At 71.9% G+C, this 55,156-nt stretch carries 54 protein-coding genes, 1 tRNA gene and 2 pseudogenes (2 of these 57 only partly in view); 31 read left to right on the top strand and 26 right to left on the bottom strand.

The window, feature by feature from the left end:
* The 4 genes from AC6F7H_RS23950 to AC6F7H_RS23935 all read left to right on the top strand — a co-directional run.
* On the top strand, positions 1 to 560 hold the 3' portion of the coding sequence (locus AC6F7H_RS23950) for an MIP/aquaporin family protein (RefSeq protein WP_109380488.1). Its footprint begins 235 nt before the window's first position; only the last 560 of its 795 coding nucleotides appear in the window; its start codon lies beyond the left edge, outside the window; the stop codon is at positions 558 to 560.
* Between the two features lie 110 nt (positions 561 to 670).
* Positions 671 to 2,206, top strand: a complete 1,536-nt coding sequence (glpK, locus tag AC6F7H_RS23945; RefSeq protein WP_500762013.1) for a glycerol kinase GlpK — start codon at positions 671 to 673, stop codon at positions 2,204 to 2,206.
* A gap of 29 nt (positions 2,207 to 2,235) precedes the next feature.
* A complete protein-coding gene (locus AC6F7H_RS23940; protein WP_500758963.1) occupies positions 2,236 to 3,852 on the top strand; it encodes a glycerol-3-phosphate dehydrogenase/oxidase in 1,617 nt (538 codons plus the stop codon).
* A 221-nt stretch (positions 3,853 to 4,073) separates the two neighbouring features.
* Positions 4,074 to 5,060, top strand: a complete 987-nt coding sequence (locus AC6F7H_RS23935; RefSeq protein WP_109380490.1) for a PAC2 family protein — start codon at positions 4,074 to 4,076, stop codon at positions 5,058 to 5,060.
* Positions 5,061 to 5,137: 77 nt separating this feature from the next.
* Here the strand turns inward: AC6F7H_RS23935 and mshC are convergent, their stop codons facing one another.
* From mshC to AC6F7H_RS23915, 4 genes are all read right to left on the bottom strand, one after another.
* Positions 5,138 to 6,367 (bottom strand): cysteine--1-D-myo-inosityl 2-amino-2-deoxy-alpha-D-glucopyranoside ligase, encoded by a 1,230-nt coding sequence (gene mshC / locus AC6F7H_RS23930; RefSeq protein WP_500758962.1) that lies wholly within the window; start codon positions 6,365 to 6,367, stop codon positions 5,138 to 5,140.
* A 126-nt stretch (positions 6,368 to 6,493) separates the two neighbouring features.
* A complete protein-coding gene (locus tag AC6F7H_RS23925; RefSeq protein ID WP_500758960.1) occupies positions 6,494 to 7,327 on the bottom strand; it encodes an SCO1664 family protein in 834 nt (277 codons plus the stop codon).
* Complete coding sequence (locus tag AC6F7H_RS23920; protein ID WP_109380493.1) at positions 7,291 to 7,881, bottom strand: DUF3090 domain-containing protein; 591 nt, start codon at positions 7,879 to 7,881, stop codon at positions 7,291 to 7,293. Before AC6F7H_RS23920 ends, AC6F7H_RS23925 begins: the two co-directional genes overlap by 37 nt.
* A gap of 93 nt (positions 7,882 to 7,974) precedes the next feature.
* Positions 7,975 to 8,661: a histidine phosphatase family protein gene (locus AC6F7H_RS23915; RefSeq protein WP_500758959.1), complete on the bottom strand. Its 687-nt coding sequence runs from the start codon at positions 8,659 to 8,661 to the stop codon at positions 7,975 to 7,977.
* Between the two features lie 108 nt (positions 8,662 to 8,769).
* Between AC6F7H_RS23915 and AC6F7H_RS23910 the strand changes: the two are divergent.
* Positions 8,770 to 9,799: pseudogene (locus tag AC6F7H_RS23910) on the top strand (magnesium and cobalt transport protein CorA).
* Between the two features lie 23 nt (positions 9,800 to 9,822).
* On the opposite strand, the gene AC6F7H_RS23905 reads toward AC6F7H_RS23910, so the two are convergent.
* Positions 9,823 to 10,611, bottom strand: a complete 789-nt coding sequence (locus AC6F7H_RS23905) for a ferritin-like domain-containing protein (RefSeq protein ID WP_500758958.1) — start codon at positions 10,609 to 10,611, stop codon at positions 9,823 to 9,825.
* Between the two features lie 278 nt (positions 10,612 to 10,889).
* A complete protein-coding gene (locus tag AC6F7H_RS23900; protein ID WP_457457281.1) occupies positions 10,890 to 11,945 on the bottom strand; it encodes an LLM class F420-dependent oxidoreductase in 1,056 nt (351 codons plus the stop codon).
* Positions 11,946 to 12,124: 179 nt separating this feature from the next.
* On the opposite strand from AC6F7H_RS23900, the gene AC6F7H_RS23895 reads away from it, so the two are divergent.
* Both AC6F7H_RS23895 and AC6F7H_RS23890 read left to right on the top strand, forming a co-directional pair.
* On the top strand, positions 12,125 to 13,111 hold the full coding sequence (locus AC6F7H_RS23895) for an aldo/keto reductase (RefSeq protein WP_500758956.1): 987 nt from the start codon (positions 12,125 to 12,127) through the stop codon (positions 13,109 to 13,111).
* The gene (locus AC6F7H_RS23890; protein WP_500758955.1) at positions 13,108 to 15,372 is read left to right on the top strand and encodes a helix-hairpin-helix domain-containing protein; all 2,265 of its coding nucleotides are present in this window, start codon (positions 13,108 to 13,110) and stop codon (positions 15,370 to 15,372) included. Before AC6F7H_RS23895 ends, AC6F7H_RS23890 begins: the two co-directional genes overlap by 4 nt.
* 79 nt (positions 15,373 to 15,451) lie before the next feature.
* Here AC6F7H_RS23890 and AC6F7H_RS23885 read toward each other — a convergent pair whose 3' ends face one another.
* Entirely contained in the window at positions 15,452 to 16,168 is a 717-nt protein-coding gene (locus AC6F7H_RS23885; protein WP_500758954.1) for a hypothetical protein, read from the bottom strand.
* A 47-nt stretch (positions 16,169 to 16,215) separates the two neighbouring features.
* Between AC6F7H_RS23885 and AC6F7H_RS23880 the strand changes: the two genes are divergently transcribed.
* A complete protein-coding gene (locus AC6F7H_RS23880; protein ID WP_109380500.1) occupies positions 16,216 to 16,404 on the top strand; it encodes a DUF5703 family protein in 189 nt (62 codons plus the stop codon).
* Positions 16,405 to 16,485: 81 nt separating this feature from the next.
* On the opposite strand, the gene AC6F7H_RS23875 is transcribed toward AC6F7H_RS23880, so the two are convergent.
* The 3 genes from AC6F7H_RS23875 to AC6F7H_RS23865 form a co-directional block, all read right to left on the bottom strand.
* A complete protein-coding gene (locus AC6F7H_RS23875) occupies positions 16,486 to 17,205 on the bottom strand; it encodes a chaplin (protein WP_500758953.1) in 720 nt (239 codons plus the stop codon).
* A 162-nt stretch (positions 17,206 to 17,367) separates the two neighbouring features.
* Complete coding sequence (gene chpH / locus AC6F7H_RS23870; protein WP_363044676.1) at positions 17,368 to 17,601, bottom strand: chaplin ChpH; 234 nt, start codon at positions 17,599 to 17,601, stop codon at positions 17,368 to 17,370.
* A 149-nt stretch (positions 17,602 to 17,750) separates the two neighbouring features.
* Complete coding sequence (locus tag AC6F7H_RS23865) at positions 17,751 to 19,076, bottom strand: M20/M25/M40 family metallo-hydrolase (protein ID WP_500758952.1); 1,326 nt, start codon at positions 19,074 to 19,076, stop codon at positions 17,751 to 17,753.
* Positions 19,077 to 19,284: 208 nt separating this feature from the next.
* On the opposite strand from AC6F7H_RS23865, the gene AC6F7H_RS23860 reads away from it, so the two are divergent.
* Positions 19,285 to 19,372: transfer RNA gene (locus AC6F7H_RS23860), tRNA-Leu, on the top strand.
* Between the two features lie 133 nt (positions 19,373 to 19,505).
* On the top strand, positions 19,506 to 19,880 hold the full coding sequence (locus AC6F7H_RS23855) for a YchJ family protein (RefSeq protein ID WP_500758951.1): 375 nt from the start codon (positions 19,506 to 19,508) through the stop codon (positions 19,878 to 19,880).
* A 6-nt stretch (positions 19,881 to 19,886) separates the two neighbouring features.
* Here AC6F7H_RS23855 and AC6F7H_RS23850 read toward each other — a convergent pair whose 3' ends face one another.
* Positions 19,887 to 20,588: a FadR/GntR family transcriptional regulator gene (locus tag AC6F7H_RS23850; protein WP_500758949.1), complete on the bottom strand. Its 702-nt coding sequence runs from the start codon at positions 20,586 to 20,588 to the stop codon at positions 19,887 to 19,889.
* Between the two features lie 136 nt (positions 20,589 to 20,724).
* On the opposite strand from AC6F7H_RS23850, the gene AC6F7H_RS23845 reads away from it, so the two are divergent.
* From AC6F7H_RS23845 to AC6F7H_RS23830, 4 genes are all read left to right on the top strand, one after another.
* A complete protein-coding gene (locus AC6F7H_RS23845; protein WP_500758948.1) occupies positions 20,725 to 21,243 on the top strand; it encodes a gluconokinase in 519 nt (172 codons plus the stop codon).
* A gap of 87 nt (positions 21,244 to 21,330) precedes the next feature.
* A complete protein-coding gene (locus AC6F7H_RS23840) occupies positions 21,331 to 22,728 on the top strand; it encodes a GntT/GntP/DsdX family permease (RefSeq protein ID WP_500758947.1) in 1,398 nt (465 codons plus the stop codon).
* Positions 22,729 to 22,740: 12 nt separating this feature from the next.
* On the top strand, positions 22,741 to 23,502 hold the full coding sequence (locus tag AC6F7H_RS23835) for an SDR family oxidoreductase (protein WP_500758946.1): 762 nt from the start codon (positions 22,741 to 22,743) through the stop codon (positions 23,500 to 23,502).
* Positions 23,503 to 23,516: 14 nt separating this feature from the next.
* Positions 23,517 to 24,542: an L-idonate 5-dehydrogenase gene (locus AC6F7H_RS23830; protein WP_500758945.1), complete on the top strand. Its 1,026-nt coding sequence runs from the start codon at positions 23,517 to 23,519 to the stop codon at positions 24,540 to 24,542.
* A gap of 95 nt (positions 24,543 to 24,637) precedes the next feature.
* On the opposite strand, the gene AC6F7H_RS23825 is transcribed toward AC6F7H_RS23830, so the two are convergent.
* Both AC6F7H_RS23825 and AC6F7H_RS23820 read right to left on the bottom strand, forming a co-directional pair.
* Complete coding sequence (locus tag AC6F7H_RS23825; protein ID WP_500758943.1) at positions 24,638 to 26,179, bottom strand: APC family permease; 1,542 nt, start codon at positions 26,177 to 26,179, stop codon at positions 24,638 to 24,640.
* An 80-nt stretch (positions 26,180 to 26,259) separates the two neighbouring features.
* The gene (locus tag AC6F7H_RS23820) at positions 26,260 to 27,210 is read right to left on the bottom strand and encodes a hypothetical protein (protein ID WP_500758942.1); all 951 of its coding nucleotides are present in this window, start codon (positions 27,208 to 27,210) and stop codon (positions 26,260 to 26,262) included.
* Positions 27,211 to 27,492: 282 nt separating this feature from the next.
* Between AC6F7H_RS23820 and AC6F7H_RS23815 the strand changes: the two genes are divergently transcribed.
* The 3 genes from AC6F7H_RS23815 to AC6F7H_RS23805 are packed head-to-tail and all read left to right on the top strand — an operon-like array spanning position 27,493 to position 28,812.
* A complete protein-coding gene (locus AC6F7H_RS23815; protein ID WP_500758940.1) occupies positions 27,493 to 28,044 on the top strand; it encodes an NUDIX hydrolase in 552 nt (183 codons plus the stop codon).
* A gap of 37 nt (positions 28,045 to 28,081) precedes the next feature.
* The gene (locus AC6F7H_RS23810) at positions 28,082 to 28,474 is read left to right on the top strand and encodes a YidH family protein (protein ID WP_500758938.1); all 393 of its coding nucleotides are present in this window, start codon (positions 28,082 to 28,084) and stop codon (positions 28,472 to 28,474) included.
* Positions 28,471 to 28,812: a DUF202 domain-containing protein gene (locus AC6F7H_RS23805; RefSeq protein WP_500758936.1), complete on the top strand. Its 342-nt coding sequence runs from the start codon at positions 28,471 to 28,473 to the stop codon at positions 28,810 to 28,812. The genes AC6F7H_RS23810 and AC6F7H_RS23805 overlap by 4 nt, the downstream gene beginning before the upstream one ends.
* Positions 28,813 to 28,858: 46 nt before the next feature.
* Here the strand turns inward: AC6F7H_RS23805 and AC6F7H_RS23800 are convergent, their stop codons facing one another.
* Positions 28,859 to 29,803, bottom strand: coding sequence for an NADP-dependent oxidoreductase (locus AC6F7H_RS23800; RefSeq protein ID WP_500758934.1), 945 nt, complete (start codon positions 29,801 to 29,803; stop codon positions 28,859 to 28,861).
* A gap of 177 nt (positions 29,804 to 29,980) precedes the next feature.
* Between AC6F7H_RS23800 and AC6F7H_RS23795 the strand changes: the two genes are divergently transcribed.
* A complete protein-coding gene (locus AC6F7H_RS23795; RefSeq protein WP_500758933.1) occupies positions 29,981 to 31,006 on the top strand; it encodes a phosphotransferase family protein in 1,026 nt (341 codons plus the stop codon).
* A 6-nt stretch (positions 31,007 to 31,012) separates the two neighbouring features.
* Complete coding sequence (locus AC6F7H_RS23790) at positions 31,013 to 32,227, top strand: acyl-CoA dehydrogenase family protein (RefSeq protein ID WP_500758931.1); 1,215 nt, start codon at positions 31,013 to 31,015, stop codon at positions 32,225 to 32,227.
* 14 nt (positions 32,228 to 32,241) lie between these two features.
* Here the strand turns inward: AC6F7H_RS23790 and AC6F7H_RS23785 are convergent, their stop codons facing one another.
* Together AC6F7H_RS23785 and AC6F7H_RS23780 are read right to left on the bottom strand one after the other, a co-directional pair.
* A complete protein-coding gene (locus AC6F7H_RS23785; protein ID WP_109380545.1) occupies positions 32,242 to 32,835 on the bottom strand; it encodes a TetR/AcrR family transcriptional regulator in 594 nt (197 codons plus the stop codon).
* 240 nt (positions 32,836 to 33,075) lie between these two features.
* Positions 33,076 to 33,849, bottom strand: a complete 774-nt coding sequence (locus AC6F7H_RS23780; protein WP_500758929.1) for an SDR family oxidoreductase — start codon at positions 33,847 to 33,849, stop codon at positions 33,076 to 33,078.
* A 258-nt stretch (positions 33,850 to 34,107) separates the two neighbouring features.
* On the opposite strand from AC6F7H_RS23780, the gene AC6F7H_RS23775 reads away from it, so the two are divergent.
* The 3 genes from AC6F7H_RS23775 (at position 34,108) to AC6F7H_RS23765 (ending at position 36,648) form a co-directional block, all read left to right on the top strand.
* Positions 34,108 to 35,367 (top strand): exo-beta-N-acetylmuramidase NamZ family protein, encoded by a 1,260-nt coding sequence (locus tag AC6F7H_RS23775; protein ID WP_500758927.1) that lies wholly within the window; start codon positions 34,108 to 34,110, stop codon positions 35,365 to 35,367.
* Positions 35,368 to 35,370: 3 nt separating this feature from the next.
* A complete protein-coding gene (locus AC6F7H_RS23770; RefSeq protein ID WP_500758926.1) occupies positions 35,371 to 35,592 on the top strand; it encodes a hypothetical protein in 222 nt (73 codons plus the stop codon).
* A gap of 453 nt (positions 35,593 to 36,045) precedes the next feature.
* Positions 36,046 to 36,648 (top strand): hypothetical protein, encoded by a 603-nt coding sequence (locus AC6F7H_RS23765; RefSeq protein WP_500758925.1) that lies wholly within the window; start codon positions 36,046 to 36,048, stop codon positions 36,646 to 36,648.
* A gap of 141 nt (positions 36,649 to 36,789) precedes the next feature.
* Here AC6F7H_RS23765 and soxR read toward each other — a convergent pair whose 3' ends face one another.
* On the bottom strand, positions 36,790 to 37,248 hold the full coding sequence (gene soxR, locus AC6F7H_RS23760; RefSeq protein WP_500758924.1) for a redox-sensitive transcriptional activator SoxR: 459 nt from the start codon (positions 37,246 to 37,248) through the stop codon (positions 36,790 to 36,792).
* Positions 37,249 to 37,380: 132 nt separating this feature from the next.
* Here soxR and AC6F7H_RS23755 point away from each other — a divergent pair, with 132 nt between their 5' ends.
* A complete protein-coding gene (locus AC6F7H_RS23755) occupies positions 37,381 to 37,842 on the top strand; it encodes a MaoC family dehydratase (protein WP_500758922.1) in 462 nt (153 codons plus the stop codon).
* On the opposite strand, the gene AC6F7H_RS23750 is transcribed toward AC6F7H_RS23755, so the two are convergent.
* The 3 genes from AC6F7H_RS23750 to AC6F7H_RS23740 all read right to left on the bottom strand — a co-directional run bounded on the left by AC6F7H_RS23750 (position 37,833) and on the right by AC6F7H_RS23740 (position 40,094).
* Complete coding sequence (locus tag AC6F7H_RS23750) at positions 37,833 to 38,477, bottom strand: TetR/AcrR family transcriptional regulator (protein WP_500758921.1); 645 nt, start codon at positions 38,475 to 38,477, stop codon at positions 37,833 to 37,835. The two genes, AC6F7H_RS23755 and AC6F7H_RS23750, sit on opposite strands and share 10 nt — an antisense overlap.
* 117 nt (positions 38,478 to 38,594) lie before the next feature.
* On the bottom strand, positions 38,595 to 38,882 hold the full coding sequence (locus tag AC6F7H_RS23745) for a YiaA/YiaB family inner membrane protein (protein WP_363038590.1): 288 nt from the start codon (positions 38,880 to 38,882) through the stop codon (positions 38,595 to 38,597).
* 60 nt (positions 38,883 to 38,942) lie between these two features.
* Entirely contained in the window at positions 38,943 to 40,094 is a 1,152-nt protein-coding gene (locus AC6F7H_RS23740) for an acyl-CoA dehydrogenase family protein (RefSeq protein WP_500758920.1), read from the bottom strand.
* Positions 40,095 to 40,154: 60 nt separating this feature from the next.
* On the opposite strand from AC6F7H_RS23740, the gene AC6F7H_RS23735 reads away from it, so the two are divergent.
* Both AC6F7H_RS23735 and AC6F7H_RS23730 read left to right on the top strand, forming a co-directional pair.
* Positions 40,155 to 40,793 carry a TetR/AcrR family transcriptional regulator gene (locus AC6F7H_RS23735; protein ID WP_500758919.1) on the top strand — a complete coding sequence of 213 codons (639 nt, stop codon included), beginning with the start codon at positions 40,155 to 40,157 and terminating at the stop codon, positions 40,791 to 40,793.
* A gap of 99 nt (positions 40,794 to 40,892) precedes the next feature.
* Entirely contained in the window at positions 40,893 to 41,603 is a 711-nt protein-coding gene (locus tag AC6F7H_RS23730; RefSeq protein WP_500758918.1) for an ArsR/SmtB family transcription factor, read from the top strand.
* A gap of 34 nt (positions 41,604 to 41,637) precedes the next feature.
* On the opposite strand, the pseudogene AC6F7H_RS23725 reads toward AC6F7H_RS23730, so the two are convergent.
* A pseudogene (locus tag AC6F7H_RS23725) lies at positions 41,638 to 42,712 on the bottom strand (zinc-binding dehydrogenase).
* A 15-nt stretch (positions 42,713 to 42,727) separates the two neighbouring features.
* Positions 42,728 to 44,116, bottom strand: a complete 1,389-nt coding sequence (locus AC6F7H_RS23720) for an aldehyde dehydrogenase family protein (RefSeq protein ID WP_500758917.1) — start codon at positions 44,114 to 44,116, stop codon at positions 42,728 to 42,730.
* Between the two features lie 274 nt (positions 44,117 to 44,390).
* Here AC6F7H_RS23720 and hmgA point away from each other — a divergent pair, with 274 nt between their 5' ends.
* The 3 genes from hmgA to AC6F7H_RS23705 are packed head-to-tail and all read left to right on the top strand — an operon-like array spanning position 44,391 to position 47,812.
* Positions 44,391 to 45,743 carry a homogentisate 1,2-dioxygenase gene (gene hmgA, locus AC6F7H_RS23715; RefSeq protein ID WP_500758916.1) on the top strand — a complete coding sequence of 451 codons (1,353 nt, stop codon included), beginning with the start codon at positions 44,391 to 44,393 and terminating at the stop codon, positions 45,741 to 45,743.
* Between the two features lie 28 nt (positions 45,744 to 45,771).
* On the top strand, positions 45,772 to 46,521 hold the full coding sequence (locus tag AC6F7H_RS23710; protein ID WP_500758915.1) for a GntR family transcriptional regulator: 750 nt from the start codon (positions 45,772 to 45,774) through the stop codon (positions 46,519 to 46,521).
* A 25-nt stretch (positions 46,522 to 46,546) separates the two neighbouring features.
* Positions 46,547 to 47,812, top strand: a complete 1,266-nt coding sequence (locus AC6F7H_RS23705; protein WP_500758914.1) for a type ISP restriction/modification enzyme — start codon at positions 46,547 to 46,549, stop codon at positions 47,810 to 47,812.
* A 214-nt stretch (positions 47,813 to 48,026) separates the two neighbouring features.
* Here the strand turns inward: AC6F7H_RS23705 and AC6F7H_RS23700 are convergent, their stop codons facing one another.
* From AC6F7H_RS23700 to AC6F7H_RS23690, 3 genes are all read right to left on the bottom strand, one after another.
* The gene (locus AC6F7H_RS23700) at positions 48,027 to 48,290 is read right to left on the bottom strand and encodes a hypothetical protein (protein ID WP_500758913.1); all 264 of its coding nucleotides are present in this window, start codon (positions 48,288 to 48,290) and stop codon (positions 48,027 to 48,029) included.
* A 122-nt stretch (positions 48,291 to 48,412) separates the two neighbouring features.
* On the bottom strand, positions 48,413 to 49,249 hold the full coding sequence (locus AC6F7H_RS23695) for an anti-sigma factor (protein ID WP_500758912.1): 837 nt from the start codon (positions 49,247 to 49,249) through the stop codon (positions 48,413 to 48,415).
* A complete protein-coding gene (locus AC6F7H_RS23690) occupies positions 49,246 to 49,791 on the bottom strand; it encodes a sigma-70 family RNA polymerase sigma factor (protein ID WP_500758911.1) in 546 nt (181 codons plus the stop codon). The genes AC6F7H_RS23695 and AC6F7H_RS23690 overlap by 4 nt, the downstream gene beginning before the upstream one ends.
* Positions 49,792 to 50,092: 301 nt before the next feature.
* On the opposite strand from AC6F7H_RS23690, the gene AC6F7H_RS23685 reads away from it, so the two are divergent.
* Positions 50,093 to 51,757 (top strand): serine/threonine-protein kinase, encoded by a 1,665-nt coding sequence (locus AC6F7H_RS23685; protein ID WP_500758910.1) that lies wholly within the window; start codon positions 50,093 to 50,095, stop codon positions 51,755 to 51,757.
* Positions 51,758 to 51,787: 30 nt separating this feature from the next.
* On the opposite strand, the gene AC6F7H_RS23680 is transcribed toward AC6F7H_RS23685, so the two are convergent.
* Entirely contained in the window at positions 51,788 to 52,594 is an 807-nt protein-coding gene (locus tag AC6F7H_RS23680) for an SGNH/GDSL hydrolase family protein (protein ID WP_500758909.1), read from the bottom strand.
* 780 nt (positions 52,595 to 53,374) lie between these two features.
* Between AC6F7H_RS23680 and AC6F7H_RS23675 the strand changes: the two genes are divergently transcribed.
* Both AC6F7H_RS23675 and AC6F7H_RS23670 read left to right on the top strand, forming a co-directional pair.
* Positions 53,375 to 54,196, top strand: a complete 822-nt coding sequence (locus AC6F7H_RS23675; protein ID WP_500758908.1) for a glycosyltransferase family 2 protein — start codon at positions 53,375 to 53,377, stop codon at positions 54,194 to 54,196.
* A 74-nt stretch (positions 54,197 to 54,270) separates the two neighbouring features.
* Positions 54,271 to 55,156, top strand: partial view of a glycosyltransferase family 2 protein gene (locus AC6F7H_RS23670; protein ID WP_500762011.1) — the 5' portion only. The gene runs 131 nt beyond the window's last position; the window shows 886 of its 1,017 coding nt (coding positions 1-886); it begins with the start codon at positions 54,271 to 54,273; its stop codon lies off the right edge, out of view.

Raw genomic sequence — 55,156 nt, 5'->3', positions numbered from 1 at the left:
GCGAGTGGAGCAACGTTCCGGTCTACTTCGCCGGAGAGTTCCTCGGCGCGATGATCGGCGCGGCGCTGGTCTGGGTGGCGTACTACGGACAGTTCCAGGCCCACCTGACCGACCAGGAGATCGTCGGCGGTCCGGGCGCGCAGGCCGCCGCGGCCAAGGCCGTGGAGGCACAGGAGAAGGGCGCCGGCCCCGTGCTCGGCATCTTCTCCACCGGTCCGGAGATCCGGAACGCGGTGCAGAACCTCGCCACGGAGATCATCGGCACCATGGTGCTGCTGCTCGCCGTGCTCACCCAGGGCCTGAACGCCGAGGGCAACGGCCTCGGCGTGCTGGGCGGTCTCATCACGGCGCTCGTGGTGGTCGCCATCGGCCTGTCCCTCGGCGGCCCGACCGGCTACGCGATCAACCCGGCCCGCGACCTCGGTCCGCGCATCGTGCACGCCCTGCTGCCGCTGCCCAACAAAGGCGGCTCCGACTGGTCCTACGCCTGGGTTCCGGTCGTCGGTCCGCTGATCGGCGGCGCCCTCGCGGCAGGCTTCTACAACATCGTCCTCGCCTGACGGCGACCCTGCTGCCGCGCAACCCCGAGTCTTGTGGAAGCGCCGTCCGTACAGCCCCGTAATCAAGGAACCCCCAGGAGCACACAGTGACCGACGACCAGACCGCCGGCATCGCCTCCCACGGCCACGGCCCGTTCATCGCCGCCATCGACCAGGGCACGACCTCCTCCCGCTGCATCGTCTTCGACCGCGACGGCCGCATCGTCGCCGTCGACCAGAAGGAACACGAGCAGATCTTCCCCAAGCCGGGCTGGGTCGAACACGACGCCACCGAGATCTGGACCAATGTCCAGGAGGTCGTCGCCGGTGCCATCGAGAAGGCCGGCATCACCCGGGACGACATCAAGGCCATCGGCATCACCAACCAGCGCGAGACGACCGTCCTGTGGGACAGGAACACCGGTGAGCCCGTCCACAACGCCATCGTCTGGCAGGACACCCGCACCGACGCCCTGTGCCGCGAACTCGGCCGCAACGTCGGCCAGGACCGTTTCCGCCGCGAGACCGGTCTCCCCCTCGCCTCCTACTTCGCCGGCCCCAAGGCCCGCTGGCTGCTCGACAACGTCGACGGTCTCAAGGAGCGCGCCGAGGCGGGCGACATCCTCTTCGGCACCATGGACACCTGGGTCATCTGGAACCTGACCGGTGGTACGGACGGCGGCCACCACGTCACCGACGTCACCAACGCCTCCCGCACGATGCTGATGAACCTGCACACCATGCAGTGGGACGAGAGGATCGCCGAGTCCATCGGCGTCCCGACGGCGATGCTGCCCGAGATCCGCTCCTCCTCCGAGGTCTACGGCGAGATCAAGGGCGGCAGCCTGGGCGACCTGCTCGGCGGTGTCCCGGTCGCCTCCGCGCTCGGCGACCAGCAGGCCGCCCTGTTCGGCCAGACCTGTTTCGCCGAGGGCGAGACCAAGTCGACGTACGGCACCGGCACCTTCATGGTGATGAACACCGGTGACAAGATCATCAACTCCTACAGCGGCCTGCTGACCACCGTCGGCTACCAGATCGGCGGCCAGAAGCCGGTCTACGCCCTGGAGGGCTCCATCGCGGTCACCGGTGCGCTGGTGCAGTGGATGCGCGACCAGATGGGCCTGATCTCCACCGCCGCCGAGATCGAGACGCTCGCGCTCTCGGTCGAGGACAACGGCGGCGCCTACTTCGTGCCGGCCTTCTCCGGTCTGTTCGCCCCCTACTGGCGCTCCGACGCCCGCGGTGTGATCGCCGGCCTGACCCGATACGTCACCAAGGCACACCTCGCGCGCGCCGTCCTGGAGGCCACCGCCTGGCAGACCCGGGAGATCGCCGACGCCATGACGAAGGACTCCGGCGTCGAGCTGACCGCCCTCAAGGTCGACGGCGGCATGACCTCCAACAACCTGCTGATGCAGACCCTCTCGGACTTCCTGGACGCGCCCGTGGTGCGTCCCATGGTCGCCGAGACCACCTGCCTCGGCGCCGCCTACGCCGCCGGCCTCGCCGTCGGCTTCTGGAACAGCACCGACGACCTGCGCGCCAACTGGCGACGGGCCGCCGAGTGGACCCCCCGCATGGACGCGGAGATCCGCGACCGTGAGTACAAGAGCTGGCTCAAGGCCGTCGAGCGGACCATGGGCTGGCTCGGCGACGAAGACTGACACAGCCCGACGAGGAGCAAGAACCCGACATGACCACTCAGTCCACCCTGCAGTCCGTGCCTGCCCTGGGGACGCGCCCGGCCTCCTGCTCGAACCCGAGCCGGGCCGAGACCCGGGAGCGGCTCGCCAAGGCGTCGTACGACCTTCTCGTGATCGGCGGCGGCATCCTGGGCATCTCCACCGCCTGGCACGCCGCGCAGTCCGGCCTCAGGGTGGCACTGGTGGACGCCGGCGACTTCGCCGGCGCCACCTCCTCCGCCTCCTCCAAGCTCCTCCACGGCGGTCTGCGCTATCTGCAGACCGGCGCGGTGAAGCTGGTGGCGGAGAACCACTTCGAGCGCCGTGCGGTCTCCCGCCAGGTGGCCCCCCACCTGGCGAACCCGCTCACGTTCTACCTCCCCGTGTATCGGGGCGGGCCGCACGGCGCGGCGAAGCTCGGCGCCGGCGTCCTCGCGTACTCGGCGCTCTCGGCGTTCGGCGACGGCGTCGGCCACCTGCTCTCCCCCGCCAAGGCCGCGCGGGACGTGCCGGAGCTGCGCACCGACAACCTCAAGGCCGTGGCCGTGTACGGCGACGACCAGATGAACGACGCGCGGATGGCGCTGATGGCGGTCCGCGCGGCGGCCGATTCGGGCGCGGTCGTCCTCAACCACGCCGAGGTGACCGGTCTGCGGTTCACCCGGGGCCGGGTGACCGGCGCCGAGCTGCGCGACCGGCTGTCGGGCGACGAGTTCGGCGTCGACGCCCGCCTCGTGCTGAACGCGACCGGACCGTGGGTCGATCACCTGCGCCGGATGGAGGACCCGAACGCGGCACCGTCCGTCCGGCTGTCGAAGGGCGCGCACCTGGTCCTGAAGCGGACCTCCCCGTGGAAGGCCGCCCTGGCCACGCCGATCGACAAGTACCGCATCACCTTCGCCCTCCCCTGGGAGGACATGCTGCTGCTCGGCACGACCGACGAGGAGTTCGAGGGCGACCCGGCGGATGTCGCGGTCACCGAGAAGGACACCGCCCAGATACTCGACGAGGCCGCGTTCTCCATCCGCGACCAGCAGCTGGACCGCGATCTGATCACGTACTCGTTCGCGGGCCTGAGGGTGCTTCCGGGCGGCCCCGGGGACACGTCGAAGGCCAAGCGGGAGACGGTCGTCAGCGAGGGCCGCGGCGGGATGCTGTCCGTCGCGGGCGGCAAGTGGACCACCTTCCGTCACATCGGCCGTACGGTGATGCGCAAGCTCCAGGAGCTGCCGGGCCACCCACTGGGCGACGACTTCGAGCCGGTCGCGTCACTGCCGAGGAAGCTGCCGCTGCCCGGTGTGGCCAATCCGCGCGCGGTCGCCCACCGGCTGCTGGTCGACCACCCGGCACCCGGCCCGCGGATGGCGGCGGACACCGCCCGGCACCTGGCGACCCACTACGGTTCGCTGGCCTTCGACATCGCCCGGCTGGCCAATGACGACCCGCGACTGGCCCGACGTGTCCACCCGGATGCCCCGGAGATCTGGGCGCAGGTCGTCTGGGCCCGGGACCACGAGTGGGCCGAGACGGCGGACGACGTGCTCCGCCGCCGCACGACCCTGACGATCCGGGGGCTGGCGACGGACGAAGTCCGCGCCGGGGTCCAGGATCTGCTCGACGAGAAGTAGGGGGGCAGGGCGCCGGTACCGGTTCCCCCACGGGAGCCGGTACCGGGAAGGGGCTCCACCGGGCCGCTCGCGCTCCCGGACGGCTCCGGCCACCGCGGGGTGTTTCCGGGTGCCTTCCAGGGCAGTCTTCGGTCATTCCCCTAGCAAGGGGGCTGCGTACGCCCCCTTGGCACGCCGTAAGGTTGGTGCGTACGCGAGGGCACGTCGGAAGGAGGCGCTGGGTGATCGAGCTCGAGGGGGTTCCCGAGCTGATCGACCCGGTCATGGTGGCCGCGTTCGAGGGCTGGAACGACGCCGGCGACGCCGCCTCCACCGCGGTCGCGCATCTGGACAGGGAATGGAAGGGCGAGGTGTTCGCGGCGCTGGACGCCGAGGACTACTACGACTTCCAGGTGAACCGGCCCACGGTGTTCATGGACGGCGGGGTCCGCAAGGTCACCTGGCCGACGACGCGGTTGTCGGTGGTCCGGGTCGGCGGCGACAAGCCACGCGATCTGGTACTGGTCCGCGGTATCGAGCCGTCCATGCGCTGGCGCTCGTTCTGCAACGAACTGCTGGGGTTCGCCCATGAACTCGGGGTGGAGATGGTGGTCGTCCTGGGCGCCCTGCTCGGTGACACCCCGCACACCCGTCCGGTCCCGATCAGCGGGACCACGTCAGACCCGGACCTTGCCCGCCGTATGGATCTGGAGGAGACCAAGTACGAGGGCCCCACGGGGATCGTCGGCATCCTCCAGGAGGCGTGCACGCACGCCGGTGTCCCGGCGGTCTCGCTGTGGGCCGCGGTCCCGCACTACGTGTCGCAGCCGCCCAACCCGAAGGCGACGCTGGCCCTCCTGAACCGGCTCGAGGACCTGATCGACGTGCGCATCCCGCTGGGCGAACTGTCCGAGGACGCGCGCGCCTGGCAGGTGGGAGTGGACCAACTGGCCGCCGAGGACAGCGAGGTCGCCGAGTACGTCCAGTCACTGGAGGAGGCCCGGGACACCGCCGAGCTGCCGGAGGCGTCGGGCGAGGCGATCGCCCGCGAGTTCGAGCGCTATCTGCGCCGCCGTGACGGTGGGTCCGGCCCGCCGCAGCCCGGTGGGCACGCCACGGCCGACGGCGGGGACGGCCCGTCGTTCCGGCGGGAGGGCCCGGGCAGCCGGCCCCGCTCGCCGAATCCGCCGAAGCCGGACGCGGACGGCGAGGATTCCTCGGAGGACTGACCGGAACGAGGGGGGTGCCCCGTCCATGGACGGGGCACCCCCCTCGACCGTTCGCTCCTGTCGTGGGGCGCCGGCGGCTACAGGGCCACGCCGAGCAGGGCGTCCACCGCACGGGAGACGATGCCGGGCGCGCCCGCGTCCGTCCCGCCGTTCTGCTCCTGGGCCAAGGCCCAGCGGTCGACGGCGGCCAGGGCGGCCGGGGCGTCCAGGTCGTTGGACAGGGCCTCGCGGATCTCCTCCACGAGCGCCTCGGCGGGCGGACCGTCGGGGCGGGAGACGGCGGCCCGCCAGTGTTCGAGCCGGGGCCCGGCATCCAGGAGGACCTGGTCCGTCCATTCCCAGTCGGCGCGGTAGTGGTGGGCGAGCAGCGCCAGCCGGATCGCCGCCGGGTCGACGCCGTCGCGCCGCAGCCGGGACACGAAGACCAGGTTGCCCTTGGACTTGGACATCTTCTCGCCGTGCAGGGCGACCATGCCGGCGTGGACGTACGCCTTGGCCATGGGGAACTCGCCGGTGAGCACCTGGGCGTGCGAGGCGCCCATCTCGTGGTGCGGGAAGGCCAGGTCGGAACCGCCGCCCTGGACGTCGAAGCCCATGCCCAGATGGTCGAGGGCGATGGCCACGCACTCGATGTGCCAGCCGGGCCGGCCCCTGCCGAGCGACCCGCCGTCCCAGCTGGGTTCGCCCTCGCGGGCGGCCATCCAGAGCATCGGGTCGAGGGGGTTCTTCTTGCCCGGGCGGTCCGGGTCGCCGCCTCGTTCGGCGGACAGCAGCCGCATGGCGGCCGCGTCGAGGTTCGAGACCCGCCCGAAGTTCGGGTCGGACTCCACGGAGAAGTAGACGTCGCCCTCGAGTTCGTAGGCCGCGCCGAGGTCACGCAGTCGTTCGACGAGCGGGACGATGCCGGGTATCGCCTCCACCGCGCCTATGTACTGCTGCGGCGGCAGCATCCGCAGGGCCGTCATGTCCTCGCGGAAGAGCCGGGTCTCCCGCTCGGCGAGCGCGGCCCAGTCGACGCCGTCCCGCTCGGCCCGCTCCAGCAGCGGGTCGTCGATGTCGGTGACGTTCTGGACGTAGTGAACCTGCCGCTTGGTGTCGAGCCACACGCGCTGAACGAGGTCGAACGCGTTGTACGTCGCGGCGTGTCCGATGTGGGTGGCGTCGTACGGGGTGATGCCGCAGACGTAGATACGGGCGACGGGGCCGGGGTCGAGCGGGGTCAGGCCCCCGGTCGCGGTGTCGTGGATCCTCAGGTCGCGCCCCTGACCGGGAAGGGCGGGGACCTCGGAAGCGGGCCAGGCATGCATCTCATGAGCGTAACCGGACCGCGGTCCCCAATACGAACCGGAGCGGCTCGGACGACCGGGAAGGCACTCTTGCGCACCACCGCCGGACGTGCCCCGTCGCGCGGGAACCGCGTGCCGGCGCCCGGGTCAGACGGGTGGCCAGGGAATCGCCGGCCACCGGCCGCCGGGCTGCGGATGGGCGCCGGAGGCGAGCAGGGACGCCACCCGCGCGCGGGTGGCGTCGATCTCCGCGCGGGTGATCAGCGGGGCCAGCGAGGCGGCCAGCGCGCCGCCTTCGGCGAGTGCCTTCCCGAGGACCTCGAGGACGTCGCGCACCTCCTCGGTCAGCGGTTCCCCCGCCCAGCCCCACAGCAGGGTGCGCAGCTTGTCCTCGGCGTTGAAGGTGACCCCGTGGTCGATGCCGTAGAGCCGGCCGTCCCGCGTGGGCAGGAGGTGCCCGCCCTTGCGGTCGGCGTTGTTGATCACCGCGTCGAGCACGGCCAGCCGCCGCAGCCGTACGTCGTCGGCGTGCACGAGCAGCGCGGTGCGTCCCTCGCCCACCTCGGCGAACCCGACCGCCTTCCAGCCGGGTCCGGGCTCCTCCCGGTCCACCAGCGCGAGCAGTTCCGCCTCCGGCGCGGCCTCGATCCACAGCTGGCACATGCCCTCGCCGTGCGGCCCGTCCCGCAGCACGGTGGGCGGCACCAGTCCCCAGCCGGTCGCCTCGGAGACCTGGTACGCCGCGACCTCGCGCCCGGCGAGCGTCCCGTCGGGGAAGTCCCACAGGGGGCGCTCCCCCGCGACGGGCTTGTAGACGCAGGCGGCCTCACGGCCCTCGTGGGTCACGATGCAGTACAGCGCCGCGTTCGACGCCTCACGGATGCGTCCGCGCACGGTCAGCTCGCCCTCGGCGAGCAGCACCGCGTCCGCGGGGTCGGCGGTGGTCACGCCCCGCGGCGGTATCCGTTCTGGCGCGGACATACGTGTCCTTCCGGGTCGAGGGGGAGGCTGCACAGCGGGCACGGCGGCCGTCCCGCGTTGACGACGTCGAGGGCGCGCTTGGCGAAGGCACGGGCCTGGACACCGGTGAGCCGGACCCTGAGCATCGGGGGCCCGTTCTCCTCGTCCTGGAGCAGCCGCTCCTCCGCCTCGGCGAGGTCCTCCTCGGACTCGGCGTCCAGTTCGACGAGTGCCTGCGCCTCGACGATCATGCACTCCTCCTCGCCGTCCCAGGCGAGGGCCATGGTTCCGACGCGGAACTCCTCCTCCACCGGGGAGTCCAACGGGGCGGTGTCGGCGATCTCGGCCGGTGCCACGGCGGGCACCGCGGCGCTGCCCCCGCTACGGCGCACGACCTCGTCGAGCAGTTCGTCCATGCGCTCGGCGAGCGCGGCGACCTGGGTCTTCTCCAGAGCCACGCTGGTCACCCGGGAGCCGGCTGAGGCCTGGAGGAAGAACGTACGGCGCCCTGGCAGTCCGACCGTACCGGCCACGAAACGTTCCGGCTGGTCGTAGAGGAACACCTGACGGGACACGTCCTGTCTCCATTGAGAGTCGTGGGTACGGGGATCAGCCAAGACGGCTGACGCGGCGCTGCTGTGACCGCTTCACCCTACTGCGGCCGACGATCACGGTGCGCCCGCACCGCCCCCGACCGGGGCGTCGTCGGCGGGCGGCTCCTCGCGCGGCACCAGGGAGGCGAAGTCACCGGTGTCGCCGAGTCGGACGAGGTAGGGGCGCAGCCGTGTGTAGCGGATCGCGGTGATGGAACACGGCTCGACGGAGATCCGCTGGAAGAGGTCGAGATGAAGTCCGAGCGCGTCCGCGACGAGGGACTTGATGATGTCCCCGTGCGAGCACATGAGGTACACGGCGTCGGGGCCGTGATCGCGTTCCACTCGCGCGTTCCACTCGCGCACCGCCTCGGCGGCGCGTGTCTGCATGGCGCGCATGGACTCCCCGCCGGGGAAGGCGGCCGCCGACGGATGGGCCTGCACCACCTCCATGAGGGGTTCGTCCTTCAGTTCGGCGAGCTTGCGGCCGGTCCAGTCGCCGTAGTGGCACTCCCCGATGCGTTCGTCGGTGTGGGCGGTGAGGCCGGGCCGGGCCCTCAGCAGCGGCTGGATCGTCTCCTGGCAGCGCTGGAGAGGGCTGGCGACGATCTCGGAGAGGGGCAGCTCGGCGAGCCGTCCGGGCAGCGCGGCGGCCTGCGTGGCCCCGCGTTCGTCCAGGGCGACGCCTGGCGACCAGCCGGCGAGCAGTCCCTCGGTGTTGGCGGTGGATCGTCCGTGCCGGACCAGGAGCAACGTGGGCATGCGGACCAGGGTAGGCGCACGCGCGTGTGCCGTCAGGTGCTGTGCCGGGTGGGCCGGCGGTTGTGCCGCCGGGCGTACCGGCCGGCTGGTGAAGGGAGATCGCGTTCCGTGATCGTCGACTGTGCCGTCTACCGGGACGGGCACCGTACGGAGGGGCCCGAGGACTTCTCCGGCGCGCTGGAGGACGCGCGGGAGGCGAAGGGTTTCGTCCGGATCGGGCTGCACGAGCCGACGACGGACGAGTTCGCCCTGGTCTCGCGGGAGTTCGGCCTTCATCCTCCCCCACAGCCCTGAACGGGCATGGGAGGTACCCCCAGCGGTCGAGGACGCCCTCAAGGCACATCAGCGGCCCAAGCTGGAGGTGTACGACGACTCGCTGTTCATGGTCCTCAAGCCGGTCGAGCACGAGCCGGACGGCGCCGTCGTCTCCACCGGCGAGGTCATGATCTTCCTGGGCGACTCGTTCGTGGTGACCGTCCGGCACGGCGAGGGCTCCCCGCTGAACACCGTACGCAGCCGGCTGGAGCACGAACCGGAGCTGCTGGGCAAAGGACCGACGTAGGTGGTGTACGCGATCGCCGACGCCGCCGTCGACCACTATCTCGTCGTGGCGACCGAGCTGCAGACCGATCTGGAGGAGCTGGAGGCGGAGGTCTTCTCACCGGAGGGCGCCGGCACCCGGCTCACCGCGTCCCGGATCTACACCTTCAAGCGGCATGTCCTGGAGTTCCGCCGGGCGACCGGGCCGCTGACAACGCCGATGGCGCGGCTGACGGAGGCGGGCGTGTTCGGTGCGGCGGTGCCCCTCGTGTCCAAGAAGGCGCGCCCCTTCTTCCGTGACGTGCACGACCACCTCACGCGCGTGAACGATTCCGTGGAGGGGATGGACCGGCTGGTCTCGGACATCCTCTCGGCGCATCTGGCCCAGGTGAGCGTCCGTCAGAACGACGACATGCGGAAGATCTCCGCGTGGGCGGCCATGGCCGCGATCCCCACCATGCTCGCGGGGATCTACGGCATGAACTTCGAGCACATGCCGGAACTGCGGTGGGAGTGGTCCTATCCGGCGGTGATCCTGGTGATGGCCGCGCTGGAGGTGCTCCTGTACCGGTTGTTCAAGCCGCGCGGGTGGATGTAGCGGGGCGTGGGCCCGTCCAGGGGTCAGGCGAACTCGGGCTCGGTGCTCGCGGGGCCGCCCAGGGCGTCGCGGCGTTCCGGCATCCTCAGGGAGACCATGCGGCGCCAGCCGCCCAGGCGCTCGTAGGCGTACACCGCGTGGATGCCGGCCGCCAGGAGCGCCCCTCGGGCCCGGGACCAGCCGAGGATGTCTCCCATCCGGGCCATCACCGCGAGGCTGACGTCGCGGTGGACGCGGATCTCGGTGAGCGCGCACGCGCGCAGGGTGCGCTGGATGGCTCGGCCGTGCCCGGCGTACGCGAGGCGCAGCAGTTCCTCGTGGCAGTAGGCGAGGTGGTTGTCCTCGTCGTGGGAGATCATCGTGACGGCGCGGCCGAGTTCGGGGTGGTCGGCGAAGTGTTTGCGGAGCAGTTCCATCTGCTCGGAGGCGCGCTGCTCGGTGACGCGGCTGTGCGCGAGGTAGACGACGATGTCCTGGACGGTGAGCGGTTCGTCGCGCCTGAGCCTGTCGTGCGCCAGGCCGATACCGCTCCGCTCGAGGAGCATGGTGTAGTCGGTCTCGGGCGGGACGGGGACCGGTCGCACGCCGCGCTTCTTCATCAGGGCGTCGAAGATGCGGCCGTGCTTGTCCTCGTCGGCGCCGTGTCTGGTGATCTTGGGGGCGAGTCCTCGCTGGCTCTCGGGAACCAGGGCCGCGATCCGGGCGTTCTCCCAGCCGCCCTGCGCCTCGCCGCCGGCGGCGATGGAGCAGAACAGCGCGAAGGAGTCGTCGTCGTCGAGGATCTCCTGGAACAGACTCTTGGCCGACAGCATCTTGGGCCCCTCTCCACAACGATTCCGCACGTTCCCTGGCCCGGTGGTTCCGTGGTCCGGTGTTCCGTGGTCCGCGAAGAACGAGTCAATTGCGAGGAGGCGCGCACGGCAACAGGTGTGCCCGGCAACTCCGCCAAAAGGAGGACGGGCGCGGGGACACGGGGGCGTAACCGGAGCGGGCTGCCGGGCGTTGTGATGGGGGACGGCCGTGGCGGGGAAGACCCCCGAGCCCCCGCCACGGCCGTGGAGACTTCACCTGCGGCGCCCCGGGGCAGGGCCTACGCGAGGCCCGCGCGCTCCAGCGCCTCGGTGCCGGCGCGCAGGGAGGCGAGGCGCTCGTCGAGGGTGAAGCCCGCGGGGGCGAGGGTGAGGGTGGTGACCCCCGCTGCCGCATAGGCCTTCATCCGGTCCGCGATGCGGTCCACGGAGCCGAGCAGCGTCGTGGAGTCGATCAGGTCGTGCGGCACGGCCGCGGCGGCGCCCTGCTTGTCGCCCGACAGGTACTTGTCCTGGATCTCGGCGGCTTCCCGCTCGTAGCCCATGCGCCCGGCGAGCTGGTTGTAGAAGTTCTGCTTGCGGCTGCCCATGCCCCCGACGTACAGCGCGGTGTAGGGACGGAAGGTGTCGGCGAGGGCGGCGACGTCCTTGTCGTCGCCGACGGCGAGCGGGAGCGTGGGGCAGATGTCGAAGCCGTCGAGGGTCTTGCCGGCCTTCTCGCGGCCCGCCCTGATGTGCTTGACGGCGGTGTCCTCCAGGTGGTCGGCGGAGGGGAAGATCAGCAGCGCGCCGTCGGCGATCTCACCGGTCTGCTCGAGGTTCTTCGGGCCGATCGCGGCGATGTAGAGGGGGATGTGCTCACGCTGCGGGTGCACGGTGAGCTTGATGGGCTTGCCCGGACCGCCGGGCAGGGGCAGGGTCCAGTGCTCACCGTCATGGGAGAGACGCTCGCGCGTCATGGCCTTGCGGACGATCTCGACGTACTCGCGGGTCCGTGAGAGGGGCTTGTCGAACTTGACGCCGTACCAGCCCTCGGAGACCTGCGGGCCGGACACGCCGAGACCGAGGCGGAACCGGCCGCCGGAGAGGGAGTCGAGGGTGGCGGCGGTCATCGCGGTCATCGCGGGCTGGCGGGCGGGGATCTGGAAGATGGCCGAGCCGACGTCGATCCGCTCGGTCTGGGCGGCGACCCAGGTGAGCACGGTGGCCGCGTCGGAGCCGTAGGCCTCGGCGGCCCAGCAGACCGCGTATCCCAGGCGGTCGGCCTCCTGCGCCACGGCGAGGTTGTCCGAGTCCATTCCGGCACCCCAGTAGCCGAGGTTGATCCCGAGCTGCATGACCCTCTCCCCTTACCCATCAGTAACGTCGCTTGCGGTGACCCTATACCGCCGACGGCCGGGCCGGGGGGCGGTGCCGCGCCGTGGGAGATCGGACCGAGGGGACCTGGGGAAACCCGGGGGAATCAGTTGTCCACAGGTACCCACACCGCAGGTGTCGGCCAGTAATCTCGGCGTTCATGGAGCAGAGGCATCTCGGCCGTACCGGCCTGCGCGTGTCCCGCATCGGTCTCGGGACCCTGACCTGGGGTCGGGACACCGACGAGCACGACGCCGCGGACCTCTTGAAGACGTTCTGGGAAGCGGGCGGGACCCTCGTCGACACCGCCGACGTGTACGGCGACGGGGAGGCCGAGTACCTGCTCGGGCAGCTCATGGACGGGCTGGTGCCCCGCCGGGACCTCGTCATCTCGACGAAGGCCGGGAGCGTACCGGACCCGGAGCGCAGATTCGACGGCTCGCGCGGCCATCTGCTCTCCGCGCTGGACGCCTCGCTCGCCCGTCTCGGCACCGATCACGTCGACGTGTGGCACGTCCACGCCTACGACCCCTCCACCCCGCTGGACGAGACGCTCCAGGCCCTCGACATCGCCGTCGCCAGCGGGCGTGCCCGCTATGCCGGGGTGTCCAACTTCTGCGGCTGGCAGCTGGCCAAGGCGGCGACCTGGCAGCTCGCCGCGCCGGGGGTGCGGGCCCGGTTGGCGAGTATCCAGATGGAGTACTCGCTGCTCCAGCGGGGCGTGGAGCGGGAGGTGCTGCCGGCGGCCGCCGACACGGGGATCGGGATCCTGCCGTCCTCGCCACTCGGGCGGGGCGTACTGACCGGCAAGTACCGGGGCGACGCCCTGCCGCCGGACTCCCGGGGTGCCTCCGAGCACATGGCGCCGTTCGTCGCGCCGTATCTCGACGACACGGCGAGCAGGATCGTGGACGCCGTGACCACGGCGGCGGACGGGCTCGCCGTGACCGCGCTCCAGGTCGCCCTCGCGTGGGTGCGGGACCGGCCGGGCGTGGCCGCTCCCATCGTCGGCGCGCGCAACGCTCGGCAGCTCGCGGCGGCACTGTCAGTGGAGGCGCTTAGTCTTCCTGACGAGATCTGCCGGGCGCTCGACGACGTGTCGGCGCCCGTGCACCGCTATCCCGATCACGACTGGAGCACGCTGTGAGCACGGAGCCGTCCGAGAGCGCGGAGCCGTCCGAGAGCGCGGAGCCGTCCGAGACCGCGGAGGACGCCGAGCCGGGGACGCCGGACGAGTCGGCCCGGACCGCACGGGCCGGGGCGGAGGCCACCTCGGACACCGCCTCCGGTGACGCCTCCGCGTCCGCGGAGACGGAGGACGGTGGGGGCGGGGACGCGGCCGGGGGGCGACAGGTGTCCGAGGCCGAGGCCGAGTTGCTCGCGCAGCGGGCCGAGCGGGAACGGATCGAGCGGCGGAAGGCGGAGCGGCGGGAGCCGATCGAGGCCGGCGCCAAGCTGAGCGGCCGGGCCGCCGATCTGCTCGCCGCCGTGCGGGCCGTGGAGAGCGGTGAGAAGCCGGTGGCCGCCGTGTTCGAGGAGGCAGGGCCCGCGCCGCGGCGGCCCGCTCCCGAACCGGCGCGACCGGCGCCGCCGATGACCGTCGAGGCGGCCCCCGCCACCGAAGTGGTCGCGGCCGTAAGCGCGGTGCTGGCCCAGGGCGGTGCACCCGAGACGCTCGCCGTACGGACCGCCGGAGTGCTGGGTGAGGGGGCCGAGGAGGCCCTGCGCGCCGATCCGTGGCAGTTGCTGCGGGTGACCGGTGTCCGGCCCGCGCAGGCGGACGGGTTCGCCCGTGCGCTGCTCGGCTCCGCTGCCGGGCCGGACGACGCGCGGCGGGTGCGGGCCGTCACCGGGTGGCTGCTGGAGCAGGCCGCGGCGGCCGGGCACACCGCGTTGGAGATGTCCGTGCTGACCGCCGCCCTCGAGCAACAGGGGGTGCCGGATGCCGAGGGGGCCGTGCGGAACGCGATCTCGGACGGTGACGTCCTCGTCTTCCAGGACCCGGTACCGGAGGCAGGCGTTCCGGTACCGCAGCGGGGCGGTGCCGGAGCCGGGCAGAGCGAGGACGGAGCGGAGGAGGAGCGGCCCGTCAGGGTCCTCGTGGGGCTGGAACGGTACGCGATGGCCGAGGAGAGCCTCGCCGACGGCCTGGCCCGGCTCGTCGGCTCCGCTCCCCGGCAGGACGGTCCGGGCGCGGAGTGGGAGCGGGCCGCCGCCTCGGCGGGCGGCTCCGGGGGTGAGCTGATCCGCGCGGTCGCCGGCCACGGCCTCGTCCTGCACACCGGTGGGCAGGCGTCCCTCACCGAGCCGGCGGCCCTGCTGCGGGCGGCGCAAGGGCTCGGGCTGCGCGCCTGGGCCGCCGCACACGGCCCGATCGGGCGCGCCCGGTTCGCGGCCCTGCTGGAGGCTGCCGGGGCGGCCGACGGTGCCGGAGCCGGAGCCGAGGGCTCCGGGATCGCCACCGTCGCCGGGCTGCTGTCCGGTGCCGAGGGGCCGGGGCGGGACGCCGACGGGGCGCTGCGACTGGATCTGCTCGTCGTCCTGGACGCTCCTCAGCTGGACGTCGAGGCGGCCGCGCTGGTCACGGAGTCGCTGCCGGACGGTGCCCGGCTGGTGCTGGCCGGGGATCCGGGGGTGCTGTGGTCCGTCGGTCCGGGACGGGTGTTCGCAGATCTGCTGGCGGCGCGCGCCTGCCCGCAGATCGCCTCCCGGCGGCCGGATCCGGGGCCACTGGGCGAACTGGTCTCCGGTATCGGCGTCGGTGAGCTGAACCAGGTGGCGGCGCCCGGCAAGGAGGTCGTCATCGTGCCGGTGCGGGATGCGGGCGAGGCCGTGCACCGGACCGTGCAGCTCGTGGTGGACTCGGTGCCGCGCGCGATCGGGGTGCCGGCCGAGGAGACGCAGGTGATCGCCCCGGGGCACGGGGGCGCGGTGGGCACGCGCGCGCTGAACGCCGCGTTGAAGGAGCGGCTCAATCCGGGGCCGGGGCGCTTCGGCGGATTCGACCCGGGCGACCGGATCGCCTACTCCCCCGCCCGGGGCCGTACGGTGCCGGGCCGGGTGGTGCGGGCCGACGCCGACGGCCTGCACCTGTCCTGCGCGGGCGAGGCCGTCGTCGTACCGCAGGAGCGCGTGGAGCAGTCCGTACGGCATGGATGGGCGCTGACCGCACACCAGGCCGTGGGGTGCCGGTGGCCCGCGGTGGTCGTGGTGCTGCCGGGCGACGCCGTTCCGGCGTTGAGCAGGCCCTGGGTGTACACCGCGTTCAGCCGGGCGGAGCGCCATCTGTCCGTGGTGCACGGTGTGGAGCAGGCGCTGCCGCACGCCGTGGCGGAGGTGGCGGCCAAGCCCCGGACGACCCGGCTCCCGGTGCTGCTGGCGCCGCAGATTCCGGCAGCGGCCGGCTGACTCCCGCCACCCGCGACGGCGACGGCGGTGACACCGAGGGTGTCACCGCCGTCGCCGTGCGTCCGGGTCCCGGGCCCGGTCAGCGATCCGCTTCCAGGGGCTCCAGGTCCTCGTCCTCGTCCAGGATCCGCACCTGCCGGACCTCGAGGTCGTCGTCCCTGTCGTCGTCCCTGTCGTCGTCGAGGTCCTCGTCCAGGTCCTCGTCGAAGACCGCGCTGACGTCGAAGCGGCACACGACCCGGGCCGGGTCCACCTGCTCGAACGGGGCCGCCAGCCATTCACCGGGCTCCGCCGGTTCGTCCGATGCCGTCACCCAGAGCGTGGAGTCCCCCTCCTCCAGGCCGAACTCCTTGTGCCGGGATGCGATCTCGTCCGGTTCGTACTCGCCGAACAGGACGCCGAGCGCGCCGTGGACGGTGTCCGAGGCGTCCGAGCCCTCCTCGTCGTCCGCCGCCTCGATCCGCTGTGCGTGCGCCAGCAGCCGCTGCGGCTCCACGACGGCGTAGTCGCGACGGATCAGCACACTCAGCGCGTTCGGCTCCTCCGGTCCGGTGTAGGGCGGCAGGGCGTCCTCCGCACCGGGGATCTCGAAGGGCGTCACCTCGTCGTGGCGGTCGTAGAGCAGTTCGTCGTACGCCTCAGCGGCCACGGCCAGCTCGTTGAACGCCTCGTAGACGGCCGGGTCGTCCTCCCCCGACCGGCGCTCGACCGCGGCCAGGTGGCGGTCGAGCGCGGTCTTGACCGCCTCGGCGGCGGCGCGTACCTCGGCAGCGGTGGGCTGCGCAGCATCAGACATAGTGCAGACGCTATCCGTACCGGGGCCCAGCACGCACAATAGATGCAATGCCGGAATACGAATTTGTCGACGTGTACGTACCGCGCGGGGTCTCCCGCAAGGAGACGGCACGTCTGCTGACGGACCACGCAGAGTACGGTCACTGGGAGTTGGACCGTCTGAGCCTGCTGCACGACGGCAGCCGCAAGGTGCGGTTGCGGCGGCGGATCATCCGCCAGGTACGCGCGACCTGGTGAGTTCGGGCCGCCTGTCGACAGCTACGAGATCAGCCACGGAGCGGGCCCCGCGGTCGCGGGGCCCGCTCCGTGTGACCGGTGTCACGCGGCGGCCCGTGCCTTGCGGTAGAGGACCGCTCCGGCGAGCAGCGCGCCCGCGCCGACCGGCAGGGCCAGACCCACCGGCAGCTCGCTGCCGGTCCGGGCGAGCTGCGCGTCGGCCTGGGGCGCGGCGACGGACCGGGGGCCCGGCCGGCTGCCCTGCGAGGGACCGGCCGGGGTCTCGTCGCGCGAAGCGGACGGCGTGCTCGGGTCGTCGCCGGGCTCCTGTGGCTTTGCCGGGGTGCCCGGGGTTCCCGAGTCGCCGTTGGCGCAGTCGTCGCCCGTGGCGGCGTTGCCGGCGCCGATGACGTCCACGCTGTTGCCGCAGACGTTCACCGGGATGTGGATCGGGGCCTGGATCTGGTTGCCGGAGAGCACGCCGGGCGAGCCGGCGGTGTGTCCGTCGGCGTGCGCACCTCCGTGGCCGCCGGAGTCACGGTGGTTGCCGGACTCGCCGTGGCCGGCCGAGGTGGAACCACCCTGGTTGGCACAGGAGTTGCCCACGGACGAGTTGAGGACGCCGACGACGTCGACGGTGTTGCCGCAGACGTTCACCGGCACGTGCACCGGCGCCTGCACCGTGTTCCCGGAGAGGACGCCGGGCGAACCCACGGCGGCGCCCTGCGCGCCGGAGTCGGCGTGGGCGACCCCGCCCGCGGCGGCGATCACGCCGGTGGCGGCGGCCACGGTCATCAGGCCCTTGCGAGTGACCTGTCGCATAGCTGAAATCCCTGCTTTCGACCTTGGGCCGGGAATTCCGTCCGCCGGATTCCCGGTGTTCCGACGTTCTGCGAGACCGGTCGGCCCCGGAGCGCATGGCGCGCCCCGGGGCCGACGAGCTCAAACACTGGAAATGCTTGCCCTAAGGGGCGAGGCACAACGTCACTGGTTGATGCAGACGTTGCCGACGGCGGGGTTCAGCAGCCCGATCACGGAGACCGTGTTGCCGCAGACGTTCACCGGGACGTGCACCGGGGCCTGAACGACGTTGCCCGAGAGGACACCCGGGGAGTGCACGGCGGCACCCTGGGCACCGGAATCGGCGGCGGCCATGCCCGCACCCGCGAGAACCAGCCCACCGGTGGCGGCGGCGACAGCGACGACCTTCTTGATCATTATTCCTCCTCGTTGGCAATGCGATCCCAAGTCGCGGATCACATCACGGGTAACGAGGAAGGAGTAATGAGGCTACGAGCTTATCGTCGCATTCACTCTTCCCGGTCAACTCCGCACGTCTGTACGATTGTTGGAACCGCCGGAATACCTCAGGAGGCGTCCAGGAACCGGTCGAGCACCCGCACGCCGAACTTCAGACCGTCCACCGGCACCCGCTCGTCGACCCCGTGGAACATGCCGGCGAAGTCCAGCTCCGGCGGCAGCTTCAGCGGAGCGAAGCCGAAGCAGCGGATACCGAGGTCGTCGAAGGACTTGGCGTCGGTGCCGCCGGAGAGCATGTACGGCACCGCCCGCGCGATCGGGTCCTCGGCGCCGAGCGCCAGTTGCATGGCGTCGACGAGCCGGCCGTCGAAGTCGGTCTCCAGCGCCTTGTCGGCGTGCACGTCCTCCCGCCTCACCCGCGGGCCGAGGATGCGGTCCAGGTCGGCCAGGAACTCCTCCTCGTACCCGGGCAGGAAGCGGCCGTCGACGTGGGCGGTGGCCTGGCCGGGAATGACGTTGACCTTGTAGCCGGCGCCGAGCATGGTGGGCGCCGCCGAGTTGCGCAGCGTGGTGCCGATCATGCGGGCGATGCCGCCGAGCTTGGCGAGGGTCTCCTCCATGTTCTCCGGGTCGAGCTCGGTGCCCAGGGCGTCGGAGAGCTCGTCCAGGAAGGCCCGTACGGTCTTGGTGACCCGTACCGGCCACTTGTGCCGACCGAGCCGGGCGACCGCCTCGCTGAGTTCGGTGATCGCGTTGTCGTCGTTGGTCATCGAACCGTGGCCCGCCGTGCCGCCGACGGTGAGCCGCATCCAGTGCATGCCCTTCTCGGCGGTCTCGACGAGGTAGAGGCGCAGCTTCTCGTTGACGGTGAAGGAGAACCCGCCGACCTCGCCGATCGCCTCGGTGACGCCCTCGAACAGCTCGGGGTGCTTGCGGACCAGATGCTTGGCACCGTAGGTGCCGCCGGCCTCCTCGTCGGCGAGGAAGGCGAGGACGATGTCGCGCGGGGGCTTGCGTCCGCTGCGCATGCGGTCGCGGACGACGGCCAGCGTCATCGCGTCCATGTCCTTCATGTCGACGGCGCCGCGCCCCCACACGCAGCCGTCGGCGATCTCACCGGAGAAGGGGTGGTGGGTCCAGTCCTCGGCATTGGCCGGCACGACGTCGGTGTGGCCGTGGATCAGCAGCGCGGGCCGTGAGGGGTCCTCCCCCTCGATACGGGCCACGGTGGAGGCGCGGCCCTTGTGGGACTCGAAGATCTGCGGTTCCAGGCCCACCTCGGCGAGCTTCTCGGCGACGTACTCGGCCGCCTTGCGCTCGCCGGGGCCCGAGTGGTCGCCGTAGTTGCTGGTGTCGATCCGGATCAGCTCGCGGCAGAGGTCCACGACCTCGTCCTCACCGGTGACGCCCCTGGCCGTGTCGGTCGCGCTCACGTGGTTCCTCCCGCTGTCGCTGCTGGTGGGTCCCCCTCATCCTCTCCCCTGGGCGCGTCCGCCCCAAGACCGGGCCCGGCCCGTCACACGGCGTTCACTCCGGGACGGGGCAAGCCCGGCAACGCGCCCACCGGGGTGATCAGCCACCCCGGAAAGCCTGGTAATGTTTACTTCGTCGCAGCGGGGAAACCCGCGCGTCAAACACCTTGTCCGGGTGGCGGAATGGCAGACGCGCTAGCTTGAGGTGCTAGTGCCCTTTATCGGGCGTGGGGGTTCAAGTCCCCCCTCGGACACCAGTGAGAACGAAGAAGGGCCCCTGATTTTCAGGGGCCCTTCTTCGTTGCCCGCTCGTCCGGGTCGGCGCGTCAAGCACAGGCCGCCGCGCACACCGGGCTTCCGCTTCGACGCCGACAGGACAGAATGGTCGTCATGACCACGCGTTCCTGCCCCTGCGGGCTGCCCGAGACGTACGAGGCTTGCTGCGGGCGGTACCACTCCGGATCCGCCGCCGCGCCGACCGCCGAGAAGCTCATGCGGTCTCGGTACTGCGCCTTCGTGCGGCTGGACGCCGGTTATCTGCTGCGGACCTGGCATCCGCGGACGCGGCCGGAGCGGGTGGATCTCGATCCGGGGATGCGGTGGACCGGGCTGGAGATCCTGGACACCGACGGCGGGTCCGCCTTCCACTCCACCGGGACGGTGACCTTCCGGGCGTCCTACCGGGGCGGCTCACTGCACGAGCGCAGCCGCTTCGAGCGGGTGGACGGGGCGTGGGTGTACGTCGACGGGGACTTTCTGAGCTGACGTCACTCAGGGCGCCAGGATGTCCAGTTCCTCGAGTGCGCCGACCGTGATCTGACGGGTCAGCTCCTCCGCGCGGACGGCGTCGCGCTCGCGGACCGCCTCCGCGACCTGGACGTGCAGCGTGACGGCGGCCGGGTCCGGGTCGTCGAACATCACGTCGTGGTGCGTGCGGCCGGCCAGGACCTCGGCGACGACGTCACCGAGGCGGGCGAACATCTCGTTGCCGGACGCGTTGAGGATCACGCGGTGGAAGGCCATGTCGTGGACGAGGTAGCCCTCCAGCTTGTGACCGCGTGAGTTGGCGACCATGCCGATGGCGCACTCGGTGAGTTCGGCGCACTGCTCGGCGGTGGCATGACGGGCGGCCAGGCCCGCCGCGACCGGTTCGATCGCCGAGCGCAGCACCGTGAGCGAGCGCAGCTGCCGGGGGCGGTCCGCGCCGGCCAGGCGCCAGCGGATGACCTGGGGGTCGTAGACGTTCCATTCGCAGGTCGGAAGGACCGTCACGCCGACACGGCGCCGGGACTCGACCAGGTGCATGGACTCCAGCACGCGGACCACCTCGCGCATCACGGAGCGCGATACGTCGAAGCGCTGGGCGAGTTCGTCGGTGCGCAGGACGCTGCCCGGCGGGTATTCGCCCGCGGTGATCTCGGGGCCGAGGGTGTCCAGTACACGGCCGTGCAGTCCTCGGCCCGTTGCGCTCATGGACACAGAGTACGGGGCAGATCACAGAAGAGAAAAGTCAGACGTTTGTGTCACACGCTCTTGTATTCGTCTTACCAATAGGTTTCAGTTGCCTCGACATCACGTGTCAACGAAGACATAAGACAGTGAGGCAGCGATGAACACCCCCCATGTCGTCGTGGTCATGGGCGTCGCCGGCACCGGCAAGACCACCATCGGTCCCCTGCTCGCGACCCGGTTCGACGTCCCGTACGCCGAGGCCGACGATTTCCACCCGGAAGCCAACATCGCCAAGATGTCGGCCGGCACTCCGCTCACCGACGAGGACCGACTGCCCTGGCTGGACGCCATCGGTGACTGGGCGCGCGGGCGGGCCGGTCTCGGCGGGGTCGTCAGCTGCTCGGCACTGAAGCGCGCGTACCGCGACCGGCTGCGGGCCGCCGCGCCCGGCGTGATCTTCGTGCACCTCACCGGTGACCGCGCGCTCATCGAGGACCGGATGTCGCACCGCGAGGGGCACTTCATGCCCACGGCCCTGCTCGACTCCCAGTTCGCCACGCTCCAGCCGCTGGAGCCGGACGAGGTGGGAATCGCCGTGGACGTGACGGGCGGCCCGGAGGAGATCACCGAGCGGGCGGCCACCGCCCTCGAGGCCCTCTCCGAGCCGGCTCCGTAGGTCCCGCCCCGGACCCCACATTCCCCGGGACACGCCCCCGTCGTCCCGGTTCTTTCTCCAACTCCCCGTACTGACAAGGGATCCACCGTGACCAGACTCAGTGTCGAGATGCTGGCAGCGGACGTACCCGAGCCGATCACCTCGGCCGGCCACGCTCAGCTGGGCATCGCCGTCCTGGCGGGCATCGCCGTCATCGTCCTGCTCATCACCAAGTACAAGTTGCACGCCTTCCTGGCGCTGACCATCGGGTCACTGGCGCTCGGCGCGTTCGCAGGGGCGCCCCTCGACAAGGCCATAGCCAGCTTCAGTGCCGGACTCGGCTCCACCGTCGCCGGTGTCGGCGTGCTCATCGCCCTCGGGGCGATCCTGGGCAAGATGCTCGCCGACTCCGGCGGCGCCGACCAGATCGTCGACACCATCCTCGCCAAGGCGAAGGGCCGCACCATGCCCTGGGCCATGGTGCTGATCGCCTCGGTGATCGGTCTGCCGCTGTTCTTCGAGGTCGGCGTCGTCCTGCTGATCCCGGTCGTGCTGATGGTCGCCAAGCGCGGCAACTTCTCCCTGATGCGCATCGGTATCCCGGCGCTCGCCGGTCTGTCCGTGATGCACGGTCTGGTCCCGCCGCACCCCGGCCCGCTGGTCGCCATCGACGCGCTCAGCGCCAACCTCGGCGTGACGCTGGCGCTCGGTGTGCTCATCGCCATCCCGACGGTGGTCATCGCCGGTCCGCTGTTCGCCAAGTACGCCGACCGCTGGGTGGACGCCCAGGTTCCCGACCGGATGATCCCGCAGCGCGCCTCCGAGGAACTGGAGAAGCGCCCCGGCTTCGGTCCGACCCTGTTCACCATCCTGCTGCCGGTCGTGCTGATGCTGGGCAGGGCCCTGGTCGAGATCGTCGTCGACGACCCGGAGAACGGCGTTCAGCGCGTCTTCAACGTCATCGGCTCCCCGATGATGGCCCTGCTCGCCTCCGTGCTCGTCGGCATCTTCACCCTGGGCATGCCCGCCGGGTTCAGCAAGGAGCGGATCTCGCAGCTGGTCGAGAAGGGGCTCGCCCCCATCGCGGGCATGCTGCTGATCGTCGGCGCGGGCGGCGGCTTCAAGCAGACGCTGATCGACTCCGGCGTGGGCCAGATGATCATGGAGATCTCCAAGGACTGGTCGATCCCGACGCTGCTGCTGGGCTGGCTGATCGCGGTGGCGATCCGGCTGGCGACCGGTTCGGCGACCGTGGCCACCATCTCGGCGGCCGGCCTCGTCGCGCCGCTCGCGGCCGACCTCTCGACCACGCACGCCGCCCTGCTGGTCCTCGCCATCGGCGCCGGCTCGGTCTTCTTCAGCCACGTCAACGACGCCGGCTTCTGGCTGGTGAAGGAGTACTTCGGCCTGAGCGTCGGCCAGACCATCAAGACGTGGTCGGTCATGGAGACGATCATCTCGGTGGTCGCCGGTGGTCTGGTCCTGCTGCTCTCGCTCGTCATATAGGGGTACGGAAAGATGACGGCTCATTCTCTGTTCGACATCAGCGGCCGCACGGCCCTGGTGACCGGCTCCAGCCGGGGTATCGGACTCGCTCTCGCCCGCGGACTGCTCGAGGCGGGCTGCAGGGTCGTACTCAACGGTCGGGACGGCGAACGCCTCGCCGAGGTCGCGGCCGAACTGCCGGGTGACGTCCACACGGCCGTGTTCGACGTGACCGACAGCGCCTCGGTGGCCGCGGGGATCGCGGATGTGGAGGAGCGGGTGGGCCCGCTCGACATCCTGGTCAACAACGCGGGCATGCAACTGCGGGCCCCGCTGCTGGAGTTCACCGACACCGACTGGCACCGCATCCTCGACACCAACCTCACCAGCGCGTTCCTGGTCGGCCGGGAGGTCGCCCGCGGGATGACGGAACGCGGCCACGGGAAGATCATCAACATCTGCTCGCTGCAGAGCGAGGTGGTCCGCCCCGGTATCGCGCCGTACGCGGCCACCAAGGGCGCGCTGAAGATGCTCACCAAGGGCATGTGCGCGGACTGGGGCCCGTACGGGGTCCAGGTCAACGGGCTCGGCCCCGGCTACATCGAGACCGAGCTGACCGAACCGCTGGTGAAGGACGAGGAGTTCAGCGCCTGGGTGCGGGGGCGGACGCCCGCCGGGCGCTGGGGGCGTACCGAGGACCTGGTGGGCGGGGTGCTGTTCCTCGCCTCCCCCGCGGCCGACTTCGTCGGCGGGCAGGTGCTGTACGTCGACGGCGGCATGACGAGCGTGCTGTGAAAGAGGTGGCGGAGATGCTCGGTTGCGTGATTCACGGTCAGGGCGACCTGCGGGTCGAGGAGCAGGCGGTGCCGACCCCCGGCCCGGGTCAGGCGCTGGTCGCCGTCCGGTACGGCGGGGTGTGCGGGTCCGACCTGCACTACTGGCGGCACGGCGGGGTGGGCGACTTCCGGCTCCGGGAGCCGATGCTGCTCGGGCACGAGGTCGTCGGCACCGTCGTCTCGTACGGTGACGGGGCCTCGGGCCCGGCCGCCGGCACGGCCGTCGCCGTGCACCCGGCGACCCCGTGCGGGGTGTGCCCCGAGTGCGTGGACGGGCGGCGCAACGTGTGCCGGGACACCCGTTACCTGGGCAGCGCGGCGCGCTTCCCGCACGTGCAGGGCGGTTTCGCGGCGCGGATCGTCGTCCCCGCCGAGCAGCTGCGTCCGCTTCCCGCCGGGCTGGAGCTGCGGCGGGCGGCTCTCGCCGAGCCGCTGTCCGTCGCCCTGCACGCGGTGCGGCGGGCCGGAGAGGTGGCCGGCCGGCATGTGCTGGTCACCGGGTCCGGGCCCATCGGCTGCCTGGTCGTGGCGGCGGCGAAGGCAGCCGGGGCGGCGAAGGTGACCGTCACCGATCTGCTGCCGAAGGCGCTGGAGTACGCGCGGGCCGCGGGCGCCGACACCCTCGTCCGCGCCGACGACCCGGACGACGCCGGGTGGCCGGCGGAGGTCGACGTGGCGATCGAGGCGTCCGGCGTGGCCGCGGGGCTGGAAGCCTGTCTGCAGCACGTGCGGCGAGGCGGAGTCGTCGTGCAGCTCGGCATGCTCCCGGCGGGGCAGAGCCCGTTCGCGGGCAACCTGGTGGTGAGCCGGGAGATCGAGCTGCGCGGGGCGTTCCGCTTCGACACCGAGTTCGACGCGGCACTCGACCTGCTCGCGGCCGAGCCGTCGTTCGACGACCTGGTCAGCGCGGTCGTGCCGGTACGGGACGCGGAGTCGGCGTTCACGCTCGCCGCGGACCGGAGCCGGTCCTGCAAGGTCCTGCTGGACTTCGCCTCCTGAGCCCTTCCGGCCACCGCCTTGCCTGTACGGCCCCGGCGGGTCCACGGACCCGCCGGGGCCGACGCGTTCCCTCGGACGTGCGTCGCCCGTCCGTCCTACGCGCCGCGCTCGGCCTCCTTGTCCAGTTGGAAGGCCTCGTTGCCGAGTCCGATGCTGGCGTGGACCTCGGGCGCGCGGGCGCGCAGGACCAGGCCCTGGACCAGGCCGGCGACGAGGGCCAGCCCGATGACGCCGGGCAGCAGCCGGCTCAGCACGGAGCCGGGGCCGGCGCCGACGAGTACGTCGAAGTCCTTGACGGTGTATCCGGCGATCACGACCAGGGCGAGGCCCGCCAGCGTCGAGGTGACCAGCCGCCAGGCCTGGGCTCCGGCGGCCCCGCGGCGGACGAAGAAGACGACGACGGACAGCGAGGCGATCGCCATCAGCACGATCACGCCGAGGGCGCCGATGTTGCCGAACCAGGTGAACAAGTGCAGGACGGGCGCGGTCGGGTCGCCGACCGGCTTGTCGTCGGTGAGTGCGAAGGCGAGGACGAGCACCACGGCGATGCCCGTCTGGAGCAGCGAACCGGTGCCGGGGGCGCCGCTGGTGCCGGTGGTGCGGCCGAAGGCGCCGGGCAGCAGGCCCTCGCGGCCCATGGCGAAGGCGTACCGGGCGACGACGTTGTGGAAGCTGAGCAGCGCGGCGAACATGCCGGTCACGAAGAGGACGTGCAGGACGTCCGTGAAGGTGCCGCCGAGCCGGGCCTCGGTCAGGTGGAAGAGCAGTCCCGCGCTCTGCTCCTGCGAGGTGGCGACGACATCGGCGGGGCCGGTGGCCACGGTGAGCGCCCAGCTGCTGATCGCGAAGAAGACGGCGACGCCGGTGACCGCGAGGAACATCACGCGGGGCACCAGGATGTGCGGCCGGCTGGTCTCCTCCGCGTAGACCGGGGCCTGCTCGAAGCCGAGGAAGGCGGCGATGCAGAAGCACAGGGCGGTGCCCACGCCGGCGCCGGTGAGGGTGTCCGGGTCGAAGGCGTGCAGTGACAGCCCTTCCTTGCCGGGGTCGGCGATGGCGGCGACGTCGAAGACGACGACCAGGAGCACCTCGATGACCAGCAGGACGCCGAGCACGCGCGCGTTGACGTCGATCTTCAGCCAGCCCAGCGCGCCGACGGCGACCGCGGCCGCGAGCGCCGGTGTCCACCAGGCGACCTCCAGACCGGCGTAGGTGGCGAAGAGCCCGGAGACCTCGAAGCCGAAGATGCCGTAGATGCCGACCTGGAGCGCGTTGTAGGCGACCAGCGCGACCATGGCGGCGCCCGCTCCGGCGGTGCCGCCGAGGCCGCGGGAGATGTACGCGTAGAAGGCGCCGGCGTTGTGGACGTGCCGGCTCATCTCGGCGTAGCCGAGGCTGAACAGCACCAGCACGGTGCCGAGGACCACGAAGAGCAGGGGCTGGCCGACGATGCCCATCACCGCGAATGTGGTGGGCATGACACCTGCGACCACCATGAGGGGGGCGGTCGCGGCGAGCACGGAGAGCAGCAGACCGCCCGTGCCGAGGCGGTCGGCGCGCAGGGCGCGCTCCTGCCCCTTGAAGGTGCTGATGCCGTCCGCTGCGGATCTGCTCGGGCTCGAACTGTCCGTGGTCATCGGGAGACCGTCCTTGGGTCGGAAGTGGTTGTCGGGCGTGACGCGGTGAGCTGGGTCGGCCGGATCGGGCTCGTGCGGGTTCATCCGGTGCCGAGGGCGGCTGCCCGCGCGGCGCGGAAGGCGGCGAGCGGGTCACGGTCGGGGTACGACCAGGGAGCCGGGGTGGCCTTGTCGCCGATGCGGTGGAACAGGGCGGCGGCCTCGGCGCCCCGGCCCTCGCAGAGCTTGGCGTGGGCGAGGAAGTTCAGGTCGATCAGGCGGCGCGGATGGCCTTCGTGCTCCCACTCCAACCACCAGTCGAAGGCGGCCTTCAGCACCTGCCGGGCACGGCGGCCCACCCAGTGGCCGGAGGCGGCCGGGTCGGCGCGCTCGTGGCCGGCGGCGGCGAGTGCGCGGTAGCGCTCGGCGTGCGCGATGACCGGCAGCATCGCCAGGGGGGAGTCGGCGGGCGCCTGTTCGGCGGACCAGTTGGCGAAGTCGTAGACCTCGTGCAGCGGGTCCGGGCCCGTCTCCACGCGGCGTTCGGCGAGCCAGGCGACCACCAGGTGGTGGGCGTGGTGGTGGTCCGCGTACCGGCTGCGGACCTGTTCGAAGATCCGCACCACGTCGCCCTCGGCGCCCTGGGCGCACTCCAGCAGCAGCAGACCGAGCCACGGGGTGGGGTCGGCGGGTGACGCCGCGGCAGCCCGGCGGCAGGCCTCGCGCGCGTGGGCCGCCTTCTCCTTGCCGCGCAGGGCGCGCCTCACCAGGGCCAGGGCGAGCAGGGCCGACGCGTCCCCGGAGTCGGGCTCGGCGAGCAGCCAGTCGCGGACCCAGGCGGCACAGGAGGCCTCCCGGGCGAGCACGGTGATCCGGTGGCCGCGGCGGTCCCAGTCGTCACCCGTACGGACGAGCAGCGAGCGGGCGTTCTGCCACCGGCCTTGCGCCAGCGCGGCCCGCGCGGCGACGAGTTCCTCGTCGTCGAGGGCCTCGTCGAAGGCCTGGGCCGCACGTCTGCGGGCACGGCCGAGGGGAGGCGGGGGTGGAGACACCGCGGACTTCCTCACGCGCTCTTCTTGTGGCTCGGCCCATGTCGGACGGTCGGTCGGTACGGCAGTGGTCGGCTGCCGATAGCCATGGGGCGATCACGGACAGCAAACCGGCAGCCAACAGTTGACGTCAAGGGCGCCCCAGTCATTACACGCGTCAACCAGTGTCCCGGACAGGTCACTTGGGATTCGGCGGCCGGGCTCACGTCCGTCCGGCGTGACAGAGCCGGCAGCTCCCGGAAGCCGTACCCGCCGCGGACGGCCGGTCCTGCTTGGATGGGACTCATGAGTGCCGCTGACGGACCCGCGCGTGCCGCCGACGAGATCCTCGACATCGTGGACGAGGACGACCGGGTGACCGGCCGGTCCCCGCGCGGTGAGGCCTACGCCCGGAAACTGCGGCACCGTTGCGCGTTCGTCCTGGCCAGGGATGCCGAGGGCCGGATCTTCGTGCACCGCCGCACCCCGACCAAGCTGGTCTTCCCCTCCCTGTACGACATGTTCGTCGGCGGGGTCGTGGGTGCCGGGGAGAGCTACGACGAGGCGGCCCTGCGCGAGGCCGAGGAGGAACTGGGCGTGTCCGGGCTGCCTCGCCCCGAGTACCTCTTCAAGTTCCTGTACGACGACGGCGCCGGCCGGACCTGGTGGTCCGCGGTCTACGAGGTCCGCTGCGACCTGCCCGTACGGCCCCAGGCCGAGGAGGTGGCCTGGCACACCTTCCTGACCGAGGCGGAGCTGGAGCGACGCCTGAGCGAGTGGACGTGGACACCGGACAGCCTGGCGGCGTACGAACGACTCAGGGCCACCCGGGCCCGGGAGCCAGAGCGTCCGAGCTAGATGCAGACCGGTCAGGGCGTTTCGGTAGGGTCGCGACGTGATCGACTTCGTACGGAACGTCCGGCTGTGGTTCGCGCCCGAGGACGTGCGGCAGGAGGGGGACACGCCCGACTACCGGTTCTCACTGGCGAACGAGCGTACGTTCCTGGCCTGGCTGCGCACCGCCCTCGCGCTGATCGGCGGCGGCTTCGCCGTGGACCAGTTCCTGCCGGACCTGCGCTGGGGCTGGCGGGTCGGGCTCGCGCTGGCACTGCTCGCCGCCGGGGTGCTGTGCGCACTGCGCGCGGTCGATCACTGGGTGCGCTGCGAGCGGGCCATGCGGCGCGGTGAGGACCTGCCGGTGTCCCGGTTCCCGGTGCTGCTGAGTCTCGTCGTCGCCCTCGTCGCCCTCGCGATGGTCTTCGTGGTGCTCGTCGGGTGGAAGGGGTGAGCGGGCCGGCCGGGACCCGGGCGGCCCGGGACCCCGGGCTGCAGCCCGAGCGGACCCGGCTCGCGTGGCGGCGTACGACCCTCGCGTGCACCGTCGCGTCCGTGCTCGCGGTGCGCATGGCGCTGCACGGCGGGGTGTCGGCCGCCGGGGTGGTCCTGTGCGCGCTGTGCTGTGCCTGCTGGCTGGGGTTCCTCCTGGTCGCCCACCGCCGGATCCACGTCCTCGCGGCTGCGGCCGCCCCGGCCGCGCCCTCCCCCCGGCGTCTCACCGCGGCGGTGTTCTGCACCGGGGCCCTGGCCGTGTGCGGGGCGGCCCTCGTCCTGCTGGACCGGACCTAGGAGCGCTGCCCGGGGAGGTCGGTGACGTGGCTTCCGGAAGGCCGCCTCACCGGTCCTCCGGCTCCCCGTCCACGGTGACCACGATCTTGCCCCTGGTCCGGCCCTCCTGGTTCAGCCGGTGGGCGTCCGCCGTGCGTTCCAGCGGGAACGTCTTCGAGACGTGCACGCGCACCGCACCCTGTTCCGCCAGTTCGGACAGGTGTCCGAGATCCCGGGGATCGGGGCGGACGAAGCAGTAGCGGCCCCCGTACTCCGCCACCGCGTTGTCGGCGATCGACGCGAGCCGGCCCTCGGGGGCCAGGAGGTCGGCCGAGGCCTTCAGGGTGTCGCCGCCGACCGTGTCGAACACCGCGTCCACGCCTTCGGGGGCGAGCCCCCGCACCCGCTCGGCGAGGCCCTCGCCGTAGGACACCGGTTCCCCACCCAGCTCGCGGACGAAGTCGTGGTTGTGCTCGCTCGCCGTACCGATGACCCGGGCGCCGAGGTGTGCCGCGAGCTGGACGGCGATGGAGCCGACGCCGCCGGCCGCGGCGTGCACCAGGACGGTCTCGGCCCGTTTCACCTCGAGGGCCCTGTGCAGCACCTGGTAGGCGGTGAGTCCGGCGAGGGGCAGTCCGGCGGCTTCCTCGAAGGACAGGTTGCGCGGCTTGCGCGCGAGGGCCCGTACCGGGGCGGCCACGTACTCGGCGAAGGTGCCGCGGGAGAGGAAGTCCTCACGCACATAGCCGATGACCTCGTCGCCGACGGCGAACTCGGGGACCGCGGCGCCGGGCCGTACGACCACACCCGAGACGTCCCAGCCGGGGATCACCGGGAACACCGGGGCCAGGACCGGGTCGAGATAGCCCTCTCGGCACTTCCAGTCGACGGGGTTGACGGCCGCCGCCCGCACCTTCACGAGTACCGAGTCCGGGCCGACCCGGGGGTCGTCGACCTCCCCGTGCTCGAGCACCTCGGGGCCGCCGTATCGCGCATAACTGATCGCCTTCATGGGGTAGACCCTCCGGCGTCGCCTCCCTCCGCGCAAGCCGGATGGCCGAACGGGCGTGTCGTGTGCGCGTGCGGTGGACGGGGCGTGGCTCCGGTCACGTTTCGCTCACCCCCTGGACGACATACCGACCGGTCGGCATCATGTGTCGGGTACCGTCACCTGCCCGTAGGAGCGAGAATGAGCCCCGACCACCCTCCCGGACTGGATCTCGACCGGCTGAGCGCCCTGCTCGAGCGGGAGCGGCCCGGCCTGGTGAACGGCCCGCTCTCCGGCCGGCTCATCGAGGGCGGCAGGTCGAACCTCACCTACGCGCTCTCCGACGGCACCGCGCAGTGGGTGGTACGGCGCCCGCCGCTCGGGCATGTGCTGGCCACCGCGCACGACATGAGGCGCGAGCACCGGGTGATCACCGCGCTGCACCCGACCCCCGTGCCGGTGCCCCGCACCGAGCTGCTGTGCGAGGACGAGGAGGTGATCGGGGCGCCCTTCTACGTCATGGAGTTCGTCGACGGCGTCCCGTACCGGACGGCGGACCAGTTGGTGCCGCTGGGGCCGGAGCGCACCCGTCGGGCCGTGCTCGGCCTGGTGGACACGCTCGTCGAGCTGCACGCGGTGGACCCCGGCGAGGTGGGCCTGGCCGACTTCGGCCGCCCCGAGGGCTTCCTGGACCGGCAGCTGCGACGCTGGGGCAAGCAGCTGGACGCCTCCCGCGACCGGGAGCTGGCCGGCGTCGACGAACTGCACGCCGCGCTGGGGCGGAAGCTGCCCCGCTCCCCCGCGCCGGCCGTGGTGCACGGCGACTACCGCCTCGACAACGTCCTGATCGGCGAGGACGACGACGAGATCAAGGCGATCCTCGACTGGGAGATGTCCACGCTCGGCGATCCGCTGACCGACCTCGGCCTGCTGGTGATGTACAGCATGCCGCTGGACGTGCCCGGCTCACCCGTCTCCACGACGGCCGAGGCGCCCGGGCATCCGGCACCCGCCGAGCTGATCGAGCGGTACGCCGCCCGCTCGGGACGCGACGTCTCCGCGGTGTCCTGGTACACGGCGTTCGCCTGGTTCAAGCTCGCCGTGATCCTCGAGGGCATCCACTACCGCTACACGCTGGGCCAAACGGTCGGCCGCGGCTTCGACCGCATCGGCGATCTGGTCCCCGTCTTCATCGAGCACGGTCTGACCACTCTTCAGGAAGGCTGACGGGACATGGACTTCGCGTTCGACACGCGCACCGAGGAGCTGCGTGCCAGGCTGCTCGCCTTCATGGACGAGTACGTCCACCCGGCCGAGCAGGTCGCCCACGAGCAGCGCGCCGGGCTGGCCTCGTCCTGGGACACCGTCCCCGTGGTGGAGGACCTCAAGGCCGAGGCCCGCCGGCAGGGGCTGTGGAACCTGTTCCTGCCCGACTCCACGTACGGAGCCGGCCTCACCAACCTCCAGTACGCCCCGCTCGCCGAGATCACGGGCCGCTCCCCGCAGCTGGCGCCCACCGCCACCAACTGCGCGGCGCCCGACACCGGGAACATGGAGGTGCTGGCCCAGTTCGGCGACGAGCAGCAGAAGAAGCAGTGGCTGGAGCCCCTGCTGGCGGGGGAGATCCGCTCGGCGTTCGCGATGACCGAGCCGGAGGTGGCCTCCTCGGACGCCACCAACATCACCACGCGCATCGAGCGGGACGGCGACTCGTACGTCGTCACGGGCCGCAAGTGGTACATCTCCGGGGCGATGAACCCGGACTGCCGGATCTTCATCGTGATGGGCAAGACCGACCCGGACGGGGCGGACATCCGCCGCCAGCAGTCGATGCTCCTCGTGCCCCGCGACACGCCCGGCGTCACCATCGAGCGCGCCATGCAGGTGTTCGGTTACGAGGACCACTCCCACGGCGGCCACGCCGAGGTGGTCTTCGACCACGCGCGCGTGCCGGTGGCGAACCTGATCGGTGAGGAGGGCGGCGGTTTCGCCATCGCCCAGGCGCGGCTCGGCCCCGGCCGGATCCACCACTGCATGCGGTTGATCGGCATGGCCGAGCGGGCGATCGAGCTGATGTGCCGACGGGCCGTGTCCCGTGACGCCTTCGGCAAGGCGCTGGCCCAGCAGGGCGTGGTGCAGAACTGGATCGCGGACGCGCGGGTCGCGGTCGAGCAGCTGCGGCTGCTGGTGCTGAAGACGGCCTGGATGATGGACACCGTGGGCAACCGGGGCGCCCACACCGAGATCCAGGCCATCAAGATCGCCACCCCGCGCACGGTCGTCGGCATCCTCGACCGGGCCATCCAGTTGTACGGGGCGGGCGGGGTCAGCCAGGACTTCCCGCTGGCCGAGCTGTACGCCGGTGCCCGCACGCTGATGATCGCCGACGGCCCGGACGAGGTGCACCAGCGGTCGCTGGCGCGACGGGAGCTGAAGAAGTACCTGTAGGAAGCTCCGGCGCCTCAGGGACGGAGTGCGCGCAGCAGCAGGTCGGCGAGGTGATCGGCGACCTGCTGCGGCGTGAGGGGCCCGTCGGGGCGGTACCAGGTCGACAGGTGGTGCACGGAACCGAAGTGGTAGTCCACCACCAGGTCGGCCGGGGTCGCCGTGGAGAACACGCCCGCAGCCTGGCCCTCCTCGATCAGGGCGCGGAAGCGCTCGTGGTAGCGGCGGCGCTCGGCCCGTACCTGCTTGTTCTTCTCCGGGCTCAGATGGTGCATGGAGCGGAAGAAGATCGACGCGTCGTCCAGGTTCTCGATCGTCGTGACGACGACGTCGGCCGCGGCGCCGCGCAGGCGCTTCTCGATCGGCTCGTCGGCGCTCGCGTAGGAGTCCAGGCGTTCCTGCTGGAGGCGCAGCATGCGCGCGTAGACCTCGTGCAGCAGGTCGTCCTTGGAGCCGAAGTAGTGGTAGAGCGCGCCCTTGGTGACGCCGGCCGCCTCGACGATCTCCTGCACGGAGGTGCGGTCGTAGCCCTGCTCGGCGAAGAGCCGGGTGGCGGCGGCCAGGAGCCGCTGCGGTACCGGGGGCCCGTCACCGTCCGTCGTCCTGGGCACTGCCGCCACCTGCCTTCCGTTTCGCTGTCACTGTTCGTTGTCGCTGTTCGTTGTCGCTGGCCGCTGCCGGCCGTCGTCACCACTGGTCGTCACCGCTGGTGCCGCCGGCCGTCCCGCGTCGGGGAGAACGGTTCCCCGACGGGGATCTTCCCACTTGCCGTCCGCGGCGCATCGGGCAGGATCTCCGGCTGCCGCGCGGGCTCACGTGCGGTCATGGCCGGTCATGGCCGGCCGGGCGGCTCACCGGGTGGCCTCCCAGTGCCGCTGGATGCGGTTCATGCCGCCGAGCCAGCGCTCCGGGTCGGTGGCGCGGGCCTGGTAGTACTCGGCGACCTCGGGGTGCGGCAGGATCAGGAAGCGGTCCTCCTCGATGCCGCGGAACAGGGCGTCGGCCACGTCCTCGGGCTCGATCGCGGTCGGCTTGAGCACCAGGTCGCCCGCGCTGCCGCTGTCGGTGAGCATGTCGGTGCGCACACCCTGCGGGCAGATCGCGTGGACCCTCACACCGCGGTGGCGGTACGTCAGGGACAGCCATTCGGCGAAGGCGTAGGCGCCGTGCTTGGTGACGCTGTAGGGGGCGGTGCCGATCATGGTGAGCAGTCCGGCGGCGGAGACGGTGGAGACGAAACGGCCGCTGCCGCGTTCCAGCCAGTCGGGGAGCAGCACGTGCGCCGCGCGGACGTGGGCCATGACGTTGACGTCCCAGGAGAGCGCCCAGCCCTGTTCGTCGAGCGGCCCGCCGGGCTCCCCGCCGTCACGGCCGACGCCGGCGTTGGCGCAGTAGACGTCGATCCTGCCGCCGAGCGCGTCCAGGGCCTCGGGGACGACGCAGGACGCGTCGCCCGGGACCGCGATGCCGCCGATCTCCTCGGCGACGGCCTTGACGCGGCCGGCGTCCAGGTCGTTGACGACGACCTGGGCCCCCTGGCCGGCGAAGCGGCGGGCGAGTGCCGCCCCGATGCCGCCCCCGGCGCCCGTGACGACCACCTTCGCACCCTGCACGGCTTCCACCATCGGACTCCTTCGACGCGGCGGCCGGCCGCCTGCCCGGCCGGCTCTGTTTCCGGCGGTTCCGGCGATCTCGACCCGGCCGCGACGGTGACGCGACGCGTTGCCGCCGTCACGCCGCTCGCATCACGCCAGACTAACCGGTCGGTATGCCGGGCGGAAGAAGAAGAAGCAAACCGGCCAGGCCCGGCTCGTTCCCCGGTGCGGTTCACGCGCGTTAACGTGCGTGGGCATGACACCCGCAGCGATCACGGAGGTCACAGTATGAAGCTGTCCAGACGGAGCCTGCTCGCCACCACCACAGCCACCCTCGCGGCCACCGCGGCCACCGCCGTCCCGGCGCACGCGGCCCCCGGACGGGCCCCTGCCGCGGGCCGGAGGCTACGCACCGGCTTCGAGCAGCTCGCGGCGGACGGTTACGCGCTGCTCGACGGCCGACGTGTCGGCGTGGTCACCAACCCGACGGGCATCACCCGGGACGTACGGCACATCGTCGACGTCATGCACGCCGACGACCGCGTGGACCTGACCGCCGTGTTCGGACCCGAACACGGCTTCCGGGGCACCGCGCAGGCGGGCGGCTCCGAGGGCCGCCACGACGACCCGGCGACCGGCCTGCCCGTCTACGACACGTACCTGAAGAGCGGCCGGCCCCTCGCCGACGTCTTCACCGCGTCCGGCGTCGACACGGTCGTCTTCGACATCCAGGACGTGGGCGCCCGCTTCTACACGTACATCTGGACGCTCTACGACTGCATGGAGGCGGCGCGGCTCGCGGGCAAGCGGTTCGTCGTCCTCGACCGGCCGAACCCGATGACCGGGCGGGCGGCGCTGGGGCCCGTGCTGCACCCGGAGTTCGCGACGTTCGTCGGGCGGCAGCCGATCTCCCAGGCGCACGGGATGACGGTGGCGGAGCTGGCGCGGTTGTTCAACGCGGAGTTCCTGGCCGATCCGGTGCCACTGGAGACGGTACGGATGTCGGGCTGGCGGCGGTCCGACTTCTACGACGCCTCGGGGCTGCCGTGGGTACCGCCCAGCCCCAACATGCCGACGCCCGAGACGGCCCTGGTGTACGCGGGGACGTGCCTCTTCGAGGGCACCAACCTGTCCGAGGGGCGCGGGACGACCCGGCCGTTCGAACTGCTGGGCGCGGAGGGGATCGACGGACGCTGGGCGGCCGAGGCGAACGGGCTCGGCCTGGCGGGTGTGCGGTTCCGCGAGGCGTACTTCGCGCCCACGTTCTCCAAGTTCCAGGGGAAGACCGTCGGGGGCGTGCAGCTCCATGTGCACGACCGTGACGCGTTCGATCCCGTACGTACGGGAGTGGGGCTGCTGGTCACCGCCAAGCGGGCATGGAGCGGATTCGCCTGGCGTCCGGACAACTGGATCGACAAGCTGACCGGCTCCACGCGCGTGCGCACGATGATCGACGCGGGCGCGGACACGGACGAGGTCGTGGCCGGCTGGCGGGACGAGCTGGCGGCGTTCCGGCGGACGCGCCGGGAGCATCTGCTGTACCGCTGACGCGTGCGTTCACCTGTCGAGCAGCCCGCCGGGCACGCGCCGTACTGCGGCTACGACGGCGGTAGCGACGACAGGGCCGAGAGGGCCGGCAGCGACGACAGCGACGATGACAGGAACGGCGGCGGGTCAGGCAGTGGCCCGCCGCCGTCCGGCTTCCGCATGCCGGTCATCCATCTGCTCACCGAGCACCACCCGCATGTCGTTCACCTCTGCCACCTGCGGTGATGCCGCTCCAGCCGCGTTCGCCGGGGACAGCGGGGTGATCAGGGAAGCGATCGGTGCGCATAACGCCGCGCTCTTCAGGAACCCGTGGAGGCCGCGGGGAGTTCTCAGACTGTCGAGGGGTGTGCGCGGCACGCCGCGACACGGGGGATCCTCCCGGCGGGGACGGAGCGGGGCGCTGCCGCCGGTATCTCCGCGATGGAAGGTGAACACGCGTCACTTTCCGCTGCGGTGGCACTGGAGATGACCACGAGGGACCACAACTGAATCATCGGACACGGGAGTTGACCGGTGACTCACCACGACCGACCGATGGCCGGCCCGTGACCGCCCGACAGGGGGCCATCGAAAAAAGATGGAGCCGATTCGCGTGTCGATACGTCTACTCGACGACGTCCGTTCGACGACGCCGAAGTGACCGGATTACAGGTGCAGGTGTGACGGAGGTGCAGGATGATGGCCGGTTTCCGAAGTCTGGCGAGACAGGTCCGCGATCCACGGTGCGACCTGGCGCTGCGGCGCTATTCGCTGCGCAAGTGCCTTGAGCGATTCGCTCCGTACGGGCACAGGGCGACCTGGGACCATCTGTGCTCACGTGCCGGGTTCGATCCCGAGGACCGCTCCGTCGACCCAGCGCGGCTCGTGGCCGCACTGGACGAACTGGAGGAGGCCCGGGCGGTCTGGCAGTCCTACGAGGTCGAGTTCGCCGAGCGCCGCAGGAGGGAGAAGCACGACGGCCTGCGCAGGCCGGGCAGCGTGGACGACTGGCACCGGCTGACCTGGGGCGGTTTCGGCGTGGCCTGGTGCGACGACCCGCGCGTGCATCCGCGTGAGCCGCTGGCCGAGGTGCTGCGACGGCTGATCGCCGCGCTGGAACGAGAGCCGGGTTCGGCCTGCCCCGTGTGCCGGGGGGAACGGCTCATGTGGCGGTACGACCTGGATCACGAGCCGTCGACGGGCCCGGTCTGCACGGACTGCGGAATCCTGGTGCCGCGCCCCGTCCTGACCGCCGAAGCACTGGCGGACGCCAGGCGGTCGAAACTGCTGGTGTCGGCCTGAAGGGTGTGGGGGCGCGCCGGGGATGCCGCGCCCCCACTGTCACCCGGACCCTCGCCCGGGCGGGACCCGGCTTGCCCGGTTGCCCGGCCGCCCGCCGGCTGTGTTCACGGGATTCTCAGTGTTCTCGGGGTTCTAGGGGTTCTAGGGGTTCTCGGGCAGCAGCCGGGAGCCGGTCAGGCGTTCGCCGAAGACGTCGTCCGGGTTGGACAGGACGCAGGTGTCCAGCGAGAGGCAGCCGCAGCCGATGCAGTCGGTGAGGTGATCGCGCAGCCGGTTGAGCTGCTTGATGCGCTCGTCCAGTTCGGCGCGCCAGGCCTCGGAGAGATGCGCCCAGTCGCCCCGGGTGGGAGTACGTTCCTGGGGGAGTTCGGCGAGTGCCCCGCGGATCGTCGCGAGCGGGATGCCGACGCGCTGGGCGGCCCGGATGAACGCGACCCGGCGGAGGGTGTCACGACTGTAGCGGCGCTGGTTGCCCGCGGTGCGGCGACTGCTGATCAGGCCCTTCGACTCGTAGAAGTGCAGGGCCGACACGGCGGCGCCGCTGCGCGCGGAGAGCTGGCCGACCGTGAGCTCGTGGATCTTCTCTGGAATCTGGGGCACCCCTCGAAGCCTACCCACCCCGCACGGCTCGGGTCCGTTGACAAGGGCCGCACGGCCGACCATGCTAAGCAGTCGCTTAGACAGACGCGCGCGGGTGGGCGCGTGCGACCACGTGACGCGAAAGGCCGGGACATGGCAGAGCCGAGAATCTTCACGTCCGTCGACGACCTGAAGGCGGCGGTGGGCGAGCAGCTGGGGTACACGGACTGGCTGGAGGTCGACCAGAAGCGGATCGACCTGTTCGCCGAGGCCACCGGTGACCACCAGTGGATCCATGTCGATCCGGAGAAGGCGGCGGCCGGACCGTTCGGCACGACCATCGCGCACGGCTATCTGACACTGTCGCTGCTGCCGCTGTTCGGCCCGCAGCTGCTCTCCGTCGAGGGCGTGAAGATGGGCGTCAACTACGGCACGAACAAGGTGCGCTTCCCCGCGCCCGTCCCCGTCGGGTCGCGGGTGCGTGCCACCGCGAAGGTCACCGCCGTCGACGAGGTGGCGGGCGGCGTCCAGGTGACCACGGCCTTCACCGTGGAGCGCGAGGACGGCGAGAAGCCGGTGTGCGTGGCCGAGTCGGTGGCCCGCTACTACCTCTGAGCGGTGCCCGTCCGGTCGGCGCCGACCATCCGCAGCACGAGGTCGGCGTAGAGGGCGCCGACCTCCTCGGGGGTGCGGGCGCCGTTGATGTTGAACCAGCGCGCCACGTCGACGCAGAGGGAGAGCACGGCGCGGGTGGTGCCCCGCACGTCGGGGACGTCGAACTCGCCCGTGCGCACGCCCTCCTCGATGATCCCGCGCACCTCGGCGTCGACCTGCCGGCGCAGGGCGAGGATCTCGGCGCGGGCATCGGGACCGAGCGAGTCGAGTTCGTACTGCACGACCCGCGCGGTGGTGCGCCCGCCGGCGTGCCAGCGGACGAAGGAGCTCACCGCGTCGGCGAGCCGTTCGGTCGGGCCGCCCTCGGCACGGGCCGCGGTGCGCAGGATGTCCACGGCCTTCTCGTGGCCGATCCTGCTGATGCGGTGGAGCAGCTCTTCCTTGGTCTTGTAGTGGATGTAGAGCGCGGCCGGGCTCATGCCGGCGCGGCCCGCGATGTCGCGGGTCGTCGTGGCGTGGTAGCCGCGTTCCGCGAACGCCTCCACGGCGGCGAGCAGCAGCCGCCGGGCCGCGTCGGGTGTGACCTCACCCCACGGCTGCGCCTCACCGCCGGCCGTGTCCTCCGCCGCTCTCATCGCTCACCCCATTCGCCGACAGGGGTAACACCATACCGGCAAGGGTGAGCGGGCGCTTAGGGCTGGTCCGGCGGATCATGGCGGAGAGGCGGCTGAGGGGCCCTGGCGCGCCCGGTGTCAGAGTTTCTGCAGCGGGTCGTGTTCGGCGAGAAGCTTCTCCAGGCGCGCCTGGTCGACCCGGTTCACCATCTGCCCCGCCTCCTGGCGGTCCCGGATGACCTTGGCCAGCGTGAAGGCGGAGGTGACGAGGTACAGGACCGCGATGCCCAGGAAGGCGCGGACCCAGGCGTCGGCCTCGAGGTTGAAAATGCCGACCGCGGTGGCGCCCATGGCCACTCCGAAGGACGCCACGGCCTGACCGTAGAAGGCGGCCGTACTCTGCTGCTTGACCGGTGTGTCGCTCATGGGGGCAAGAATCGGCGGATGTGGCTGCGGTCACATCCGCTCGGATACTCAGGCAGGTACTCAGAACGCCGAGACCCCGGTCAGGGCGCGTCCGATGACCAGTTTCTGGATCTGACTGGTGCCCTCGTAGAGGGTCATGACACGGGCGTCGCGCAGCAGCTTGCCCGCCGGGTACTCGTCGAGGTAACCGTAACCGCCGTGGACCTGGAGGGCGTTGTTCGCGGCGCGGACGGCTGCCTCCGAGGCGAAGAGCTTGGCCTTGGAGGACTCCACGGCGAACGGCCGTCCGCGGTCGATCAGGTCCGCGACCCGCCAGGTCAGCAGCCGGGCGGCGTCGACGTCCACGGCGATGTCACTGATCAGCTCCTGGACGAGCTGGTGGTGGGCGATGGCCCTCCCGAACTGCTCGCGCTCACCCGCGTACCGCACGGCCGCGTCGAGCGCGGCCTGGGCTATGCCGACACAGCCCGCCGCGACCGACATGCGCCCCTTGGCGAGGGCGGACATGGCGACCGAGAAACCCTTGCCCTCGGGGCCCAGCATCGCGGACGCGGGCACCCGCACGTCCTCCAGCACCAGCTCCGCGGTGGCCTGACCGCGCAGACCGAGCTTGCCGTGCAGGGGGCGACGCGTCAGGCCGGGGGCGTCGGCGGGAACGAGGAAGGCGGACATCCCCTTGTGGCCGGGGGCGTCGGTGGAACGGGCGAACAGCAGGACCACGTCGGCCCAGGTGCCGTTGGTGATGAACATCTTGGTGCCGTTGATGACGTAGTTGTCGCCGTCGCGCACCGCCCGGGTGGAGACCTCGCCGGCGTCGGAACCCGTGCCCGGCTCGGTGAGGCCGAAGCAGCCGACGTACGCGCCCGAGGTGAGCCCGGGAAGCCAGGTCCGCTTCTGCTCCTCGTCGCCCCAGGCGGCGACCGTCTTGGCGACCAGCCCCAGGGACACGGAGACGATCCCGCGCACGGAGGAGTCGCCGCGGCCCAGTTCCTCGGTGACCAGGCAGTACGCGAGGTGGTCGCCGCCGCAGCCCCCGTACCGCTCGTCGATCGTCAGCCCGAGGAACCCGACCTCGCCGAGCTTCTTCACGATGCCGCGGTCGACCTCCTCGGCCCGGTCCCAGGCCGTGGCGTGGGGGACGACCTCCCGCTCGACGAAGTCCCGGGCGAGCCGGCGGACGGCACTGTGCTCCTCGCTGAGCTCCAGGTTCATGACGGCCACCCCACCTGATTAGCACTGCTAGTTTTCCGATGCAGCCCTACTATGTGCGCCATGGCCCGACCGCGCAAGCCCCTGCTCAGCCCCGACCGGATCGTCGAGACGGCCCGTGCGCTCGTGGACGCGGAGGGCCTCGCGGCCGTCTCCACGCGGCGGCTCGCCGCACAGCTGGGGGTCAGTGGGCCCTCGCTCTACAACCACTTCCGCACCAAGGACGAGATCCTCGAGGCGGTGGCCGACTCGGTGAGCGCGCTGGTCGACCTGTCGATGTTCGAGGACGGCCGGGACTGGCGGACCGCGCTGCACGACTGGGCCGTCTCCTACCGCGCCGCACTGCGCGACCACCCCAACATCGTGCCGGTCCTGGCGCGCGGCCCCGGCCGCCGCCCGGCCGCCCTGCGGCTCGCCGACGCGGTCTACGGCGCGATGGTCGACGCCGGCTGGCCGCCGGCGCAGGCCACGTCCATCGGTGCGCTGATGCGGTACTTCATCATGGGATCGGCGCTCGGTTCCTTCGCCGGCGGTTTCGTGGACGACGCCGGCGCCTACGATCCCGCCGACTACCCCCGTCTCGGGCAGGCCCATCTGCTCGCCGAGAAACAGGAGAAGATCGACGAGCGGGCCTTCGAGACCGGGCTGACGGCGCTGCTGGACGGTCTGGCCGAGCAGTACGAACAGGTGCGAGCCTCTTAGCCACGTGCTGCGGTACGGGTGGTGCGGCGGGGGTAGGGGGCAGTACCTGCGCGGACGGTTCGGTCGGCGCCGAAGGGTGCGTGCCGCATGCTGGGACGCATGACGTCGAAGGACCCCCGGGCCCCCGGGCTCGCCCGGCTCGCCGGGCTGATCGCCGACGAGACACGGGCCGCGTGCCTGCTGGCCCTGCTGGACGGCCGGGCGTGGACGGCGGGCGAGCTGGCGCGGCGTGCGGGCGTCGCCCCGTCCACGCTGAGCGAGCACCTGGGCAAGCTGGTAGCCGGCGGGCTGCTCGCCGAGGAACGGCAGGGCCGGCACCGGTACGTACGGCTCGCCGACGCGCGGGTCGCCCAGTTGCTGGAGGAACTGGCCGGACAGGTGACCCCGGACACGGCTGCGCGCCCGCGCACCCTGCGGCAGGCCGGCGCGGACTCGGCGATGGCCCGTGGACGCACCTGCTACGACCATCTCGCCGGCCGGCTCGGCATCACGGTGACGGACGCGTTCACGGCACGCGGACTGCTCCACCGGGACACCGGGTTCGCGCTCACCGACGCGGGCCTGCGCTGGTTCGACGCCCTCGGCATCGGACTCGACCGCCGCGCCCGCCGCCCGCTGGCCCGCGCCTGCCTCGACTGGACGGAACGCCGCCACCACCTCGCCGGAGTCGCCGGCGCGGCCCTGTGCCGGCACGCCCTGGACGCACGGTGGTGCGTCCGCATCGGCTCCGAGCGCGCGGTGAAGGTGACGGAGGCGGGCGAGCGGGCGCTGTCCGAACTGCTGGGGATCGAGGAAGCGGCCCTGCGCTGACCGGCACCCCTCCGCGCCGTCCCCGCGCCACGCCCTAGAAGACCACCAGGGCTCGTCCGCCCTTGCCCGCCGACATGGTGTCGAAGGCCGCCGGGATGCCGTCCAGGGTGATCCGTTCCGTCACCAGGGCTCCCAGGTCGAGACGGCCCGCTCGGATGTGTCCGGCGAGGACGGGGAGGTCCCGGGCGGGGTCGGAGTTGCCGTAGACGCAGCCGGACAGGGTTCTGCCCCAGTGGAAGATCTCCAGGGCGTTGAAGGTGACCTGCTGGTCCTTGCCTCCGATGCCGACGACCGTGGTGCGGCCGCCACGCCGGGTGGAGTCCCAGGCGGTGCGGATGGTGGTCGCGCGGCCGACGCACTCGACGGCCGCGTCCACGCCCTGTTTCCCGGTGAGGGCACGGATCTCGCGGGCCGTGGTGTCCGAGGCGACGAGATAGTCGGTCGCCCCGGCGGAGCGCGCCAGCTCCTCCTTGGCCGGGGAGACGTCGACCGCGACGATCGTCGTCGCGCCGGCGATCCGGGCCGACTGGAGGGCGGCGAGGCCCACTCCCCCGACACCGAACACCGCGACCGACTCGCCCGGCCGGACCCGCGCGCAGTGGTGGACGGCGCCGTAGCCGGTGAGCACGGCGCACCCCAGCAGGGCGGCGTCGGTGAGCGGGACGCCGTCCGGAGCGGGCAGGACGCAGGACGCCGGCACCACCGTCTCCTCGGCGAAGGCGGCGACGTTCAGGCCGGGGTGGAGCGGGGTGCCGTCGTCGGCACGGTGGGCGTGCACCCGGGCGGCACCGCTCAGGGCGTCGGCGCACAGCCACACCTCGCCGCGTGCGCAGGCGGGGCAGGCGCGCCCAGTTGAGGACGACGCCGTCGCCGGGAGCGACACGGGTGACGCCCTCGCCGACGGAGACGACCGTGCCGGCGCCCTCGTGGCCGAGCACGGCCGGGACCGGGAGGCGCATGGTGCCGTCGGTCAGGGACAGGTCGGAGTGGCAGACACCGGCGGCGGCGAGCCGGACCCGGACCTGGCCGGGACCGGGCTCGGGCAGGTCGATCCCCGTGGTCTCCAACGGGGCGTCAACGGCGGACAGTACGGCGGCGCGGACGACCATGGTGGATGGACTCCCCTAGAACTGGAGGGACTTGGTCTGGAGGTACTCGGTCAGGCCGTGCACGCCGAGTTCGCGTCCCACGCCCGACTGCTTGTAACCGCCGAACGGCGCGAGGGGGTTGAAGCGGCCACCGTTGATGTCGACCTGACCGGCCTCCATGCGGCGGGCGAACGCCGCCGCCTTGGCCTCGTCGCCGGCCCAGACCGCGCCGGCGAGCCCGTAGACGGTGCCGTTGGCGATGCGCAGGGCGTCCTCCTCGTCCTCGTAGCGCAGGACGGACAGGACGGGCCCGAAGATCTCCTCCTGGGCGATCGTCATGTCCGGGGTGACGTCGGCGAAGACGGTGGGGCTGACGAAGCACCCCTTCTCGCGCGGGGCGTCAAGGCCGCCGGCGACCAGACGCGCGCCCTCGGCGACGCCCTTCTCGATGTAACCGCGCACGCGTTCCTGCTGCTTGGCGTTGACGAGGGGGCCGATACGGTCGCCGTACTTCGTGGCGGCGGCCGCGGCGAGCTCGACCGCCTCGTCGTACTGGTCGCGGTGGACCAGCATGCGGGTCCAGGCGCTGCACGTCTGGCCGGAGTTGGACATCACGTTGGCGACCCCGACGTTGACCGCCCGGGCCAGATCGGCACCGGGGAGGATCACATTGGCGGACTTGCCGCCCAGTTCGAGGGCGACCTTCTTGACCGCGCCCGCGGCGACGGCGCCGATCCGGCGGCCGACGGCCGTGGAGCCGGTGAAGGAGACCAGGTCGACGCCCGGGTGTTCGGCGAGAGCCTGGCCGGCCACCGGGCCGAGGCCGGTGACCAGGTTGAACGCGCCGGCCGGAACCCCCGCCTCGTGCACCGCCTCCGCGAAGAGCCGGGCGACCAACGGGGTGTCCTCGGCGGGCTTGACGACGATCGTGCAGCCGGCGGCGAGGGCCGGGGCGGCCTTCGCGACGATCTGGTGGAGGGGGTAGTTCCAGGGCGTGATCGCGCCGACCACACCGACCGGTTCGTGCAGGACGGTCGAGTTGCCCGTCCTCTCCTCGAAGGGGTACGTCGCGGCCAGCTCGGCATACGAGCCCGCCACCGCGACGGGCACGCCCGCATGCACGGTCTGCGAGAGCTTCAGGGGTGCGCCGAGCTCGGCCGTCACCGTCCGGGCGATCTCCTCCTGCCGGGCCGCCAGTACGTCACGGAGGGCGGCGAGGCGGGCGGCGCGCTCGGCGGGCGGGGTCGCGGCCCAGGCCGGCAGGGCGGCACGGGCGGCCCGTACGGCGGCGTCCACGTCCTCGGCGGTGCCCGCGGGGACGGTGGCGATCACCTGCTCGTCGGCCGGGTTCACGACCTCGATCACGTCCGGGCCGGCGGCGGGGCGCCAGGCTCCGTCGATGTACATGCCGTCGTATGCCTTCATCGCGCTTCCTCCGGGACAGGGTTCGACGTCCGACACATAAACTAGCGATGCTAATTTCCTGGCGCCAGAGGAACCGCGTCACTCGTTCGGGTAGGGCAGCCGCGCCGGGCGGAGCAGCCGCGGTCGCCGCGCCGGCCGAAGACGGGCAGGCGGGCGATACCGACCCCCGGAACACGGCCGCGACACGAGGAACGGGATCGCGCAGCCCTCTTGCGCCGGAAAAACCGCAATCCTACGGTGTTGCATAGGAATCGCACGCAAGGGAGCAGCGAAGATGAGCGATGGGGGCACCGCCCGCGCGAGCGCATTCGAGCGTGAGGAAGCGCGCAAGGCCGCCGAGGGACTCGACCACCTCTCCGGTTTCGGCAACGAGCACAGCTCCGAGGCGCTTTCGGGCGCCCTGCCCGAGGGACGCAACTCACCTCAGCGCGCGCCGCTCGGGCTGTACGCGGAGCAGCTGAGCGGCACGGCGTTCACCGAGCCGCGGGCCGACAACCGCCGCTCCTGGCTGTACCGGATCCGCCCGTCGGCCGCGCACCCGGCGTTCACCCGCACGGGCAACGGCGCGATCCGCAGCGCGCCCTTCACCCAGACCGTGCCCGACCCCAACCGCCTGCGCTGGAACCCGCTGCCCGCGCCGGCGGAGGGCACCGACTTCCTGGCCGGCCTGTGGACGCTCGGCGGCAACGGAGACGTCACTCAGCGCACCGGAATGGCGGTGCACCTCTACCACGCGACCGCCTCGATGGAGCGGGTGTTCAGCGACGCCGACGGTGAGCTGCTGATCGTCCCGGAACAGGGCGGGCTGCTGCTGCGCACGGAGTTCGGGCTGCTGCACGTGGAGCCGGGACACATCGCGCTGATCCCTCGCGGGGTGCGCTTCCGTGCGGAGCTTCTGGACGCCCCGGCCCGCGGTTACGTGTGCGAGAACTACGGGGCGCCGTTCCGGCTCCCCGACCTCGGTCCGATCGGCGCCAACGGACTGGCCAACGCCCGGGACTTCCGGGCCCCGGTCGCCGCGTACGAGGACGTCGAGGGACCGGTGGAGGTGGTGAACAAGTTCTGCGGCAACCTGTGGTCGGCCACCTACGACCACTCCCCGCTGGATGTCGTCGCCTGGCACGGCAACCATGTGCCGTACGCCTACGACCTGCGCCGTTTCAATGTGATGGGCACCATCTCGTACGACCACCCGGATCCGTCGATCTTCACGGTGCTGACCTCGCCGAGCGACACCCCGGGGCTGGCCGGGGTGGATTTCGTGGTCTTCGCCCCGCGCTGGCTGGTGGGTGAGGACACGTTCCGGCCGCCGTACTTCCACCGGAACGTGATGAGCGAGTACATGGGCCTGATCGAGGGCGCGTACGACGCGAAGGCGGAGGGCTTCGTCCCCGGTGGGGGCTCACTGCACAACATGATGTCGGCGCACGGCCCGGACCGGGAGACGTTCGAGAGGGCGAGCGCCGCCGAGCTGCGCCCGCAGAAGATCGACGACGGCCTGGCCTTCATGTTCGAGACCCGCTGGCCGGTGTCCCTGACACCGCAGGCGGCCCGGGCGGAGCACCTGCAGCAGGGCTACGACGACGTGTGGCAGGGCCTCGAGCGTCACTTCCGCCCGTTGCACTGAACGTTCCCCGACCGGTACGGATAACCCCGTGACCTCCTTCGCCCCGGACTCGATCGTCCTGAACCGCAAGTTGCCGCTCTGGTATCAGGTGTCGCAGTCACTCCGCGCCTCGATCCTCGGCCGCTCACCCCAGGACCCGCTGCGCCTGCCCACCGAGGAACAGCTGGCCGGGCACTACGGGGTGAGCGTGCTGACCATGCGGCAGGCGCTGAAGGAACTGGAGGACGAGGGGCTGATCACGCGGCACCGCCGGCGCGGCACGTTCATCGAGCCGGATGCCCGGCGGGGCACCCCGGTGCGCCTGCTGGGCTCGGTGGACGCGATCGTGGCCCAGCAGTCCGGTATGACGACCGAACTGCTGGAGCACGGTCCGGCACCGGTGCCGGCCGAACTCGCCGAGTACTTCCCGGGCTTGTCCGAGACAGCGGCGTACCACCGGCTGCGCAGCGACGAGAGGACGGGAGAGCCGACCAACCACGCCCGCAACTACGTCCGGCCCGAACTGGCCGCCCGTATAGACCTGGACGACCTGGTGCGCTGGCCGATGACCAAGGTGCTGCGGGATTCCGCCGGGGCGGACATCAGCCGCATCACGGACATCGTGGAGGCGCGACTCGCGGACCCGGAGACGGCCCGGCTGCTCCGGGTCCCGCTGCTCAGCCCGATCCTGCACTACACCGGGATCACGTACGACACCGGCGGCCGGCCCCTGGACGTGGCCGTCATCAGCTACCGGGGCGACCGCTTCTCCTTCACGGTGACGCTGGACGCCACCTGATCCGGTCGGTCCTTCAGGCCGTACGATGCCCAGCGTGACGCACGACAACGCTCCGCTGCTGGCGGACCTCATGCCGTGGTCCGTCGCACCGCCGCGACTCGGCCGGGGGTGGCCGGCGGCCCCCGATCCGGCGGCCCTGAAGGCCCGTTGGGACGCCCTGCTGAAGGCCGTGGGGCCCGACCGGGAAGCCCTGTTCCAGCCGACGCGTTCACGGACGGCGCACACGGCGGTCGGGCAACTGCCGGGCCGGGCGGGCGGCACGGAGAAACTGGCGCGCGCCTCGGGCCCGTGCCCCGAGCCGGTCCGCGTGCTGCGCTCCCCCTTCGACGAGCAGTGGCTGATCCCCGACCAGCGGCTGATCGACGCGGCCCGCCCCGAACTGTGGCGGGTGACCGACGAGCGGCAGATCTTCGTCGTCGAGGCCACCGCGGGGCGGAGCGACCGCACGCGGGGTGAACGCACGCGGAGCGACCGCCCGCCGGGTGGACGTGCCGGGAGCGGTGGGGCCTGCGCAGACGACCCCGCCGGTCCGCTGCTGCTCGCCACGTCCCTGCTGCCGGTGCTGCGCCCCGGCCGTGTCCGCCCGCTGTACCGCCGGCCCGGAGGCACGGAACCGAACCTGGCCCCGGCCCTGGCCGAGCACCTCGCGGCACGGCTCGGCCGGGAGGTCCCGGCCGTCGACGTGCTCGCCTGGACGATGGCCGTGGTGCGCAACGGGCCAGGCGGGCTCACGGTGCCGCTCACCGGGGACGCCGACGTGTGGGCCACGGGCGTGGAGGTGGGTCACCGACTGCTGTGGCTGATGCGGCGCGACGGGGAGCGCCCCCGACTCCCGGGCGGACGCCGTCCCTACGTCCGGGCCCCGCTCCCCTCCCGACCGCTGACGGTGCGCTACGACCCCGACGAGGAGGCCCTGTTCCTCGACGGGGGCCGCATCTCACCGGTGCCGCCGACGGCCTGGGAGTTCGAGGTGGCCGGGGTCCGGGTGCTGGAGCGGTGGTGCGCGGTCCGCACGGACGGGGCCGAGCCGGGCACCCTGGACGCGATCCGTCCGGCCGGCTGGCCGCAGACCTGGACCTCGGAGCTCCTGGAGCTGATCACGGTCCTCGCCCTCATGGCCGAACTGCGCCCGCTTCAGGCAGCGTTGAGGGGACGTTCGGCGGTCGACCCGATCACGTCGACGGAACTGCACCAGGTCGGCGTGCTCCCGGCGCCGAGATCCGCGCACCGGCCCGCCTCGGTACTGGACGCCCACGAGGAGGGACCGGAGGGCCAACTCGCCCTGCTCTGAGGCGCCGGACAGCGGCGTGACGCCCGGACGGCGGCTGAGGCGGATGCGACGGACGCAGCGAGTACGACAGGTGACGACACGACGGGACCGTGGGCCGGGGAAGGGGTGTGGAAGGGGCGACGTGCCGGTGCTCGGGGTGTGCGTCGTGTGCCGTGGGGTGGCAGGGGACGCGCGCGGTGCCGCGCCAGGACGGTGGGTCCGTCCGGGCGCGGGTCTAACGGCTGCCGAGGAGGGAGCGACGCAGCCGACGCAGCGGGGCGAAGAGCGAGACACGGCTCGTCCGTGCCCGCACGCCTCTGGCTCCGTGGTCGCGTGCGGTCAGCTCACGCATCAGCGACGTCGCCTCGACCGTCTCCCGCTGCGGGACGGCGGGTCCCGCCAGCACCGAGAGGTGGCGGTCCAGGCGCGTACTGGTCGCGCTGCTTCCACAGGTGATCGCAGGGACCCTGGCCCTGCTGTGCACCGTTATCCGTTCCATGTCACTCCCCACCCGTACGAGTCCACCCCGGGCAGGGTAACCCTATCGCCCCGTACGGGCACTCGTGTATCGCGGCCGCAGGATTCACCTTCCCCGTAAGGAGGTTGACGAACACTCGACGGTTACTCTCCGAATCCGACCGTTTTCAGGGTGAGTTGGACGACGGGCTGGGTGGTGGGCTGCGGTGATCCCCCGTCAGGCTCGACGGTCACGGCGAGTGACGTCGCGGATGCGTCGAGGTCGGAGGCGACCAGGGGCGTGTCGGCCTCGAAGAGCCCCAGGGAGCGCGGTTCGGCGCCCGGGCGCATCAGCCACAGTTGGCGCACACGTCCGTTCGGCGGGTTGCCGTATCCGCCCAGGGTGACGACCGCGCTCCCCGCCGATGCGGAAGTGATCACTCCGATCGTGCCGCCCCCTGCGCCCCGGCCGCTGCTCGCGCGGGCGTCCGGGGCCGCGAGAACGTGTGCGATCTCACGTGAACGGTCCCGTTCGGCGTTCAGTTCGTCCTGGGTCCGGTCCGCCTGGACGGCGAACAGCGAGGCGACGACGAGGGCCGCGGCGGCGGTGGCCGTCGCGAAGGGGGCGAACAGCGGCATCCCGCGCCGCGCACGGGCCGGCGGCAGGGACTCGGCACCCCATACATGGAGCGGCAGTCGCGGGGCGTGCGCGCGTGCCTGTTCCCGGAACCCGGGCACGGCTTCGGGTGCGGGATCCTGCGGGGTGGTCCGTACGGCGGCCAGTACCCGGTCGCGCAGGGCGGGCGGCGCCGGGGCGGCGGTGGACCAGGCGAGCCGGACGGCGTCCTCGGCCAGGACGCGCACCTCGGCGGCGCAGCGGCGGCAGCTGCTCAGGTGCCTCTCGAAGCGGACGCGCTCGGCGGGTTCCAGCGCGTCGAGCGCGTAGGGGGCGGCCAGGGAGTGGAGACCTTCTCGGCGCAACAACCGGTCCAGGACGCTCATGCGGCACTTCCCAGGCAGTCGCGCAGTCGGCTGAGGCCGTCGCGCATCCGTGTCTTGACCGTGCCCAGCGGCAGGGAGAGCCGCTCGGCCACCTCACGGTAGGTGTAGCCGTCGTAGTAGGCGAGGGTGACCGACTGCCGCTGCAGGGCGGTGAGGCGGTCCAGGCAGCGGCGCACCCACTCGCGTTCCAGGCCGGCCTCGACCTCCTCGGTGACCTGGTCGAACGCGGGCCCGCTGCCGTGCCGGGCGGCCTCACGCCGCTCGCGCTCGCCGGCCGCGCGGGCACTGCGCACCCGGTCGACGGCCCGGCGGTGGGCGAGCGTGAGGACCCAGGACAGTGCGCTGCCCCGCCCGGGGTCGAACCGGGCCGCGGAGCGCCAGAGTTCGAGCAGCGCCTCCTGCGCGACCTCCTCCGACTGGGCGGGATCGCGCACCACCCGCCGTACGAGCCCGTACACCGGTCCGGACACCAGCCCGTACAGCGTCTCGAATGCCTTCTGGTCGCCGCCTGCCACCCGCACCAGAAGCTCGTCCGCCTCCAACGCGCCTCCCCTCTCCCGGCCCCGCGGGGCCACCTGGTCACCGAGGCGTTCGCCGCGATCACGCCTCCGGAGGGGATTACGGATCAGCGGACCGAAAACGCGGGTCGAGCAGCGGGAAATGTCTCGTCGCGCGGCACGACCTCACGGCGGTCGCGCTCGTGCGCCGGAGCGCGCCCCTGGGATCGGCGTTCGTCGTCGTGGTCCTGGGCGCCGGATTGCTGTTCAGGGGGCGGCATCCGCACTCGGTTGAGCTATTTTCATGAGGAAACGGAGAATTCGCCCGGATGCGATGGGGGGCGCCATGTCCGAGGAACCGAGCGATGAACGGGTGGTCGCGGGCCGGTACCGGCTGCTGTCGCCGCTGGGTGAGGGCGGTATGGGGACCGTGTGGCGGGCCCGCGACGAGGCGCTGCACCGCGAGGTCGCCGTCAAGGAGGTACGTGCCCCGGCCGGACTGCCGGCGGCCGACGTGGAGCGGATGTACGCCCGGCTCGAGCGGGAGGCGTGGGCGGCCGCCCGGATCACCGACCGCAATGTGGTGACGGTGTACGACGTGGCGACCGAGGCCGGTCGCCCGTGGATCGTCATGGAACTGGTCCGCGGCCTGTCCCTGGCCGACGTACTGGAGGCCGAGGGCCCATTGGATCCGCGACGCGCCGCGCACGTCGGCGCGGAGGTGCTCGCCGCGCTGCGCGCCGCGCACGGTGCCGGGGTGCTGCACCGGGACGTGAAGCCCGCCAACGTGCTGATCGCGAACGACGGGCGGATCGTGCTCACCGACTTCGGGATCGCCGTGGTCGAGGGCAGTTCCGCACTGACCATGACCGGGGAGGTCGTCGGATCGCCCGAGTTCCTCGCCCCGGAGCGGGCGCTGGGCCGCACCCCCGGCCCCGAGTCGGACCTGTGGTCGCTCGGTGTACTGCTGTACGCGTCGGTGGAGGGCTGCTCGCCGTTCCGTCAGGACACCCCGCTGAGCACCCTGCGTGCGATCGTCGAGGAGGAACTGCCGCCGCCGCGCCGGGCCGGGCCGCTGACCCCGGTCGTCGAGGGGCTGTTGCGCAAGGACCCGGCCGAGCGACTGCCGGCGGCACGGGCCCAGCAGGACCTGCGGCTCGTCGCCGCCGGGGGCACCCCCTCCCGGGGAGGCACGCCCCTCGCCGGCACGGCAGGATCGGCGCCGTACAGCCCCACCGTCACCACGCGTCCCCACCCGCACGGGACCACTGCCTCTCCCCTGCCCCTGACGCCGGCCCCGGCTCCGGCAGCCGGGGCCGGCGAAACCACCCGCCCCGGGGGCGGTCGCAGCGCCGCCGCCGTCCTGGTCGCGGGCGTGGCCGTACTGGTCCTGGCGCTGGCCGGGCTGACGTACGCGCTGCTGAACCGCGGGGACGGTGGGGACGCTTCCGGCACCGATCCCCGGGGAGGCGGCGCGAGTTCGTCCGCGCGGACCGGCGGCGACGAGAACCAGGACAAGGGCGGCGGGGAGACGGCCGGGCGGACCGACGGGTCGGCCCCGCCCGCCTCCGCGAGCGGCGACGACGGCTACGACGACGAGGAGACCACCCCGCCGCGGCAGTCGGTGCGGGTGACGGTGGAGGGCGCGCGCACGGAGTACTCCGGGGTCTGTCCGCCGCCGAGGGAGCGGGCGCCGGCGTTCACGGCGACGTTCACGGTGGGTCGGCTGCCCGCGGAGGTGTCCTACCGCTGGGTGTCCGAGGACGGTTCGGTGGCCGACCGGGGGTGGCGGACGCTGTCGTTCCCACGGGACGGCGGGCACACGAAGCGGGACACGGTGACCGTGACGGCGTACTCGACGACCGGGACGTTCGAGAACTGGATCGGTGTGGAGGTGCGGGAGCCGGTGCGCACGACGTCCGACTCGGTGCCGTTCTCGGTGACGTGCGAGACGGAGACCCCGTCGGACGGGGCCTCCCCCTCTGGTTCCGGTTCGGTGACCGCCCCCTGAGCGGGCGGCCACCGGGGTCTTGCGTCCGGATCAGGCCGCGCTGTTGAGCACCGGGAGGTAGCCGCCGGACTGGCCGGCCTCCTTCGGGTGGTAGGACTCACCGATGTTGAGCCAGTTCACGCTGTGCAGCCAGGAGTTGGCGGAGCAGATCTCGTGGCCGGTGAAGGTGGTGCGTACGTCGCCGAAGGTGAAGGCGTGTGCGCGGGCGCGCTGGGCGATGGTGGTGGCGAGGAGGTCGGCCGCGTCGTTGATCGCCTTCCGCTTGGTCTCGGAGAGGCCGATGCAGGACGTGCCGAGCTGGTAGAAGCGGGGGTAGCCGAGGACGACGACACGGGCGTTCGGGGCCCGGGTGCGGATGGCCGAGTAGACGCTGTCGAGCCGGCCGGGCAGCGTCGACTCGACGTACGCCCGCGCGGTGGCGATCCGCGAGAGGCAGGTGCTTTCGGACTGGAGCACACAGGTCGTCATGACGTCGGCGAAACCGGCGTCGTTGCCGCCCACGCTGATCGAGACGAGTCCGGTGGTGGCGCTGAGCGGGCCGAGCTGCCCGGAGACGACGTCGTTCGTCCGTGCGCCCGAGCAGGCGGTGAAGTCGAAGGACGAGGGTGAGTTGGCGGCGGCCCAGAGGTAGGGATGGGCCTTCGTGCTGCGCTTGCAGTCGCCGCTGGAGCCGATGTAGCTGCCGGCTCCGACGCCGGAGGAGTAGGAGTCGCCGAGCGCCACATAGCCGCCGACGGCGGCCTGTTGGGAAGCCTGCGCCGTGGCGGCCCCGGTGAGGGCGGTTGCGACGGCGAGGAGGAGTGAGCCGAGCAGGACGGAAAGTCGGGAACGTCTCATGGAACCTCCCTTTAGCAGGATCTCTGCCGCAACTTTCATAGCAATTACGCGCGTTGACTGGAAGTGTCCATGCCAAAACCGTGACTTTCCTCAGGGCTCACGCGGCTTGCCCGCCTCGGACCGCATCCGGGCAGGCATGTTCAATCCCGGACGAATTCAGGCCTTGGGGCCGTTCGGGCCTTGACGCCCACAACGGGCTGCGCCACATTGAAGCCCGGCATCCGACGCTTCGGGGGGCAAAGTCGGCCATGCAGACCATGCAGACCATGCGGATCACGCAGAGCATCGGCATCAACGCGTCTTCACCGAGGCCTTCTTCGGGACCCGCCGGCCCAGGATCTTCCGGCCGGTCGACCGGAAGGCTTTCTTCGTGTGGGCCGGGACCGTCCGGCCAGAGGCGCACGTAACAGCCAAACCAACAAAAACGTGAGATCTGGCTCCAGGTCTTGCCATACTGGTTCAATCATCAATACCGTCGCACATTGCAATACATCTCACTCGCACCGGTTCGTCAGTACGCGGCTCCAGGGGAGGGCTCAGGACCGCGACGAACCGAGGCGGGGCGCGGTAGGGGGGTGCCGTGCTCGGTGACCGCAACGGTGACCGAGCCGTGCCGCGCGGTCGGCCGTCGCATGCTGCGGCCGGCCAGTTTTGCCAGCTCACCCGGCGTACGCGGAACTCCGTTCCGTCGTGCCGCGGGTGAGAACCCCCCTTTCGAACCGGACGAACAGCCGGGCCGCCCGGGGGCGGGCGGCCCACCGGACGAGAGGGACCAGACTCATGAGTTCCGTTCTGCAGCCGGCGACCGCGGACGAGAATCCGCCGGCCACCGGAAAGTACCGGCCCGTCTCCTCGCACCTGGCCATCGCACCGCCGGTGAGCGTGGTGATCCCGGCCATGAACGAGGCGGAGAACCTGCCGTACGTCTTCAAGACGCTTCCCGACTGGATCCACGAAGTGGTCCTGGTCGACGGCAACTCCACCGACAACACCGTCGAAGTGGCCCGCGAGTTGTGGCCGGACGTCAAGGTCGTCGAACAGCGCGGCAAGGGCAAGGGGGATGCCCTGAACGCCGGGTTCCAGGCCTGCACCGGCGACATCATCGTGATGGTCGACGCGGACGGCTCGGCCGACGGCAACGAGATCGTGTCGTACGTCTCCGCCCTCGTCTCGGGCGCCGACTTCGCCAAGGGGTCCCGCTTCGCCAACGGCGGCGGCACCGACGACATGACCTTCATCCGCAAGCTCGGCAACCGGGTCCTGTGCGGTGTCGTCAACCGCAAGTTCGGCGCCCGCTACACCGACCTCTGCTACGGCTACAACGCGTTCTGGCGGCACTGCCTGGACAAGATCGACCTCGACTGCACCGGCTTCGAGGTCGAGACCCTGATGAACATCCGGGTCGTCAAGGCCGGGCTGAGAGTGCAGGAGATACCCAGCCACGAGTACCTGCGCATCCACGGCACGAGCAATCTGCGGGCCGTGCGGGACGGGTTCCGCGTCCTCGGGGTGATCCTCGGGGAACGCTCCAACCGGCGGGCCCTGCGTCGCCGTCCGCATCACTCGCCGCTGCTCGGAACGGTCCGGGGGAAGGTGTCTTGAGCGATCCCGGCATCCCCGGTGTCACCACAGTCCCCGGCGTCCCCGGCGACTGTGGTGGCACCGGCATCTCGGTCGTGATCTGCGCCTACACCGAGGACCGCTGGGAGGACGTCCTCGCGGCGGTCGCCTCGGTGCGGGCGCAGTCCCGGCCGGCCCTGGAGACCCTGCTGGTCGTGGACCACAACCAGGTTCTGCTGGACCGTCTGGTCGAGGAGTACCAGGACACCGACGACGTGCGGGTGCTCGCCAACGCGGGCCCCCGCGGCCTGTCCGCCGGCCGCAACACCGGCATCGCCGCCTCGCGCGGTGAGATCGTCGCCTTCCTCGACGACGACGCCGTGGCCGAACGCGACTGGCTCAGGCACTTCGCCGAGGGCTACGCCGATCCGCGGGTGATGGCGGTCGGCGGGCGCACCGAGCCCGTCTGGGCGTCGGGCCGGCGTCCCGGCTGGTTCCCCGAGGAGTTCGACTGGGTGGTGGGCTGCACGTACCGGGGGCTGCCGCGCGGGCGGGTGCGGGTGCGCAACGTCCTCGGCGGCAACGCCTCCTTCCGGCGCAGCGCCTTCGACGCCGCGGGCGGCTTCGCCACCGGTATCGGGCGGGACGGCGACAAGCGCCCGCTGGGCGGGGAGGAGACGGAGCTGTGCATCCGCCTCAGCCGTGCCCGGCCCGACGCGGTCCTGCTGATCGACGACCGCGCGGTGATCCACCACCGGGTGCCCCAGGTCCGCGAGCACTTCCGCTACTTCCGCACCCGCACCTACGCCGAGGGGCTGTCCAAGGCGCTGGTGGCGCGGAGCGTCGGCGCCGGGAAGGGGCTGGAGTCGGAACGCCGGTACACCACGCGTGTCCTGCCGGCCGGGGTGGTACGGGGGTTGCGCGACGCCCTGCTGGCCCGGCCGGGTGGCGCGGGACGCGCGGGGGCGATCGTCGCCGGAGTGCTCACGGCGGCGGGCGGAT

Source organism: Streptomyces sp. MMS24-W38, from assembly GCF_059889265.1.
This window is presented reverse-complemented; position numbering and strand designations above follow the sequence as displayed.

Coding starts and splice junctions, on each gene's coding strand:
- AC6F7H_RS23850 (WP_500758949.1), bottom strand. CDS start 20,588: ATGAGCGCAACGGGCCGAGGACTGCACGGCCGTGTACTGGACACCCTC.
- AC6F7H_RS23795 (WP_500758933.1), top strand. CDS start 29,981: ATGAGCCCCGACCACCCTCCCGGACTGGATCTCGACCGGCTGAGCGCC.
- AC6F7H_RS23855 (WP_500758951.1), top strand. CDS start 19,506: ATGACCACGCGTTCCTGCCCCTGCGGGCTGCCCGAGACGTACGAGGCT.
- AC6F7H_RS23735 (WP_500758919.1), top strand. CDS start 40,155: ATGGCCCGACCGCGCAAGCCCCTGCTCAGCCCCGACCGGATCGTCGAG.
- AC6F7H_RS23825 (WP_500758943.1), bottom strand. CDS start 26,179: ATGACCACGGACAGTTCGAGCCCGAGCAGATCCGCAGCGGACGGCATC.
- AC6F7H_RS23765 (WP_500758925.1), top strand. CDS start 36,046: ATGGCCGGTTTCCGAAGTCTGGCGAGACAGGTCCGCGATCCACGGTGC.
- AC6F7H_RS23685 (WP_500758910.1), top strand. CDS start 50,093: ATGTCCGAGGAACCGAGCGATGAACGGGTGGTCGCGGGCCGGTACCGG.
- AC6F7H_RS23745 (WP_363038590.1), bottom strand. CDS start 38,882: ATGAGCGACACACCGGTCAAGCAGCAGAGTACGGCCGCCTTCTACGGT.
- AC6F7H_RS23875 (WP_500758953.1), bottom strand. CDS start 17,205: ATGCGACAGGTCACTCGCAAGGGCCTGATGACCGTGGCCGCCGCCACC.
- hmgA (WP_500758916.1), top strand. CDS start 44,391: ATGAGCGATGGGGGCACCGCCCGCGCGAGCGCATTCGAGCGTGAGGAA.
- AC6F7H_RS23705 (WP_500758914.1), top strand. CDS start 46,547: ATGCCCAGCGTGACGCACGACAACGCTCCGCTGCTGGCGGACCTCATG.
- AC6F7H_RS23925 (WP_500758960.1), bottom strand. CDS start 7,327: ATGTCCGCGCCAGAACGGATACCGCCGCGGGGCGTGACCACCGCCGAC.
- AC6F7H_RS23720 (WP_500758917.1), bottom strand. CDS start 44,116: ATGAAGGCATACGACGGCATGTACATCGACGGAGCCTGGCGCCCCGCC.
- AC6F7H_RS23915 (WP_500758959.1), bottom strand. CDS start 8,661: ATGCCCACGTTGCTCCTGGTCCGGCACGGACGATCCACCGCCAACACC.
- AC6F7H_RS23790 (WP_500758931.1), top strand. CDS start 31,013: ATGGACTTCGCGTTCGACACGCGCACCGAGGAGCTGCGTGCCAGGCTG.
- chpH (WP_363044676.1), bottom strand. CDS start 17,601: ATGATCAAGAAGGTCGTCGCTGTCGCCGCCGCCACCGGTGGGCTGGTT.
- AC6F7H_RS23815 (WP_500758940.1), top strand. CDS start 27,493: ATGAGTGCCGCTGACGGACCCGCGCGTGCCGCCGACGAGATCCTCGAC.
- AC6F7H_RS23940 (WP_500758963.1), top strand. CDS start 2,236: ATGACCACTCAGTCCACCCTGCAGTCCGTGCCTGCCCTGGGGACGCGC.
- AC6F7H_RS23800 (WP_500758934.1), bottom strand. CDS start 29,803: ATGAAGGCGATCAGTTATGCGCGATACGGCGGCCCCGAGGTGCTCGAG.
- AC6F7H_RS23700 (WP_500758913.1), bottom strand. CDS start 48,290: ATGGAACGGATAACGGTGCACAGCAGGGCCAGGGTCCCTGCGATCACC.
- AC6F7H_RS23900 (WP_457457281.1), bottom strand. CDS start 11,945: ATGCAGCTCGGGATCAACCTCGGCTACTGGGGTGCCGGAATGGACTCG.
- AC6F7H_RS23780 (WP_500758929.1), bottom strand. CDS start 33,849: ATGGTGGAAGCCGTGCAGGGTGCGAAGGTGGTCGTCACGGGCGCCGGG.
- AC6F7H_RS23695 (WP_500758912.1), bottom strand. CDS start 49,249: ATGAGCGTCCTGGACCGGTTGTTGCGCCGAGAAGGTCTCCACTCCCTG.
- AC6F7H_RS23835 (WP_500758946.1), top strand. CDS start 22,741: ATGACGGCTCATTCTCTGTTCGACATCAGCGGCCGCACGGCCCTGGTG.
- AC6F7H_RS23885 (WP_500758954.1), bottom strand. CDS start 16,168: ATGTCTGATGCTGCGCAGCCCACCGCTGCCGAGGTACGCGCCGCCGCC.
- AC6F7H_RS23750 (WP_500758921.1), bottom strand. CDS start 38,477: ATGAGAGCGGCGGAGGACACGGCCGGCGGTGAGGCGCAGCCGTGGGGT.
- mshC (WP_500758962.1), bottom strand. CDS start 6,367: ATGCATGCCTGGCCCGCTTCCGAGGTCCCCGCCCTTCCCGGTCAGGGG.
- AC6F7H_RS23680 (WP_500758909.1), bottom strand. CDS start 52,594: ATGAGACGTTCCCGACTTTCCGTCCTGCTCGGCTCACTCCTCCTCGCC.
- AC6F7H_RS23755 (WP_500758922.1), top strand. CDS start 37,381: ATGGCAGAGCCGAGAATCTTCACGTCCGTCGACGACCTGAAGGCGGCG.
- AC6F7H_RS23895 (WP_500758956.1), top strand. CDS start 12,125: ATGGAGCAGAGGCATCTCGGCCGTACCGGCCTGCGCGTGTCCCGCATC.
- AC6F7H_RS23830 (WP_500758945.1), top strand. CDS start 23,517: ATGCTCGGTTGCGTGATTCACGGTCAGGGCGACCTGCGGGTCGAGGAG.
- AC6F7H_RS23740 (WP_500758920.1), bottom strand. CDS start 40,094: ATGAACCTGGAGCTCAGCGAGGAGCACAGTGCCGTCCGCCGGCTCGCC.
- AC6F7H_RS23880 (WP_109380500.1), top strand. CDS start 16,216: ATGCCGGAATACGAATTTGTCGACGTGTACGTACCGCGCGGGGTCTCC.
- AC6F7H_RS23905 (WP_500758958.1), bottom strand. CDS start 10,611: ATGCTGTCGGCCAAGAGTCTGTTCCAGGAGATCCTCGACGACGACGAC.
- AC6F7H_RS23730 (WP_500758918.1), top strand. CDS start 40,893: ATGACGTCGAAGGACCCCCGGGCCCCCGGGCTCGCCCGGCTCGCCGGG.
- AC6F7H_RS23845 (WP_500758948.1), top strand. CDS start 20,725: ATGAACACCCCCCATGTCGTCGTGGTCATGGGCGTCGCCGGCACCGGC.
- AC6F7H_RS23775 (WP_500758927.1), top strand. CDS start 34,108: ATGAAGCTGTCCAGACGGAGCCTGCTCGCCACCACCACAGCCACCCTC.
- AC6F7H_RS23675 (WP_500758908.1), top strand. CDS start 53,375: ATGAGTTCCGTTCTGCAGCCGGCGACCGCGGACGAGAATCCGCCGGCC.